Origin of the sequence: Rhodococcus ruber (assembly GCF_027270735.1) — a bacterium.
GTDB classification, from domain to species: domain Bacteria; phylum Actinomycetota; class Actinomycetes; order Mycobacteriales; family Mycobacteriaceae; genus Rhodococcoides; species Rhodococcoides rubrum_A.
Genome location: NZ_JAPWIJ010000006.1, coordinates 227,117 through 284,093, shown reverse-complemented (window position 1 = coordinate 284,093; position 56,977 = coordinate 227,117). Strand labels below are relative to the sequence as shown.

51 protein-coding genes, 1 tRNA gene, 1 other RNA gene and 1 pseudogene (2 of these 54 cut by a window edge) are annotated in these 56,977 nt (G+C 64.1%); 24 read left to right on the top strand and 30 right to left on the bottom strand.

Features of this window, described 5'->3' with window-relative positions:
- Together O4220_RS16175 and O4220_RS16170 are read right to left on the bottom strand one after the other, a co-directional pair.
- Positions 1-229: the beginning of a haloacid dehalogenase type II gene (locus O4220_RS16175; RefSeq protein ID WP_269605937.1), read on the bottom strand. 485 nt of this gene lie to the left of the window's left edge; only the first 229 of its 714 coding nucleotides appear in the window; the start codon lies at positions 227-229; its stop codon lies off the left edge, out of view.
- 182 nt (positions 230-411) lie between these two features.
- Complete coding sequence (locus tag O4220_RS16170) at positions 412-846, bottom strand: nuclear transport factor 2 family protein (protein ID WP_269605935.1); 435 nt, start codon at positions 844-846, stop codon at positions 412-414.
- A gap of 231 nt (positions 847-1,077) precedes the next feature.
- Here O4220_RS16170 and arr point away from each other — a divergent pair.
- The 3 genes and pseudogenes from arr to O4220_RS16155 all read left to right on the top strand — a co-directional run bounded on the left by arr (position 1,078) and on the right by O4220_RS16155 (position 3,102).
- Positions 1,078-1,537: pseudogene (gene arr / locus O4220_RS16165) on the top strand (NAD(+)--rifampin ADP-ribosyltransferase).
- Positions 1,538-1,584: 47 nt separating this feature from the next.
- Positions 1,585-2,451, top strand: coding sequence for an alpha/beta fold hydrolase (locus O4220_RS16160; RefSeq protein WP_269605933.1), 867 nt, complete (start codon positions 1,585-1,587; stop codon positions 2,449-2,451).
- A 33-nt stretch (positions 2,452-2,484) separates the two neighbouring features.
- Positions 2,485-3,102, top strand: a complete 618-nt coding sequence (locus O4220_RS16155; protein ID WP_269605931.1) for a dihydrofolate reductase family protein — start codon at positions 2,485-2,487, stop codon at positions 3,100-3,102.
- 164 nt (positions 3,103-3,266) lie between these two features.
- Here the strand turns inward: O4220_RS16155 and O4220_RS16150 are convergent, their stop codons facing one another.
- From O4220_RS16150 to O4220_RS16140, 3 genes are read right to left on the bottom strand one after another with little or no spacing between them, the layout of a single operon-like run.
- Positions 3,267-4,085: an SDR family oxidoreductase gene (locus O4220_RS16150; RefSeq protein WP_269605928.1), complete on the bottom strand. Its 819-nt coding sequence runs from the start codon at positions 4,083-4,085 to the stop codon at positions 3,267-3,269.
- Between the two features lie 59 nt (positions 4,086-4,144).
- Positions 4,145-5,002, bottom strand: a complete 858-nt coding sequence (locus tag O4220_RS16145; RefSeq protein WP_269605926.1) for an alpha/beta fold hydrolase — start codon at positions 5,000-5,002, stop codon at positions 4,145-4,147.
- Positions 4,999-6,018 (bottom strand): NADP-dependent oxidoreductase, encoded by a 1,020-nt coding sequence (locus tag O4220_RS16140; RefSeq protein WP_269605924.1) that lies wholly within the window; start codon positions 6,016-6,018, stop codon positions 4,999-5,001. Before O4220_RS16140 ends, O4220_RS16145 begins: the two co-directional genes overlap by 4 nt.
- Before the next feature lie 153 nt (positions 6,019-6,171).
- On the opposite strand from O4220_RS16140, the gene O4220_RS16135 reads away from it, so the two are divergent.
- On the top strand, positions 6,172-6,774 hold the full coding sequence (locus tag O4220_RS16135) for a TetR/AcrR family transcriptional regulator (RefSeq protein WP_269605922.1): 603 nt from the start codon (positions 6,172-6,174) through the stop codon (positions 6,772-6,774).
- Between the two features lie 111 nt (positions 6,775-6,885).
- Here the strand turns inward: O4220_RS16135 and O4220_RS16130 are convergent, their stop codons facing one another.
- Together O4220_RS16130 and O4220_RS16125 are read right to left on the bottom strand one after the other, a co-directional pair.
- Positions 6,886-7,608, bottom strand: coding sequence for a hypothetical protein (locus O4220_RS16130; protein ID WP_269605920.1), 723 nt, complete (start codon positions 7,606-7,608; stop codon positions 6,886-6,888).
- 67 nt (positions 7,609-7,675) lie between these two features.
- On the bottom strand, positions 7,676-8,359 hold the full coding sequence (locus O4220_RS16125) for a hypothetical protein (RefSeq protein WP_269605918.1): 684 nt from the start codon (positions 8,357-8,359) through the stop codon (positions 7,676-7,678).
- A gap of 233 nt (positions 8,360-8,592) precedes the next feature.
- Here O4220_RS16125 and O4220_RS16120 point away from each other — a divergent pair, with 233 nt between their 5' ends.
- On the top strand, positions 8,593-9,813 hold the full coding sequence (locus tag O4220_RS16120) for a diaminopimelate decarboxylase (protein WP_269605916.1): 1,221 nt from the start codon (positions 8,593-8,595) through the stop codon (positions 9,811-9,813).
- Here O4220_RS16120 and O4220_RS16115 read toward each other — a convergent pair.
- From O4220_RS16115 to O4220_RS16085, 7 genes are all read right to left on the bottom strand, one after another.
- Entirely contained in the window at positions 9,776-10,474 is a 699-nt protein-coding gene (locus O4220_RS16115) for a response regulator (protein ID WP_269605915.1), read from the bottom strand. The two genes, O4220_RS16120 and O4220_RS16115, sit on opposite strands and share 38 nt — an antisense overlap.
- Positions 10,467-13,013 carry a sensor histidine kinase gene (locus O4220_RS16110; protein ID WP_269605914.1) on the bottom strand — a complete coding sequence of 849 codons (2,547 nt, stop codon included), beginning with the start codon at positions 13,011-13,013 and terminating at the stop codon, positions 10,467-10,469. Before O4220_RS16110 ends, O4220_RS16115 begins: the two co-directional genes overlap by 8 nt.
- 32 nt (positions 13,014-13,045) lie before the next feature.
- Positions 13,046-13,684, bottom strand: a complete 639-nt coding sequence (locus tag O4220_RS16105; RefSeq protein ID WP_269605912.1) for a potassium-transporting ATPase subunit C — start codon at positions 13,682-13,684, stop codon at positions 13,046-13,048.
- Between the two features lies 1 nt (position 13,685).
- On the bottom strand, positions 13,686-15,794 hold the full coding sequence (gene kdpB / locus O4220_RS16100) for a potassium-transporting ATPase subunit KdpB (protein ID WP_269605910.1): 2,109 nt from the start codon (positions 15,792-15,794) through the stop codon (positions 13,686-13,688).
- A complete protein-coding gene (gene kdpA, locus O4220_RS16095) occupies positions 15,791-17,563 on the bottom strand; it encodes a potassium-transporting ATPase subunit KdpA (RefSeq protein WP_269605907.1) in 1,773 nt (590 codons plus the stop codon). The genes kdpB and kdpA overlap by 4 nt, the downstream gene beginning before the upstream one ends.
- Before the next feature lie 4 nt (positions 17,564-17,567).
- Positions 17,568-17,666: a K(+)-transporting ATPase subunit F gene (gene kdpF / locus O4220_RS16090; protein WP_080734555.1), complete on the bottom strand. Its 99-nt coding sequence runs from the start codon at positions 17,664-17,666 to the stop codon at positions 17,568-17,570.
- A gap of 281 nt (positions 17,667-17,947) precedes the next feature.
- Positions 17,948-18,856, bottom strand: coding sequence for a LysR family transcriptional regulator (locus O4220_RS16085; RefSeq protein WP_269605902.1), 909 nt, complete (start codon positions 18,854-18,856; stop codon positions 17,948-17,950).
- 138 nt (positions 18,857-18,994) lie between these two features.
- On the opposite strand from O4220_RS16085, the gene O4220_RS16080 reads away from it, so the two are divergent.
- Entirely contained in the window at positions 18,995-20,410 is a 1,416-nt protein-coding gene (locus tag O4220_RS16080; protein WP_032379963.1) for an MFS transporter, read from the top strand.
- Positions 20,407-21,153, top strand: coding sequence for a 3-hydroxybutyrate dehydrogenase (locus O4220_RS16075; RefSeq protein WP_269605899.1), 747 nt, complete (start codon positions 20,407-20,409; stop codon positions 21,151-21,153). The genes O4220_RS16080 and O4220_RS16075 overlap by 4 nt, the downstream gene beginning before the upstream one ends.
- A gap of 263 nt (positions 21,154-21,416) precedes the next feature.
- Here the strand turns inward: O4220_RS16075 and O4220_RS16070 are convergent.
- Positions 21,417-21,504 (bottom strand) — tRNA-Ser (locus O4220_RS16070).
- A gap of 95 nt (positions 21,505-21,599) precedes the next feature.
- On the opposite strand from O4220_RS16070, the gene ffs reads away from it, so the two are divergent.
- Together ffs and O4220_RS16060 are read left to right on the top strand one after the other, a co-directional pair.
- An RNA gene (gene ffs / locus O4220_RS16065) (signal recognition particle sRNA small type) lies at positions 21,600-21,694 on the top strand.
- A gap of 52 nt (positions 21,695-21,746) precedes the next feature.
- A complete protein-coding gene (locus tag O4220_RS16060; RefSeq protein WP_269605896.1) occupies positions 21,747-23,033 on the top strand; it encodes an aminotransferase class I/II-fold pyridoxal phosphate-dependent enzyme in 1,287 nt (428 codons plus the stop codon).
- Positions 23,034-23,086: 53 nt separating this feature from the next.
- On the opposite strand, the gene O4220_RS16055 is transcribed toward O4220_RS16060, so the two are convergent.
- Positions 23,087-24,604: a DHA2 family efflux MFS transporter permease subunit gene (locus O4220_RS16055; RefSeq protein ID WP_269605894.1), complete on the bottom strand. Its 1,518-nt coding sequence runs from the start codon at positions 24,602-24,604 to the stop codon at positions 23,087-23,089.
- A gap of 105 nt (positions 24,605-24,709) precedes the next feature.
- Between O4220_RS16055 and O4220_RS16050 the strand changes: the two genes are divergently transcribed.
- The gene (locus O4220_RS16050) at positions 24,710-25,381 is read left to right on the top strand and encodes a TetR/AcrR family transcriptional regulator (protein WP_269605892.1); all 672 of its coding nucleotides are present in this window, start codon (positions 24,710-24,712) and stop codon (positions 25,379-25,381) included.
- Between the two features lie 122 nt (positions 25,382-25,503).
- A complete protein-coding gene (locus tag O4220_RS16045) occupies positions 25,504-26,799 on the top strand; it encodes a lipase family protein (protein WP_269605890.1) in 1,296 nt (431 codons plus the stop codon).
- A gap of 25 nt (positions 26,800-26,824) precedes the next feature.
- Here O4220_RS16045 and O4220_RS16040 read toward each other — a convergent pair whose 3' ends face one another.
- On the bottom strand, positions 26,825-27,154 hold the full coding sequence (locus O4220_RS16040; RefSeq protein ID WP_269605888.1) for a YnfA family protein: 330 nt from the start codon (positions 27,152-27,154) through the stop codon (positions 26,825-26,827).
- A gap of 104 nt (positions 27,155-27,258) precedes the next feature.
- On the opposite strand from O4220_RS16040, the gene phoU reads away from it, so the two are divergent.
- From phoU to O4220_RS16005, 7 genes are all read left to right on the top strand, one after another.
- Positions 27,259-27,912 carry a phosphate signaling complex protein PhoU gene (phoU, locus tag O4220_RS16035; protein ID WP_269605886.1) on the top strand — a complete coding sequence of 218 codons (654 nt, stop codon included), beginning with the start codon at positions 27,259-27,261 and terminating at the stop codon, positions 27,910-27,912.
- 37 nt (positions 27,913-27,949) lie between these two features.
- Complete coding sequence (locus tag O4220_RS16030; RefSeq protein WP_052058346.1) at positions 27,950-28,753, top strand: transglutaminase-like domain-containing protein; 804 nt, start codon at positions 27,950-27,952, stop codon at positions 28,751-28,753.
- Between the two features lie 251 nt (positions 28,754-29,004).
- The gene (locus O4220_RS16025; RefSeq protein ID WP_269605880.1) at positions 29,005-31,728 is read left to right on the top strand and encodes a helix-turn-helix transcriptional regulator; all 2,724 of its coding nucleotides are present in this window, start codon (positions 29,005-29,007) and stop codon (positions 31,726-31,728) included.
- 39 nt (positions 31,729-31,767) lie between these two features.
- Positions 31,768-32,172: a DUF1761 domain-containing protein gene (locus tag O4220_RS16020; RefSeq protein WP_269605877.1), complete on the top strand. Its 405-nt coding sequence runs from the start codon at positions 31,768-31,770 to the stop codon at positions 32,170-32,172.
- A gap of 80 nt (positions 32,173-32,252) precedes the next feature.
- Positions 32,253-32,828, top strand: coding sequence for an HhH-GPD-type base excision DNA repair protein (locus O4220_RS16015; RefSeq protein ID WP_269605875.1), 576 nt, complete (start codon positions 32,253-32,255; stop codon positions 32,826-32,828).
- 52 nt (positions 32,829-32,880) lie between these two features.
- Positions 32,881-35,274 (top strand): helicase-associated domain-containing protein, encoded by a 2,394-nt coding sequence (locus O4220_RS16010; RefSeq protein WP_269605873.1) that lies wholly within the window; start codon positions 32,881-32,883, stop codon positions 35,272-35,274.
- 44 nt (positions 35,275-35,318) lie between these two features.
- Positions 35,319-37,724, top strand: a complete 2,406-nt coding sequence (locus tag O4220_RS16005) for a DNA polymerase III subunit gamma and tau (RefSeq protein ID WP_269605871.1) — start codon at positions 35,319-35,321, stop codon at positions 37,722-37,724.
- A gap of 12 nt (positions 37,725-37,736) precedes the next feature.
- Here O4220_RS16005 and O4220_RS16000 read toward each other — a convergent pair whose 3' ends face one another.
- Positions 37,737-37,973 carry a hypothetical protein gene (locus O4220_RS16000; protein ID WP_269605869.1) on the bottom strand — a complete coding sequence of 79 codons (237 nt, stop codon included), beginning with the start codon at positions 37,971-37,973 and terminating at the stop codon, positions 37,737-37,739.
- 234 nt (positions 37,974-38,207) lie between these two features.
- Between O4220_RS16000 and O4220_RS15995 the strand changes: the two genes are divergently transcribed.
- Both O4220_RS15995 and O4220_RS15990 read left to right on the top strand, forming a co-directional pair.
- Positions 38,208-39,419 (top strand): acetyl-CoA C-acetyltransferase, encoded by a 1,212-nt coding sequence (locus O4220_RS15995; protein ID WP_032379975.1) that lies wholly within the window; start codon positions 38,208-38,210, stop codon positions 39,417-39,419.
- Between the two features lie 9 nt (positions 39,420-39,428).
- Positions 39,429-41,564: a 3-hydroxyacyl-CoA dehydrogenase NAD-binding domain-containing protein gene (locus tag O4220_RS15990; RefSeq protein ID WP_269605867.1), complete on the top strand. Its 2,136-nt coding sequence runs from the start codon at positions 39,429-39,431 to the stop codon at positions 41,562-41,564.
- A gap of 58 nt (positions 41,565-41,622) precedes the next feature.
- Here O4220_RS15990 and O4220_RS15985 read toward each other — a convergent pair whose 3' ends face one another.
- From O4220_RS15985 to fadD5, 5 genes are all read right to left on the bottom strand, one after another.
- Entirely contained in the window at positions 41,623-42,279 is a 657-nt protein-coding gene (locus tag O4220_RS15985; RefSeq protein WP_269605865.1) for a GntR family transcriptional regulator, read from the bottom strand.
- A gap of 13 nt (positions 42,280-42,292) precedes the next feature.
- Positions 42,293-43,465, bottom strand: coding sequence for a cation:proton antiporter (locus O4220_RS15980; protein WP_269605863.1), 1,173 nt, complete (start codon positions 43,463-43,465; stop codon positions 42,293-42,295).
- Between the two features lie 19 nt (positions 43,466-43,484).
- On the bottom strand, positions 43,485-43,967 hold the full coding sequence (locus O4220_RS15975) for a cation:proton antiporter regulatory subunit (RefSeq protein ID WP_032379978.1): 483 nt from the start codon (positions 43,965-43,967) through the stop codon (positions 43,485-43,487).
- 47 nt (positions 43,968-44,014) lie between these two features.
- Positions 44,015-44,329: an integration host factor, actinobacterial type gene (gene mihF / locus O4220_RS15970; RefSeq protein WP_008712632.1), complete on the bottom strand. Its 315-nt coding sequence runs from the start codon at positions 44,327-44,329 to the stop codon at positions 44,015-44,017.
- 234 nt (positions 44,330-44,563) lie between these two features.
- Positions 44,564-46,138 carry a fatty-acid--CoA ligase FadD5 gene (fadD5, locus tag O4220_RS15965; RefSeq protein WP_269605860.1) on the bottom strand — a complete coding sequence of 525 codons (1,575 nt, stop codon included), beginning with the start codon at positions 46,136-46,138 and terminating at the stop codon, positions 44,564-44,566.
- A gap of 119 nt (positions 46,139-46,257) precedes the next feature.
- Here fadD5 and O4220_RS15960 point away from each other — a divergent pair, with 119 nt between their 5' ends.
- Positions 46,258-47,310, top strand: coding sequence for an alpha/beta hydrolase (locus O4220_RS15960; RefSeq protein WP_269605858.1), 1,053 nt, complete (start codon positions 46,258-46,260; stop codon positions 47,308-47,310).
- Positions 47,311-47,326: 16 nt separating this feature from the next.
- Here the strand turns inward: O4220_RS15960 and O4220_RS15955 are convergent, their stop codons facing one another.
- Together O4220_RS15955 and O4220_RS15950 are read right to left on the bottom strand one after the other, a co-directional pair.
- A complete protein-coding gene (locus O4220_RS15955) occupies positions 47,327-48,247 on the bottom strand; it encodes an oxygenase MpaB family protein (protein WP_420030407.1) in 921 nt (306 codons plus the stop codon).
- A complete protein-coding gene (locus O4220_RS15950; RefSeq protein ID WP_420030406.1) occupies positions 48,244-49,761 on the bottom strand; it encodes an aldehyde dehydrogenase family protein in 1,518 nt (505 codons plus the stop codon). The genes O4220_RS15955 and O4220_RS15950 overlap by 4 nt, the downstream gene beginning before the upstream one ends.
- Before the next feature lie 107 nt (positions 49,762-49,868).
- On the opposite strand from O4220_RS15950, the gene O4220_RS15945 reads away from it, so the two are divergent.
- Positions 49,869-50,525 (top strand): GntR family transcriptional regulator, encoded by a 657-nt coding sequence (locus tag O4220_RS15945; RefSeq protein ID WP_269605852.1) that lies wholly within the window; start codon positions 49,869-49,871, stop codon positions 50,523-50,525.
- Between the two features lie 25 nt (positions 50,526-50,550).
- On the opposite strand, the gene O4220_RS15940 is transcribed toward O4220_RS15945, so the two are convergent.
- From O4220_RS15940 to O4220_RS15930, 3 genes are read right to left on the bottom strand one after another with little or no spacing between them, the layout of a single operon-like run.
- Entirely contained in the window at positions 50,551-52,917 is a 2,367-nt protein-coding gene (locus O4220_RS15940) for an FdhF/YdeP family oxidoreductase (RefSeq protein WP_269605850.1), read from the bottom strand.
- Between the two features lie 48 nt (positions 52,918-52,965).
- Complete coding sequence (locus O4220_RS15935; protein ID WP_032379982.1) at positions 52,966-53,226, bottom strand: acyl-CoA-binding protein; 261 nt, start codon at positions 53,224-53,226, stop codon at positions 52,966-52,968.
- 26 nt (positions 53,227-53,252) lie between these two features.
- Positions 53,253-53,825 (bottom strand): TetR/AcrR family transcriptional regulator, encoded by a 573-nt coding sequence (locus tag O4220_RS15930; RefSeq protein ID WP_269605848.1) that lies wholly within the window; start codon positions 53,823-53,825, stop codon positions 53,253-53,255.
- A 23-nt stretch (positions 53,826-53,848) separates the two neighbouring features.
- Between O4220_RS15930 and O4220_RS15925 the strand changes: the two genes are divergently transcribed.
- Together O4220_RS15925 and O4220_RS15920 are read left to right on the top strand one after the other, a co-directional pair.
- Positions 53,849-54,781, top strand: a complete 933-nt coding sequence (locus tag O4220_RS15925) for an oxygenase MpaB family protein (RefSeq protein WP_269605846.1) — start codon at positions 53,849-53,851, stop codon at positions 54,779-54,781.
- A gap of 28 nt (positions 54,782-54,809) precedes the next feature.
- A complete protein-coding gene (locus O4220_RS15920; protein WP_269605843.1) occupies positions 54,810-55,592 on the top strand; it encodes an alpha/beta fold hydrolase in 783 nt (260 codons plus the stop codon).
- 52 nt (positions 55,593-55,644) lie between these two features.
- Here O4220_RS15920 and O4220_RS15915 read toward each other — a convergent pair whose 3' ends face one another.
- Positions 55,645-56,961 carry a class I SAM-dependent methyltransferase gene (locus O4220_RS15915; RefSeq protein ID WP_269605841.1) on the bottom strand — a complete coding sequence of 439 codons (1,317 nt, stop codon included), beginning with the start codon at positions 56,959-56,961 and terminating at the stop codon, positions 55,645-55,647.
- A protein-coding gene (locus tag O4220_RS15910; RefSeq protein ID WP_269605839.1) for an FAD-binding oxidoreductase crosses the window boundary here: on the bottom strand, positions 56,958-56,977 show its final stretch. The gene runs 1,426 nt beyond the window's last position; only the last 20 of its 1,446 coding nucleotides appear in the window; the start codon falls outside the window, past its right edge — the gene reads right to left on this strand; its stop codon occupies positions 56,958-56,960. The genes O4220_RS15915 and O4220_RS15910 overlap by 4 nt, the downstream gene beginning before the upstream one ends.

Below are 56,977 nucleotides of genomic sequence, written 5' to 3'. Positions count from 1 at the left end.
GCCCGGATGCGACGTCAGCGAAGGGCCGCGCCGCGCCGACCGCCGTGAGTGCGAAGCCGTCACGCAGAACACTCGCGAACCACAGTGACGCGAGTTCGTTGGGAGCTCCCACGTCGGTGAAGCGACGCGACAACGGAGACATGTCGGACAGCGTTTCGTTGACGTCGAAGACGATCACGCGTGGTCGACGCAGCGCAGGTGACTCGTTCGGGTTGTCGAGATCGTTCACGAACTGAGCTCCTTGTGGTGGTTCTCTTTCGTCGGGCAACGACGAGGCTCACCCGACCGTATCGACATTCTCTCTATCGCGAGTGGATCAGCAATTGCGCAGCCGCTGCCGTTGCCAGTGTCGGGTTCGTAGACCACCGGCCGCTGTAGCTGACGCCCGCTTCAGTTGGCTAGGCAGCGCCGTCAGGAGTTGGCAGGTGTGTCTTGACTGAACTCGTTCTGCCAACGGCCATCTCGTTGGAACCAGAGCGAACTGACGAACATCGCCTCGCCCACGCTGCGATGAGGTCGGAGGTAGTCAGCGCGATAGCAGAGCATCGCCGCATTTCCAGAAACTTCGATCAGTTTCGCTTCCGAGATCGAGTAAGACGCGATGCTGGGCCCGTCAGCTAGTTGGTTTGCGTGGTCTGCCCTATTGGCGAAACCGGTGGGGTACACCCCGACGAAGTCTGCAGACAGTAGTTCGAGATCGGCGTCTGCGTCGCCGTTGGCCAGCGCGTCCCAGACGCGCGACTCGAGATCGATGAAAAACTGGACTCCGAAATCGTGCATCGGGTCAGTATCGCAGCGTGCTCCGGCGGGTGTGGGCGGTCTTGATTTCCGAAGGATGTGGCTCATCCGTGGACGGCGATGACGCCACTGCTTCAGGATCTATCGACTCGTGCTGTTCGCGGCGGCCACATCCAGGTTCGAGTCGGGACTGTGAGCCCTCGCCCCGCAGAGCCGATTTCATAAACGAACTCGTCTGCGTTGCCTTCAGTGTATCGCCGGGGTAGGGGCTTGCGGCAAGACCCCGTCGGGCGTGCACAATCTTCCGGCTACCGACACGGAGGAGTTTCTATGGCAGACATGGCTGATACACCGGAGCGTTTTCGAGTGCACGAATCCGGTGCTTGCCAGGAGCGCAGCCTGCGGAGCGACCAGAGTTACTTTCATGGCACCAAGGCCGATCTCGAGGCCGGTGACTTTTTGGTCCCGGGCTATCGCTCGAACTACCGTCCCGAGCACATCTCGAACTACATCTACATGACCAAGGTGCTCGACGGTGCTGTGCTCGCGGCGGAGATGGCCGTCGGCGAGGGGAATCCGCGGGTCTACGTGGTGCAGCCGACCGGCGGTCGAGGACGACCCGAACGTGACGGACAAGAAGTTTCCCGGCAACCCGACGCACTCCTATCGCAGCGCAGAACCAGTGCGCGTAGTCGAGAAGACAACCGACTGGGTCGGACATTCGCCCGAATACCTGGAACGTTTCCGAGACGGTCTCGAGAAGTTGAGACAGACGGGCACTGCGGTTCTCTACGACTAGGCGGCGCCTCCCGGTGAGTTTCCGCTCGGACCGAGGTCCACACGAGCATGACGACACAGACAGTTTCCGTGCCCGGTGCAACCCTGACCTACGACGTGATCGGCGAGCTCGAGCCAGGGGTCACGCCCTTGCTGCTCATCGGCTCACCGATGGATGCGAGCGGGTTCGGCACGTTGGCATCGCACTTCCGCGACCGGGTGGTCGTCACGTACGACCCAAGAAATGTCGGACGTAGTCGACGAGACGACACGACCGCCGCGGTCACCTTCGGCGAACATGCCGACGACCTGCATGCAGTGCTCACCGCCGTCGGCCACGGGCCTGTCGATGTGTTCGCCTCGAGCGGGGGTGCGGTCAATGCGCTGGTGCTCGTCAGCAAGTACCCGTTCGATGTTCGGACGTTGGTTGCCCACGAACCACCCGCCGGAGGCACGCTTCCTGACCGGGAGAACATTGCGACAGTGTGCGCACACATGGTGGCCACGTACGACGCTCACGGCCGCGGCCCGGCAATGGCCGAATTCATGTCGCTGCTGATGCACGCAGGACCCATCGACGACGCGTTCTTCGCTCGCCCGGCACCGGACCCGGCGCAGTTCGGCCTCCCGACCGAGGACGACGGAACCCGAGACGACGCCCTGATGTCCAACATGCGCGGGGGCGGAGTGGACTTCGCACCGGGCGTCGACGCGTTGCGTGCTGCACCCACCACCGTGGTGATCGGCGTAGGGGAAGAATCCGGCGGTCCCGAGGACGGTCACATCGCGGCTCGCGCAGCGTATTCGACCGCATCGCTCCTCGGATCGGAGCCGATCGTCTTTCCCGGTGGCCACTCGGGCTTCCTCGGCGGCGAATTCGGTCAGACGGGAAAGCCGGCAGAATTTGCCGACACATTGCGGAAAGTATTGAGCTGAAATAGCTTTCGTTCTACAGAGTCAGGAGCAATCATGGGCCTCATCACGTTGGAACTGTTCGCCACCCTCGACCTCGTCGCACAATCACCCGGAAGCCCCGAAGAAGATCCCGAGAATTTCCCCTACGGTGGCTGGCAGGTTCCTCTGCTAGACCAGGTCTCCGGGGCGCAAGTTGTGGCCGCATACGAGGGCACGGATGCGCTCCTGCTCGGCCGGCGCACCTATGACATCTTCGCCGCGTACTGGCCGAACCAAACCGATTCGTTTGCAACGTTGTTCAACTCGATCCCGAAATACGTGGCCTCGCGCGGCACACCCGATCTGCCGTGGGACGGTTCGACCCAACTCGGACCCGACCTGGTCGCCGCCGTGCGTGAGATCCGAGAGAGACACGACCACATCAAGGTCGTCGGAAGTCTCGATCTGGTCCAGACTTTGTTGCGCGAGAAGCTCTTCGATCGACTCGACCTCTGGGTGCATCCCATCGTTCTCGGGGCGGGAAAGAGAGTGTTTGCCGACGGCACCGTGCCCAGCAACCTGACGCTGCTCGAGCCACCGGCCGTCGGCGGCAAAGGCACCGTATACCTGCGTTACGGCCTCGACGCCGGAACCCCGGAAGTCGGCAACATGGACGACGTGCGAGGCGGCTGATCCGGCCGACACATCACTTTTTCTGTCGTCGGCTCCGGTCGACGGTATACGCCGCTCCCAAGCGATCGGTTCTCACCCGACACGGCCGAGCGATGCTCGGTGGCTCGGTGACCACGGTCCACCCGAGGCTGTGCGCCATTGACCTGCTCGGTCCGTCGGATGTATCAGGAGCTCAGTGAGGCCAGCAGTCTGTCCTTCAGAGGGGTGGGAGTCACTGCGACTGCGAACTTCTGGATTCGGCTCACAGTGTCGAGAACGTATCGACGCTTGGGGCGTGAGGACGTGAGAGCATGATCGACGGCCTTGGTGACGCGCGCAGGGTCCGCGGCGAGTTTCTGGGTGCGTCCCAGCAACTTTCGACTACCGGCGAGATGATCGGCGTAGAGAAGTCGGTTCTCGTTACTCAAGTTTGCGACCATCGCATCATGGTCGTCGAGCATTTCGCCCCACATGTCGGTCCGAATGGGTCCGGGTTCGATGAGTGACACCGGAATCTTCCATGGGCGCAGCTCCATTCGAAGAGCGTCACCCAGTGCTTCGATGGCATATTTCGATGCGCAGTACGCGCCCGTACCGGGTGTGGTGATGAGTCCACTGAGCGAAGACATGAAAACGATTCGGCCCCGACCTGCACGGATCGCAGGCAGAACTGCCTGGGTGACGGCCACTTGTGAGATCACGTTGACGTCGAGTTGGCGCGACAGATCGTCGATGTGTAGTCCCTCCACGGGCCCGTTCACGATGATGCCGGCATTGTTGACCACACCATCCAATTTGTTCGGAAGGTGTTCGGACAAGGCCGAAATCGACTGTCTGTCGGTGACGTCCAGTGGAACACCGTGGACGTTTTGCATGGCGTCCAGCATTGCCAGGGCGGATTGAGAGCGGGCGGTTGCGTACACCGTCCACCCTGCGGTGCTCATGTGTTCGGTGATTGCGAGCCCGATTCCTCGGCCGGCTCCGGTGACCAGTAGAGATGGCATGGCAGTTTCTCCTCGATCGTGGGTCATTCCTCTTACGGCGGCAAGAAGGGCGAGAACGGTCAGCGGTTCAGGAATTCGACCGCACGGGGTGCGAACTGCTCGTGGAACTGGAAGACACCACCGTGACCCGAGTCGGGGTAGATGACCAGTTCGCTGCCGACGATGCGTCGGTGCATGTCTTCGGACAGGACGCTGGGCACCATACGGTCGTTGTCTCCGTTGGCAATCAACACTGGTTGGGTGATCTTGGAGAGATCGGATGGTGCCGACCGACCGTATTTCTTGATCGCGGACAGTTGCGTGCGAAACGCCGAAATGCTGACGTCCTTGTCGCGGTTGTGGGTGCGCTCTTTCAAGCGTTCGACGAAAGCCTTGCCCGCGCGTTTGCCGGTGGCGTTGCGGTTGAAGAAAAGAAATTCCTTAGGGTCCGAACGGTTCAGTGTTGCGCGCAAGATGTCCCAGTAGGTGACGCCGGCGACTTTGTCGATGTCCTGTCCGCCACGGGGTCCGGTTCCGGTGAGGACGAGTTTGCGGACGAGTTCGGGATGCTTGACGGTGAGATCCTGGGCGATCATCCCGCCGAGTGAGAAGGAGAAGATGTCGACGGTGTCGAAGCCGAGTGCGCGTATGAAGGTGTAGGCGTCGTCGGCGGCTTCCTCGACGGTGCTGGGGACCGTGCCGGAGGATGCACCGACGCCGGTGTTGTCGAAGGCGATGACATGTCGATTCTGAGCGATGGGATCGACGATGCGCGGATCCCAGTTGTCGAGGTTGGCGGCGAGATGGACGAAGAGCACGACGGGGATGCCGCCCTTCGGTCCGAGTTCTCGGTACGAGTAGGTGGTGCCACCGGCGGTGACCGATCGGACCGGTGCGTGCGCGTAGGACCTGATGATCGAGGTGTTGTCGTTGCTCATTGCTCGTTGGCTTTCTCGTTGTGGGGGAGGGTGACGACGGTTTTTCCGCGGATGCCGCCCAGGCCGAGTGACTGCAGGGCCTCCTGCGTCTCCTCGAAGGGGTAGGTGGCTCCGACGACGGGGCGGATGGTTCCGTCGTCGACCAGTGCCGCGATGCGGCGCAGTTGGTCACCATCGGAGTGCATGAACATGAACTCGTAGTTCACGCCCAGCTTTCGGGCCTGTCTGCGGATTTTTCGGCTCAGGGCTGCGATGGCAAGTCGCAGAACGGGATTGAGCCCTGCCTCACGTGCGAAGGTCGGGTCCGGAGGGCCGGTGATGCCGATGGCCGTGCCGCCGGGCTTCAGTATGCGGAGAGACTTCTCGAGATTTTCACCACCGAGGCTGTCGATGACGAGGTCGTATCCGGAGAGGAGGGTCTCGAAATCCTGTGTTCGGTAGTCGATCACGAGATCCGCACCGAGGTCGTGGAGGAAATCGGTATTCGAAGCGCTGGCGGTGGTGGCGACGGTCGCCCCCAGGTGTTTCGCCAGTTGGATCGCAATGGTGCCGACACCACCGGCACCTGCGTGGACGAGTACTTTGTGGCCGCTGCGCACGTTTCCCTTCTCGATGAGAGCCTGCCAGGCGGTGAGAGCAACGAGCGGGAGCGATCCGGCCTCGACCGTGGTCACCGTCGTAGGTCGGAGCGTCACGTCGGTCTCCGCTACCGCGACGCGTTCGGCGAGGGTTCCGACGTGGTCGGTGCCGACCCGAGAATAGATCTCGTCGCCCACGGCGACGCTGCGTACCTTCGCTCCGATCTCCAGGACGGTGCCGGCAACGTCGTACCCGAGCGTGCGGGGGAGTGTGTAGGGCAGGATTTGCTTGAACTCGCCCAGGCGGATCTTCTCGTCGAGCTGGTTGAGTCCGACGGCCTCGACACCGATGAGGACCTCGTGATCGCCGACGGTCGGCTCCGCGACGTCGCGGAGTTCGAGGGGTTGCTTGTACTTGGTGAGAACGAACGCTTTCATGATCGATTTCCTGTTCCGATCCGTCGTTCGCGCCGGTCACGAGTACGACTGAGTTGGAGAGTGTTGGCATGCTGTGTGCTTGAGTGAGTGCACAACAAGATTGACTATACTCATAACTGAGTGCAATCAGAAATATTCCTCGAAAGGTCGACGATGCCGAGTCCCCACCGCGAGCCTGTGAGCCGACGAGAGCGGAACAAGCAAGACAAGCTCGCCCGCATCACTGCCGCAGCTCGCGACCTCTTCCTCGAACGCGGGATCGACGACGTGACTACCCAGGAGATCGCCGAGAAGGCGGACATCGGAACCGGGACGTTGTTCTTGTACGCGAAGACGAAGGGCGAACTACTGCTGCTCGTCCAGAACTCGACCTACGGGGAGGCTCTCGCCAGGGGCCGAATCGATGCGGCGCGTGCGAAGGACACCCTCGGAGCCGTGATGGCCGTTGTGAGACCCGTCGTCGAGTGTAATCGGAAGCAGGTCGACAACGGGCGAACGTATTTGCGCGAGATCGTGTTCGGTGATCCGGAGGAGCCGCATCACGCTGTCGCTCTGGGGCTGATCGCGGAGACGGAGGGCGAGATAGCCTCGATCCTGACGCGAGACACCGCAGCCGAGCCGGAACGGGCGGCTCTGACAGCCCACGTCGTGTCCGCCATCATGTTCGTCGCCATGGCCGCGACGATCAACGTCGACAAGTCGGTCGAGGACGTGGTGGCCGAGATCGAGGCGCAGGTACGTGTACTTCTTCGATGATCCGCTCCCCGCCGGACGAGCTGCTACCTGGAGGCCTGTGGCGTAGCTTGCGTGCCGAGTCGGTTCGGCTGGGGTCGGTGTCATCGAGGGTCGACGGACCGCGCCGACACATCACTTCTTCTGTCGTCGGCTCCCGGCGTGCCAGTCCTGTTGCACGCCTACCTCGTCCTCCTGAACCCCCAGCGCCTTCAACTGAGGAAGCTCACGAAGGCTTCGCTTCATCTCGGCGAAGCCGGAGAATCGAGCGAGACCGATCACGTTGTCCCACAGCGCTACTGCTTCTTCATCGCTGGGGAGTCGGCTGATCACGGGGCCGAAGAAGGCGACGCCGTCCGGCGGCTCGAACGCGATGATGGGTGTGCCGACGTCCCTGCCGGTCAGCGCGAGAGCATGATCGGTTTCGGCCCGGATCTCGTCGTCCAGTGACGAATCGTCCAGCGCTGCCGTGTGATGGGTGGGCAAGCCGAGTTCTTCGAGGATCGGCCCGAGGAATGCTGCGGTGCCGCGATGGCCGTGGCTCGCAGCGTCGTCGGGCACTACTTCGGTGTCGAAGATGCGTGTTCCGAGGGCCTGATACAGCGGCCCGACAGCGTCCGACCCATGCTCACGACGAACAGAGGCAGCAGCCCGCAACAGTCGTAGGCCCGCCGTGTGGCCGGCCTCGTACTCCGGTGGAAAGTGCGCGTCGTAGTCGATGTGCGAATTGAGCAGGCGCAGCGAGATGAACCGCCAGTCGACGGTGTACTCGCGCTGGGCTTGGACCTTGCGGACCCACTTGCTGGTCATCCAGGCGAACGGGCACACCGGATCGAAGTAGAAATCGATATCGGCCATCGAGTGGACGCTCCTTCTCGGGACGGAAGTTCTGTCCACTCGACGGTATACGCCACCTCCCGGAGCGTCAGCGGGCCGCCGCCTGCGCCGGTATCACCGAGACGGAAGGCCGTGGCAGATTCCATCGGGTGCACCCCTCATCCAGTGCAGCGTCCACAGAGCGCACGACGGACGTCAGGTACGGGGCGGAACAGGTCATCCACTCCTCGGTCGATCCGCCGCTCAGAATGATGCGGTGCACCGGCGACCCGCACGTCGTGGACTCGGATGCTCGGCGCAGCAGTCTTTCGGCCGCCGAGGCCCACTCGTCCGCGTCGCCGGAGTTGCTGACGTCGCTGTGGAGGCCGACCACCTCCACTCGGTGACCGCAGAGTGCTGCCGGCGCATCGCTGTCGAGGTAGACATATTTCGTTCGTTGCGCGCACTCTGTCACTCGAGCGATCTGCGGCTCCGTACCGACGACGAAACGGAACACCCCGCGGTGCACGGCACTGCGGATACCGTCGGTGCCGGCTCCGCATCGAAACACGATTTGGTTCGGTCGAATCCCGCTGAGCTGCACACGATCGAGCTCGTCGTCATCGTGCGCGAGGACGGTGATACCGGAGTTCCGTACCCAGGTGGCGAGAGCTCGGTCGCCGAGCTCGGACGCGCGGATACCGAAACCGACCCCTGGAATGACCCGACGCATGAGGTGGATCGAATTGTGCAGTTGTGTCGAGTGATCGGGCGCTTCGAGCGAAAGTGGCATGCACTCAGATATACGCCCGCGCGAACCGCTCGGGCGGTTCGTTGACGGAGTTTTGATGCGACCTACCGAGATTCTTACGGGGTGCAGATGGTCGAGGCGCATCTGTTACCGCGGTGTCAAGGTCGTCGTCCGCAGCGTCAATTTCCCGTCATGGCAGGGTAATTCGCCTCCAATCGGGACGATGATCGACTGAGGGCGGCACTCGGCCCAGTATCGACGAGGAGATGTGTTCGATGACTCTGTTGGATTATCTGCCGTCGCTCAGAGGTGCACTGTCGCCGCGGTTGGATCATGCCGTGTGGCCGAGTACGACGCACTATCGACACGGTCGAGTGACGGTGGCAGGAATGTTCCTCGACGACATCGCCGATCGCTTCTCGACGCCGGTGTGCGTGATCGACGAAACCAGCCTGCGCGGTAGGTGCAATCGCATCGCGCTCGGGTCGTTCACAGCCGAAATGCTCTACCAGCCAGGCAGTGTGCTGGCCCCGATTGTCGCGCGCTGGATAGGGGAGCAGCACTTGACGCTGGTCGTCGACTCGATGGCAGCGTTGTCGTCCGCCCGGCAGCTCGGTGTCGATCCCTCCCACATCGTCGGCCGAGCGCAGAGCGCGCAGGCTGCAGATCACTTTCTGTCACTTCCGGTGGGTGAGCGAGTGGGCCGAATCGTCGTCGCCGCAGGTCTTCACCGGATTTCGGATGCGGACCGTACCGTGGCCCTCGCACAGTCGACTCTGGTCAGCACCGATGGCAATCGTGAATATGCAGAGAATGTCATCGCTCAGGTTGTCGAGTGTCCTGCAATGGTATTCGACGGTGTCGAATGCAGCGCGTCCACTCTCGACGGGGTGTTCGCACGGATCGTCGAGTCGCTCGGGGTGATGGCTCAGGCCTACCGAGATCACGGTGTGCTCGGTAATCGACTGCATCTACGGATCGATTCTCCGACGGGACTCGATACTGCGCTTCTGTCGGACGTCGTCGAAGACGCCATCGACGAAGGCTGTATCCGGCATCGCTTTCCGCGTCCGCAGCTCGCCGTCGATACCGGGGAGTCGATCACCGACGCGTCCATGGTGACGGTGTGCCGCGTCCGGTCGATCGACCGGACGGATTCTCAACGAGCCGTCGTGGTGGTGGACGGTGGAACCGGTTGCGCCCCGGCTGCTCCGGCCGCGGCGGTCATCGCCAACCGCCACAGCCAGGGCGTCGAAGAAGTGTTCGTACTCGCCGACGGCAGTGATCCTCTGCGCCGGTGCGTCATCGACTCGACAGTGTCGCTCCCGGCGGATGTTCGGGTCGGTGACGTCCTCGCGATCGCCGACGGTCCCGGAGACTGCCCGAGTGTTCTGACACTGTCCGACGGACAAGCCCACCATCTGGATCTGCTCCCCGAGATGCCTGCTCCGGTCCGGTTCAATCCACGAGTCGGTACCCCATTCCTGTCTCGGTGATGAGATGCCGAGGCTTGCCCGGGTCGACTTCGAGCTTGCGTCGAAGTTGAGACATGTAGATACGCAGATAGTTCGAGCCGTGATCGTGCCCGGGACCCCACACAGTTCTGAGTAGTTCTTTCTGCCCCACCAGCTTGCCTGCATTGCGGGCCAGCATCTCGAGGACTCCCCATTCGGTGCGCGTGAGATGCACGATCTCGCCGTCCCTGGTCACCCTCTTGGAGGCCAGATCGACGGTGAAAGACGAGGTGGTCACGAGCGGGTCCGTAGGGGACGTCCTGATGGCTCGTCTGCGGACGGCTACGCGTAGTCGGGCCAGGAATTCGTCCATCCCGAACGGTTTGGTGATGTAGTCGTCGGCACCGGCGTCGAGGGCTTCGATCTTGTCGCCGCTGTCGGTGCGCGCGGACAGCACGATCACCGGAATCTCGCTCCATCCTCGCAGGCCGGCGAGCACGTCCAGGCCGCCGATATCGGGCAGTCCGAGGTCGAGGATGACAACATCGGGGTGCTCGGACGCAATGGCGCGTAGCGCGCCGGTCCCGGTGGCCGCGGTGACGACGTTGTACCCGCGGGCGGTGAGGTTGATGCGCAGTGCGCGCACGATCTGCGGTTCGTCGTCGACAACCAGAACCTTGATCGCGGAACGGGATTCACCCATGGGTCTGCTCGGAGAAGTCGCCTCTGGCAGTCGATTCCGCTCGGGCCAATTCGACGGTCATGGTCACACCGCCACCGGCAGTGTCGGACACCGTCACCGAGCCTCCCATGGCTTCGACGAACCCACGCACAACGGAGAGTCCGAGCCCGACGCCCGTGGTGTTGTCGCGGTCACCCGATCGTTGGAAGGACTCGAACACAGCCTCTTCGCTTCCGGGAGCGATCCCAGGGCCGCTGTCGGCAACGGTGATCACCGCTCGGTCGCCGATGTAGGCGGCCCCGACCCGTACCGGCGATCCGGGTGCGTGTCGCAGCGCATTGTCGATCAGATTTGCCAGCACGCGCTCGAGCAGACCCGCGTCGGCGGAGACAGCGACGTCGTCCACATCGACGATGACGAGTTCGCGACCCGTGTGTGTTCCGACGAGCGCTGCGTCCACAGCGTCTTCGACGTACACGATGGACCGGCTCGGCTGGATGACCCCCGCGGCCAATCGCGACGAATCGAGCAGGTTGCCCACCAGACCCGTCAGCTGGTCGGTCGATTCCTCGATGGTCGCCAACAGCTCTGCGGTGTCCTCGGCAGAGAATTCGACATCGGTCGCACGCAGACTCGACGCCGCAGCCTTGACCGCGGCAAGCGGCGTTCGTAAGTCGTGGCTGACCGCAGACAGCAGCGCGCGCCGGAGACGGTCGACTTCCTTCAGTCCTGCTGCGGCGCTGGCCTCCTGGGCAAGTTCGGTCTGCCTGATCAAGCCAATGGCCTGGTTGGCCACGGCGCTGAGCACGCGTCGATCGTGCGCACCGGTCTTGGTACCGGACAGGAGCAGCGTGAAGGAACCGTCGGGGGTGTCGATCGCGGTGTCGGCGTCATCGGGCACGGCCGGCGGAGAATCACCGACAGATTCGACGATGACACCAGCACCTCTGATGATCGAGACCGCGCGTTGGGAGTACGTCTCGCGGACTCGTTCCAACAGCGTTCGAATGTCGCCGCCGCGCAACACCGTTCCGGCGAACAGGGTCAGGAGCTCGGCTTCCTGAGATGCTCGCCGAGCTTCGCGGGTGCGTCGGGCGGCCGCGTCGACGAGAAATGCCACTGCCACTGCCATGATGAGCAGCACCACGGTGGTGACGAAGTTGTCGGGTTCGGCGATGGTGAAGCTGTACCGCGGGTCGGCGAAGAAGTAGTTGAGCAACAATCCTGCGATCAAGGCCGACAGTGCCGCGGGCGCAACGCCACCCAAGAGTGCAACGGCCAGCACGACCATGAAGAACAGGGCGCTCTCGCCGCCGAGATCGAGATAAGGATCCACCAGCAGCATCGCCAGGGCCGAGACAACGGGTACGACCACGGCGGCAACCCAGGACAGAATCCGTCGGTGCTTCGGGTTGGGCGGAATCAGCCGTCCGAGCCGAAAACCTCGACTGATCTGGTTGTGGGTGACCATGTGCACGTCGATCTTGCCCGAGTTCTGAATGACCGCAGCGCCGATGCCCTCGTCCAGTATTCGGGCCCAGCGAGACCGCCGCGAGGTTCCGATGACGAGCTGGGTTGCGTTGGCCCCTCGTGCGAAGTCGAGCAGCGTGGTCGGCACATCGTCACCGACGACACTGTGCATGCTTGCGCCGAGACTCGCTGCGAGTACGCGGACCTTCCCCATCTGCGGTGCCGAGACGCCGGTGAGGCCGTCACCGCGGATCACGTGCAGCACCATCAGTTCCGCGCTGGACCGCGAGGCGATTCGGCTTGCGCGGCGCAGCAGGGTCTCGGACTCCGGTCCACCGGTCACCGAGACGACAACACGCTCACGTGCTTCCCACGTGTCGGTGATGTCGTGTGTACTGCGGTATTTCGCCAATGCAGCGTCGACCTGATCGGCGATCCACAACAACGACAGTTCGCGCAGAGCTGTCAGATTTCCTTGACGGAAATAGTTGCTCAGCGCTGCGTCGACCTTCTCGGCTGCGTAGATATTTCCGTGGGAGAGTCTGCGGCGCAGAGCTTCTGGAGCCACATCGACCAATTCGATCTGTTCCGCTGCGCGCACCACCGAATCCGGCACGGTTTCTCTTTGCGGCACACCGGTGATCTGCTCGACGACATCGTTGAGGCTCTCCAGATGCTGCACATTCAGGGTCGAGACCACATCGATTCCCGCTGCCAGCAATTCCTCGACGTCCTGCCAGCGCTTCTCGTGGGCGCTACCCGGGGTGTTGGTGTGGGCGAGCTCGTCCACGAGCACCAGGGAGGGCTCACGCTCGATGATCGCTGCGACATCGAGTTCCTGAGCGATCGATCCGCGGTAGTGGACTATCCGCGGAGGAACCAGTTCGATGCCGTCCAGTAAGGCGGCGGTGCGGGCGCGGCCGTGGGTTTCCACCACGCCCGCGACCACATCGCATCCACGTTCTTGCCTGCGGTGCGCTTCACCGAGCATCGCGAAGGTCTTACCGACCCCCGGCGCGGCCCCGAGATAGATGCGCAGTTCACCGCGATCGAGTCCGCCGGACCCCCGCTTGCCGGTCTTTTTTCCCATGTCGTCTACCTGCTGCCCTTGACCGTCGAGGTTCAGCTCGTACCGCACCCCGGTGCCGTCAGTCCCAGAGCGACATTGAGTTCCGGCACGTTCACTGTCTCGTTGCCGAGGAAACCGAGCTGCCTTCCGTCGGTGTGTTCGGCCACCAGAGCCGTCACCGCGTCGACGCTCATGTCGTTGACCTGCGCGACGCGTTGGATCTGAATCGCCGCGTAGGCGGGGCTGATATCGGGATCGATACCCGAACCGGATCCGGTGACCGCGTCCACCGGCACGGCGGCCGGGTCGACGCCTTCACGCTCGGCGATGACGGCTCGACGTTCCTCGATGAATGCCGCCAGCGCGTCGCTACTGGGGCCCTGGTTGGTGGGCAATGACGCAGCCGGGTCGCTCGCGGCAAAGGCATCCTCGTCGGAGATGGATCCGGTAACTCGGTTGTGGAAGAACGGATCCGGCGCTCCCTCTTCGACTTGCGGGTCGACCCCGATCAGACTGCTACCGACGACGCACCCGTTCGCGTCACGCAGCGGCGACCCCTCGGCAGAGCTGGATCCGATGCGGCTCACTGCCCACACTGCCGCTGGGTACCCGATACCGACGATGACCGTCAGCGCCAGCAGCACCGACAGTCCTGCCACGATCTGACCGAGAAATCTCTGTACGAAACGCATGTCAGCCTATCCCTGGGATGAAACGAACGACGAGGTCGATGAGCCAGATCCCGATGAACGGGGTGATGACGCCGCCCACTCCGTAGAGCAGCAGATTGCGGCGCAGCAGTGTCGATGCGCTCGACGGGACGTAACGAACACCCTTGAGCGCCAGCGGAATCAGCCCGATGATCACAAGAGCGTTGAAGATGACCGCGGACAGGATCGCCGATTCGGGAGTGGCGAGCCGCATGATATTGAGGCCATCGAGTTGTGGGTAGACGACGCTGAACATCGCCGGCAGAATCGCGAAGTACTTTGCGAGGTCGTTGGCGAGGGAGAACGTCGTCAACGCACCGCGGGTGATCAACAACTGCTTACCGATCTCGACGACCTCGATCAACTTGGTCGGATCGGAATCGAGATCGACCATGTTGCCGGCCTCTTTCGCTGCCGACGTGCCGGTGTTCATCGCGACACCGACATCGGCCTGCGCCAGAGCGGGGGCGTCGTTGGTTCCGTCGCCCGTCATCGCGACCAGTCGGCCGCCTTCCTGCTCTTTGCGGATCAACGCAAGCTTGTCCTCGGGTGTGGCCTCGGCGAGGAAGTCGTCGACACCTGCTTCGGCTGCAATGGCTTTCGCGGTCCGCGGATTGTCGCCGGTGACCATGACGGTCCTGATGCCCATGGCCCGCAACTGTGCGAATCGTTCTGCGATGTGGGGTTTGACGACATCGGAGAGTTCGATGACACCCAGTGCGCGCGCGGGACCGCCCTGGGGTGCAGTAGCGACCACCAATGGTGTGCCGCCCATTTCGGCGATGCTGTTCGAGATGTCGTCGATCTCCAGGGCGATCGAGGGACCGCCGTTGCTGCGGACCCACGCCAGCACCGAATCGGAGGCACCCTTACGAACCTGGGTGCCGTCGAGATCGATTCCGCTCATGCGGGTTTGGGCGGTGAAGGCGACGAATTCGCCGGTCTTCTCGGTGTCCGTGGCGTGCAGGGGCAACGAGTATTCGACTCCGCACAGATCGACGATGCTGCGGCCTTCGGGTGTGCCGTCGGCGAGGGAGGACAACCGTGCTGCTGCGGCGAGTTCGCCTGCCGTCGTGCCGGGTGCGGGATGAAGCCCGGTGGCACGGCGGTTGCCGAAGGTGATCGTGCCGGTCTTGTCCATCAGGAGCGTGTCGATATCGCCCGCCGCCTCGACGGCGCGGCCCGACATCGCAAGGACGTTGCGCTGAACCAGTCGGTCCATGCCGGCAATTCCGATGGCGGACAACAGTGCTCCGATGGTCGTCGGAATCAGGCACACCAGCAGCGCGATCAGCTTGATCGGGTCTTGTTCCTCGCCGCCGTACGCGCCCATCGGTCCGATCGCGACGACGGCCAGCATGAAGATGATCGTCAGCGAAGCCAACAGGATGTTCAGCGCGATCTCGTTCGGGGTCTTCTGTCGCGATGCACCCTCGACGAGGGCAATCATGCGGTCGACGAAAGTCTCGCCCTGAGCCGCGGTGATCCGGACGACGATCTCGTCGGAGAGCACCCCGGTGCCGCCGGTCACCGCGGAACGGTCACCGCCCGATTCGCGGACGACCGGCGCAGATTCGCCGGTGATGGCCGATTCATCCACGCTCGCAATGCCTTCGATGACATCGCCGTCTCCCGGAATGATTTCGCCGGCGGAGACGACGACCTCGTCACCGACCTTCAATTCGGTGCCGGGAACCTCTTCGATGGTCCCGTTCGATGTCCGACGGCGCGCGACCGTGTCTCGCTTGACCGCACGCAGGCTCGCGGCCTGGGCCTTACCTCGACCCTCGGCCACGGACTCGGCAAGGTTGGCGAACAACAACGTGAACCAGAGCCACGCCGCTACGAGCCAGGAGAAGACAGACGGGTCGAGGATTGCGAGCACGGTGGTGACGACGGAGCCGATGAGCACGACGAACATGACCGGGTTGCGGGCAAGATGCCGTGGGTCGAGTTTGGCGAACGCGGACGGCAGTGACGTCCACATCTGCCGGGGGCTGAAGTACCCGGATCGGACCGGGGTAGGGGAGTTGTCGACGTCGGATTCGTCGCGGGGTTCGTCATCGACGAGGCGGGATGAGGTGACGGTCATTGCAGTGCCTCTGCGATCGGGCCCAAAGCCAGGGCCGGGAAGAATGTCAGTGCCGCAACGAGAACGGAGGTCCCGAGTACCAGTCCGGTGAACAACGGTCCGGTCGTGGGAAGAGTGCCCGGATTCGGAGCGGTGCGTTTGGATGTGGCGAGCGAACCGGCCAGTGCCAGTACGAAGATGATCGGAAGGAAGCGTCCGAGCAGCATCGCAATACCCAGTGAGGTCTGGAACCAGTCGCTGGTGACGGTCAACCCGCCGAACGCGCTGCCGTTGTTGTTCGAGGCGGAGGCGTAGGCGTAGAGGACCTCGGTGAATCCGTGTATCGATCCTGGCGTTCCCGGGTCACCCGAATTGCCCTGGAAGCCGGTGGTGGAGGACAGAATCACGGTGATCGAGGTGCCGATCAGAACCAATGCTGGCATCACCAGTACCGACAGTGCGGCGAGGGTGATCTGGCGCTGCCCGATCTTCTTGCCGAGGTACTCGGGCGTACGGCCGACGAGGAGTCCACCCACGAACACCGCGATGATCGCGAGTACGAGCAGTCCGTACAGACCGGTTCCGACACCGCCAGGAGCGATTTCGCCGAAGAGCATGTTGAGCAGGACGGCTCCGCCGCCGAGTGGGGACATGCTGTCGTGCGCGGAATTGACTGCGCCGGTGGAAGTTCCCGTAGTCGCGACGGCGAAGAGAGTGGATCCGGGAATGCCGAATCGAACTTCCTTGCCCTCCATCATCGAACCTGCTGCCTGCGCGGCGACGCCGCGCGCACCGGATTCTGCAACGGCAGTGACCGTGAGGAGCGCTGCGAACAGGGCCGCCATGACCGCGAGCAGGGTCAGGCCCTGACGACGGTCGCCGACCATGGTGCCGAACGTGCGGGTCAGCGCTACCGGGATGAGCAGGATCGAGATGATCTGCACGACGTTCGTCAAGGGGGTCGGGTTCTCGAACGGGTGCGCGGAGTTCGCGCCGAGGATTCCGCCACCGTTGGTGCCCAGTTCCTTGATCGCTTCCTGCGAGGCGACAGGAGCCAAAGCGTTCGAGACCGACGACCCGTCGAGTCCCGTCGAGGCGAACCCTGTGCTGAAGGACTGAATTACGCCCTGCGTCAGCAGAATCAGTGCGATGACGAAGGACAGAGGTAGCAGGATCCGGAGGATTCCGCGGACCAGGTCGACCCAGAAGTTGCCGATCTCACCGCCGGTCCGCACGCGCACGAAACCTCGCACGACGGCGATGGCGACAGCGAGTCCGACTGCGGCAGAAACGAAGTTCTGCACCGCCAAGCCCAAGGGCTGCGTCAGGTTCGACATCGTCGTCTCGGGTGTGTACGACTGCCAGTTGGTGTTCGAGACGAAGGAGATCGCGGTGTTGAACGCGACCGACGGGCTCACTCCCGACAGTCCTCCGTTCAGCGGGAGAACACCCTGAACTCGTTGCAGCACATAGAGAAAGAGGACGCTCGCAGCGGAGAAGCCGAGTAGCGAGAGCGCGTACCCGACCCAGGTCTGCTGGGAGCGCGGGTCTATTCGGCAGAGGCGGTAGATCAGCCTTTCGATACGAAGATCTGCCCACACGGTTGTGCCGCCGCGGGTGCGCTGCAGGGTGGCTGTACTCCCTGCGGCACCGAGGCTCTCTGCTGTTGTATCGACATCATGTTCGGTGGCAAAGACTTTCGCCATGTAGTCACCGAGAGGTACGTACGCGATCGCCAGAACGACGACGACCACGAGGATCTGGAGCGATGCTGCCAGAGCTGCAGTCATGTTCTCAGAACCTCTCCGGGTCGAGCAGTGCCACGAACAGATAGATGACCACCGCGGCGGCGATCACCACGAGTACGACGTTGATGGTTCCGTCGAGCGTCATTTCGCCTTCGCCTTCGTAGTGGCAGTGGTCGCCAACGCCCGCAGGATCAGTGCACATACACCGAACCCCGCGGCCGTGACGAGGAGATAACCCAAATCAGCCATGAACGTCCGAGCCTCTTCGACATAGTGCGGTCCAACGCATCATCAGCGCTGGTCGGAGGGTCTATGACTCTCCGGTCATCGATATGTTTACGCCGTCAAAATTGGCCCGAAGACGATCCTTACGGATCCTTTACGCCTGGGAATTCAGTCATGACGCAAATATGACGCGGCCGTCTGTCAGCTCTCGCCCAGCAGAGCCGAGCGCTGCTCGGTGACGACCGCGCGGATCGCGTCGACCACTGCTGAGACCTCCGGCCGTCGCAGGGTTTCGGTGCGGGTGACGAGCCAGTAGGTCAGTTTCACGGCGATGGCGTCGGGCAGGATTCTTTGTAGGTCGGGGTGACGGTCTGCCATGAAGCATGGCAGCAGTCCGATTCCCGCTGATGCTCTGGTGGCTTCGACGTGAACGAACACGTTGGTGGAGGTGACCGATTCGCGCATCGTCGGGGTGAAGTTGGGGGCCAGATCGAGATCGTCGACGTGCAGCATCGAGTCGATGAAGTAGATGAACGGGTGAGCAGAGAGATCGGCCGGCACCCGTGGTGTTCCGTGTTCGTTCAGATACGTGTCGGAGGCGTACAGACCGAGTAGATAGTCCCCGAGCCGGATGGCCTCCGCGCGATGCACCTGCGGTTGCCCGACGACGATTTCGATGTCCAAGCCCGATCGTTGCTGCGACGCGCGTCTGGTGACCGCGACAATCTCCACGGACACTCGCGGATGAGCGCGCTGCACCCGCGCCGCGGCCGGGGCTGCGATGTAGGCGCTGAATCCGTCGGTCGCTGAAATACGCACGACGCCTTCCAGCGCGCCTGCGTCGGTGGAGACGAGGGTGCGCAGCGCGTCCTCGACGGCCTCGGCTGCGGCCAGCGCCCCGTGGCCCAGTTGCGTCAGCTCCCAGCCGCCGGCACCACGGGTGAGGACCCGGCCGCCGAGCGTGTCTTCGAGTGCGGCGATGCGTCGGGAAATGGTCGTGTGGTTGATACCCAGGTCGTCGGCTGCGGAGCTGTAACGACCGGTTCGACTGACGGCGAGCAGCACCAGCAGGTCGTCTGCACTGGGGATCTTCGCGCCGCCGCGTGTCATGTGTGCAGTTTTGCAGATCCCACCTGCGTTCATGGCTCTTGCGCCCAGAAACATCTGCACCAATACTCAGAGCAACCCGCGACATGTGTGGTCTGTCACAAATATGAGCATGCAGTGCCGAGCAACACAGGAGAAGACATGAGCGTCGATCAGCCGCTGACCGAACGACCCGAACCGGATCCCGATGCCACTCCCGCAGGCCTGAAGAAGGTCGTCGGAGCGTCGATGGCAGGCACCATCGTCGAGTGGTACGAGTTCTTCCTCTACGGCACCGCCGCAACGCTGGTGTTCAGCAAGATTTTCTTCGCTGCCGGAACAAGCGAGCTCGACGCGATCCTCGCGGCTTTCGTCACCTACGCCGTCGGCTTCGTCGCCCGGCCGTTGGGCGGCATCGTCTTCGGCCACTACGGAGACAAGTACGGCCGAAAGAAGTTGCTGCAGTTCAGCCTCGTCCTCGTCGGCGGAGCCACGTTCCTCATGGGCTGCCTACCGACATTCGAGGCGATCGGCTACTGGGCACCGGCATTGCTGGTGACGCTGCGCTTCATTCAGGGCTTCGCCGTCGGCGGCGAATGGGGAGGCGCGGTTCTCCTTGTGGCAGAACACAGCCCGAACAAGTCTCGCGGATTCTGGGCCAGCTGGCCCCAGGCCGGTGTGCCCGCAGGTAACCTGCTCGCCACCGTCGCGCTGCTGGTCCTGACGACCACACTGTCCGATGAAGCCTTCCTCAGCTGGGGCTGGCGCGTCGCGTTCTGGCTCTCCGCCGTCATCGTTTTCGTCGGCTACTACATCCGCACCAAGGTCTCGGACGCCCCGATCTTCCTCGAGGCACACAAGCAGGCCGAGGTCATCAAGGCCGCGTCGTACGGCGTCTTCGAGGTCGTGAAGCGTTACCCGCGTGGCGTGTTCACCGCAATGGGCCTGCGCTTCGGTGAAAACGTCATGTACTACCTCGTCGTCACCTTCTCCATCACGTACCTCAAGGTCGAGGTGGGCACGGACACCAGCACGATCCTGTGGTGGATGCTCATCGCCCACGCGATCCACTTCTGCACAATTCCGTTGGTGGGCAGGCTCGCCGACCGCATCGGTCGTCGTCCGGTGTACTTCGCCGGTGCGCTCACCGCGGCCACGTGGGGCTTCTTCGCGTTCCCCATGATGAACAGCGGACACAACGTCGTCATCCTGCTGGCCATCATCATCGGCCTGATGTTCCACGCCTTCATGTACGCCACGCAGCCCGCCATCATGGCCGAGATGTTCCCGACGCGGATGCGGTACTCCGGAGTGTCGCTCGGCTACCAGGTCACCTCGATCGTCGCCGGCTCGCTGGCTCCGATCATCGCGGTCAAGCTGCTCGACATCTACGGTTCGTCCGTGCCGATCGCGGTGTACCTGGCCGTGGCTTGCGCCATCACCGTGGTTGCCGTCGTCGTCGCTCGGGAGACCAAGGGGTTGGCGCTCGAAAGCATCGACATCGCCGACGCCAAGAACCTGGCCACCGAGGCGGAGCTGGCGAAGGCCGGTCTGCTCGATCAGAATGCACAGCGGTGACAGACCTGACCGGACGCTCCGCCCTCGTCACCGGGGGAGCGTCCGGGATCGGGGCCGCGTGTGCACGCGAGCTCGCCGGTCGCGGTGCACGCGTCACCCTCGCCGATGTGAACGACGTTGCGGCAAAGGAATTGGCGTCGGAGATCGGCGGTGAGGTGTGGTCGGTGGATCTGCTCGACACCACCGCGCTGGACGATCTTCGCTTGGACGTCGACATCCTCGTCAACAATGCGGGTATCCAAACAGTTGCACCGATCGTCGACTTCGACCCGGGTGCGTTCCGCAGAATTCAGACGCTGATGGTGGAGGCACCGTTTCTGTTGATTCGTGCGGCACTGCCCGGGATGTATGCCCGCCGGTTCGGCCGGGTCATCAACCTGTCGTCGGTGCACGGACTGCGGGCGTCGGAATTCAAGGTCGCCTACGTCACCGCCAAACACGCACTCGAAGGACTGTCGAAGGTGACGGCCCTCGAAGGCGCAGCCCACGGTGTGACGAGCAACTGCGTCAACCCGGGATACGTACGAACGCCGTTGGTGGAAAAACAGATCGCCGACCAAGCCATCGCACACGGCATCCCCGAAGGCGAAGTACTCGAAAAGGTGCTGCTGACCGAGGCTGCCATCAAGCGACTCGTCGAACCAGCCGAAGTCGCCTCACTGGTGGGGTGGTTGAGCTCCGAACATGCGGGCATGGTGACCGGAGCGTCGTACACCATGGACGGTGGTTGGTCGGCTCGTTAGGTTCGGTGCCGCCCGCTCCGCTGCACCCCCACTTTGGGATCAATGTGGGTCTCAGTCGCTCAGATTGCAACAAAGTCGCATTCATTCGGATCGGGTCGCCGCCCGCGACCGGATGAATGCGGCTTTGTTGCACTCAGACTGACTCGAACGCCCATTGATCCGGAGACGGGTGGGCGCGAACGGGGTGGGCGCGAACCAGGGCGGGCGGATGGCAACACCAATGAACAGCAAGAAGCCCCCGTGACGTGTCACGGGGGCTTCTCTGGCGGAGGATAGGGGATTTGAACCCCTGAGGGCGTTAACCCAACCCGCGTTCCAGGCGAGCGCCATAGGCCACTAGGCGAATCCTCCGTGGGGGAGCTTACCCGGTTACCCCCACCATCTCCCAAATCGGGAGGCGCGAAGGGTGGTGATGCGTTCTTATCCCGGGGACGGCTACACTTCCTAACGGATCCCGCGCGGCGCGCATCCTGTGAACTCCCCCAGGGCCGGAAGGCAGCAAGGGTCAATGGGCTCTGCCGGGTGCGCGGGGTCCCCTTTATTCAGTGACATCGACACTGTCCGGGGAACCCGTCACCGAGAGGCCGCTCCACATGCCAGCGCAAACCCAGTTGGGTCTGATGAACCATGAGGAGCTCGCCTCCGAGCACGAGCGGCAGAGCGCGAAGTACACGCAGCTCAAGGCCGAGAATCTGAAGCTCGATCTCACACGTGGCAAGCCGTCACCCGAGCAGCTCGATCTCGCTGCCGATCTGCTGACGCTTCCCGGCGCGGATTTCAGGGACGGCAACGGCACCGATTGCCGCAATTACGGCGGCCTCGCGGGTCTGCCGGAACTGCGTGCCATCTTCGGGGAACTGCTCGGCATCCCGGTGAAGAACTTGCTCGCCGGCAACAACGCCAGCCTCGAGATCATGCAGGATCTGGTGGTCTGGGCACTGCTGCACGGGCTGCCCGACTCCCCTCGGACGTGGTCGGCCGAGCCGAACGTTCGCTTCCTGTGCCCGGCTCCCGGGTACGACCGGCACTTTGCGATCACCGAGAGCTTCGGCATCGAGATGATCCCGGTTCCGATGGGGCCCGCCGGACCGGACGTGCACGAGATCGCCAACCTGGTGGCGTCGGATCCGCAGATCAAGGGCATGTGGGTGGTGCCGAACTACTCGAATCCCACCGGGGCCGTCTTTTCGGAGGAAGTCGTTCGCGCGCTCGCCACCATGCCCACTGCAGCACCCGACTTCCGTCTGTTCTGGGACAACGCCTACGCGGTGCACCCACTGACCGAGGAGTTCGCGCCGTCCTACGACGTCATCGGCATGTCGGCCGAGGCAGGTTTCCCCAATCGTGCGTTCGTGTTCGCCTCGACGTCGAAGGTCACGTTCGCCGGTGCGGGCGTCAGCTTCTTCGGTAGCTCCGAGGAGAACCTCGCCTGGTACCAAAAGCACCTCGGCAAGAAGAGCATCGGCCCCGACAAGCTGAACCAGCTGCGGCATCTGCGTTTCTTCGGCGACGCCGAGGGGGTGCGGGCCCACATGGCCAAGCATCGTGAGATCCTGAAGCCCAAGTTCGCTCTGGTGCAGCAGATCCTCGAGGATCGGCTCGGTGCCTCGAAGATCGCCTCCTGGACCGAACCCAAGGGGGGCTACTTCATCAGCCTCGACGTGCTCGAGGGCACGGCCGCCCGGTCGATCGCGCTGGCCAAGGACGCCGGAATTGCTCTGACGGCCGCCGGCTCGGCCTTCCCGTACGGAAAAGATCCGGAAGACAAGAACATTCGCCTCGCCCCGAGCTTCCCGTCGCTCGGTGAGCTGGAGAAGTCGATGGACGGCGTCGCGACCTGCGTGTTGCTGGCCGCGACGGAGAAACTGCTCGAAGGCTAGTGGTGTGGTTATGTGCCTCAGGGGGCGCATAACCACACCACTGCCGCAGGCACTCAGTGCCCGACGACAACCGCACCTTCGGGAGCCGAGGGCAACGGTCCCTTCTTCAGGAGCGTGGCCGACAGCATTGCGCCGAGCAGGAAGATTCCCGACGCCCACCAGAACGTGGTGGTGTAGCTGGCGATCTCGGCATTGGCCTGCAGTAGAGCCGCATCGGTTGCCGTTGCAATGTTGGAACTGACGTAGCTGGTGGCTGCGTTGGCTGCCACTGTGCTCAGCAGCGCCGTGCCGATCGAGCCGCCCACCTGCTGCATCGTGTTCACCGTGGCCGACGCGACGCCGGAGTCGTCCGCGTCGACGCCCGAGATTGCACCCTGCATGGCCGGTGCCATGGTGGCTCCGAGTCCGAGGCCCATGATGACCAGGCCGGGCAGGATGTGCGTGACGTAGCTGCTGTCGATGTCGATCTGCGTCAGCAGTCCCATTCCGACGGAGGCCACGACCAGGCCGGTCGTCATCAGGATGCGGGGTCCGAAGCGGGGGAGGATCAGCGCCGTCGACAGTGTCGCGGTGAGAATCAGCGACGCGATCATCGGCATGAACGCGAACCCGGTGGTGATGGGTGTGTACTTCAGCGTGTTCTGCAGGTAGTACGTCAGGAACAGGAACACCGCGAACATGCCTGCGCCGGTGACGAATACCGCAAGGAACGATCCCGCACGAGTGCGGTTCAGCACGATCCGCAACGGCAGCAACGGGTGCTCGACGCGCATCTGGATGGTTACGAACACCGCGAGCAGTACGACACCGGCGGCGAGGAATCCGAGGGTGACGGGATTGCTCCAGCCGTCGGACTCGGCGTGGGCGAAGCCGTAGACGATCGAGAACAACGCGGCCGAGACAGCGATCGTGCCGGGGATGTCGAGCTTGGGTCGGACGTCGACCTTGTGCTTGGCCAGGAACATGAAGCCGCCGACGAACGCGAGTGCGGCGAAGATCAGGTTGACGTACAGGCTCCAGCGCCAGTTGGCCCATTCGGTGAGCATGCCGCCGAGCAGCAGGCCGAGTGCGCCGCCGCCGCCTGCGATGGCTCCGAAGATGCCGAATGCCTTGGCGCGTTCCTTGGTATCGGTGAAGGTGGTGGCCAGCAGCGATAGAGCCGCGGGGGCCAGTAGTGCACCGAAGAGACCTTGGCCTGCGCGGGCTGCAACGAGCATGCCGAAGTTGACGGCCGCGCCGCCCACTGCCGACATCAGCGCGAAGCCGACGAGTCCGATGAGGAAGGTGTTACGTCGACCGAAGAGGTCGCTGAGCCGGCCGCCGAGCAGCAACAGGCTGCCGAACGCGAGTGCATATGCGGTGACGACCCAGGAGCGGTCGGCGTTGTCGAAGCCCAGGTCGAGCTGGGCGGCGGGGAGTGCGATGTTCACGATGGTCGCGTCGAGCACGACCATGAGCTGAGCCAGTCCGAGCGTCGCGAGAATCAGCCAACGATTCCGATGCGCGCGTTCGTCGACCGGCGTAGTGGTCGACGTGGCGTCGCCCACGTTCTCCGATGAAAGGGTGGTCATAGTGTCCTCGGTTCGACTATGCGGAGGTGTACCCTCCGGTTGTAGAGCAAAGGTAGCAGCTAAGTGGAGGAATGTCCTCCGCTTATCGGGTGAAACGGACATCGAATGAGTGTGAGAGCGGACACAGCGGCATCGAAGCCCCTACGGGCAGATGCCGAACGCAATCGACGTCGCATCGTGGATGCGGCCCGTGAGCTGTTCGCCTCACATGGCATCGACATCACCCTCGACGACGTCGCGGCGCACGCCAAGGTGGGCGTCGGCACCGTCTATCGACGTTTCTCGTGCAAGGAAGAATTGATCGACGGCGTATTCGAGCAGCGGCTCGAGGACATGCTCGCGACCGCCAAGCGGGCGTTGGACGCCCAGGATCCATGGGAGGGCCTGGTGCAGTTCCTGGCCGAGGTGTGCGAGGGGATGTCCGCCGATCGCGGTCTGGGCGACGTCGTGCTGGGCTCGGACGAGGGGTGCCGCGGGATTGCTCAGGTTCGCTCGCGCATCGACCCGTTCTTCGAGAAAATCGTCGATCGGGCATCGGCGTCCGGGCAGCTACGTCCCGACATCGCGGTCAGTGATTTCTATCCGGTCCTCGGGATGATCGGCGCGAGCGTCGAATTCTCCAGTGCCGTCGACGCATCCAACTGGCGTCGCTATTTCACCGTGTTGCTCGACGGGCTTCGCGGTGACGGCGTCCCTCGATCGGCACTTCCGGGTCGCCCGTTCACCAGCGACGAAGTCGACATTGCCAAAGCCGCGATGCATCGGCGACGACGCTGACCGGGAGGAATCCAAACTGGCCCTATGCGTTGTGTGACGCATCACGTAAGGTGCGTCACGTTAAGTGCTACACGGGGTAGCGCTCACTTGAAGACAAGTGATCGACGTTGGGGGTTTCCAGGGTGCGGTATAAGCGCGTGTTCGGTTCGGCCGTCGCAGTAGCGGCAGTATTCATCGGGGTGACGGCACCGACTGTGTCGGCGGCTCCGTCCACGGGTTCCACGGTCGAATCCGTTTTCTACCTACCGCCGAGTCCGCTGCCCGCAGGGTCGCCGGGTGACGTGATCCGTTCGGAGCCTTCGCATCTCGCTCTGTCGGTCCCTGGAATTGGCGGCCCGCTGCCCGGTGCCGCAACTCGAATCATGTACCGCAGCACCGACTCGAACGACGCTCCCAATGCGGTGACCGGTACCTACATCGATCCTGCCGCGGAGTGGACCGGCCCGGGTCCGCGTCCGCTGGTGGTACTCGCGCCGGGCACTCAGGGCCAGGGCGATCAGTGCGCGCCGTCGAAAATGCTCAACAACGTCATCACCTACACCCCGCCGCTGGGCTTCATGGTCGAGTACGAGGTGCTCGCGGCGTATTCACTGCTGTCCCAGGGCTACGGCGTCGTCATCACCGACTACGAGGGTCTCGGTACGCCTGGTGCCCACACCTACGTCAACCGAGCATCGGAAGCGCACGCTGTACTCGACGCGGCCCGGGCGGCCCAGAAACTGCAGGGCACCAAGATTTCCGGTGACGGTCCGGTAGCCGCCTACGGCTACTCGCAGGGTGGTGGCGCGGCCGCTGCCGCAGCGGAACTCGCGGATGACTACGCACCCGAGATGAACCTCGTCGGCACGTACGCAGGCGCACCTCCGGCAGATCTGAAGGCAACCCTCGAGCAGGTGGACGGCACCATCCTCACCGGCGTCATCGGCTACACCCTCAACGGTCTGCTCAATTCCGACCCCGGTCTGCGGCCGATCGTCGACGAGAACATCAACGACGCAGGCAAGGCCATGCTGAATTTGGTCGCGAATCAATGTGTCGGAGAGACGATTCTGAACGTCGGGTTGCACCGCACCAACGAGTACACCAAGACCGGCGAGCCGCTGTCGGTAGTGCTGGACAGGTTGCCTGTCGCGCAGGAGATCCTGGCCAAGAACAAGATCGGTGAGCGGACGCCGAACGCTCCGGTGCTGATCCAGTCCGGTACGTCCGACGACATCGTTCCCCACGGACAGGCCGTCGGTCTGGCCGGTGACTGGTGCGGCAAGGGTGCCACCGTGCAGCTGAGCTCCGCGCAGGTTCCGGCAATTGTGCCGGGTTCCGGTGCAGGACATTTGATTCCAGACCTCTTGGGCCTCGGCGAGGCGCAGAATTGGATCAAGGATCGGTTCTACGGAGTGCCTGCACCGTCGAACTGCTGATCTGCTGACGTACGGCCCGCGCGAATCAGCGCGGGCCGTACATGATCACCGCCACGCCGATCAATGCGATCGACGCGCCGGTGATGTCCCAGCGATCGGGCCGAAAGCCGTCGACCACCATGGCCCAGAGCAGCGATCCCGCCACGAACACCCCGCCGTACGCGGCGAGAATGCGGCCGAAGTTGGCGTCGGGTTGCAGGGTTGCGACAAATCCGTAGGCACCGAGAGCGATCACCCCGGCTCCGGCCCACAGCCATCCCCGATGCTCGCGAATTCCCTGCCAGACCAGCCATGCACCACCGATCTCGAACAGTGCAGCCACCGCGAACAGCATGACCGACTTCACAGTGTTCATGTCACGAAGGCTGCCACACGGCGTCACGAGTGTAGAAGGATGCGCTTGGGGGTAGTTCCTACGGGCCCCGCGTCGAGGGCAACAGCGGTAGGGGTGAGTAGTACGTGAGGGACAGTTACACGGAGGCGCTCGACACGTTGGCGTCGAACCTGTCCGACATGTCGAGGATTGCCGAGAAGGCAATGGTCGACGCCACCAAAGCGCTGCTGACCGCCGACATCGTCCTCGCCGAACGGACCATCGAATACCGCGAAGAGATCGACACCCTCGCGGTCGAATGGGAGCACGGAGCATTCGGCTTTCTGGCCCTGCAGGCACCCGTTGCTCACGATCTACGTCGCGTCGTCTCCGGAATCAACATCGTCGCCGATCTGCAGCGAATGGGCGGCCTTGCCGTGCATATCGCCGAACTGGCTCGTCGTCGCCATCCCGCGCACGTACTGCCGCCCGAGGTCGAGGGCGTGTTCGAGCAGATGGGTCGAGTTGCCGTCGCGCAGGCCGAGGCGACGCAGCGCGTGCTCGAAACCAGAGACGCCGAACTCGCGGCAAGTCTGCGCGTCCAGGATGAGGAAATGGACACTCTGCACCGCAGCCTGTTCATGCTGACCTCCGCACCCGACTGGCCGCACGGCGTGCCTGCCGCAGTGGACATCACCCTGCTCGGCCGGTTCTACGAGCGCTACTCCGATCACACGGTGGAGGTCGCCAAGAGGGTCATATTCCTGGTGACGGGCGAACGTCTCACCGACGAGTCATGATCTGCGCGAACGGCTCGGAGATGGCAGGATCGGCACGATGAAACGTGATGTCTCCGCGTACCTCGATGTCGACGTGACCGAGGCCAGCACCCTCGAGTTCCAGATCGCGATCGCACCGCATCCAGGAACCGAAGTGTGGGAAGCGCTCTCGTTCACACTCGACGGGCAACCGGTCGAAGCGCAGGAGATCAGCGGCGCGCACGGCACCCGGATTCACAAGCTGTATGCCGGAGTCGGCAAGCTCGAGGCGTCGTATTCGGCAACCATCTACGGCAACACCGAGCCGGCCCCGGTCTCCGATTACGATCTCTCGCTGTACCTGCGGCCCAGCCGCTACTCCGAAGCAGACAAGTTCTTCGGCTTCGCAGCAACCGAATTCGGTTCCTACCCGCCATCGGAGAAGTTGCTGGCAGAGGTCTCGTCCTGGGTCGGGGCGCGGCTGAGCTACGTCCCGGGCAGCAGCGACCCCATCGACGGCGCGGTGGACACACTCCTCGCCGGTGCCGGAGTGTGCCGCGATTACACCCACCTCGTGGTGGCCCTGCTTCGCGCGGTCAATGTCCCTGCTCGCCTGGTAGCGGTATATGCGCCTGGCTGCGATCCGATGGACTTCCATGCGGTCGCCGAAGCATTCGTCGAAGGCCAATGGCGAGTGGTGGACGCGACCTGCCTCGCGCCGCGATCGACTCTGGTCCGCATCGCCACCGGACGGGACGCCGCCGATACCGCATTCCTGGACAACCACGGCGGATCGATCATCCTCAACAGCGCCGTCGTCGGAGCCGTCGTCGACGGACCGTTGCCCTTCGACGACATCACTCAACTGGTGTCAATCACCTGACATGTCCCTTGTGAGGTAATCGCGTCGGCTGTTCCCTAGGGCTTTCTCGCACGTCGGTTCGACCGAAGATAGGGAACTCGTCCGATGTGCGGACGGTGCGGCGGAGCCAGAGTGGGTTTCATGCACCCCACCTATGATGTTCTGGCCGATCATGAACGCCGTGTTGCCGATTCGCTGCGAGCGTACGACCGCCGGGTGCGCAGCCGCGCACAGAACGACCATCGACCACGAGTGCGGCGTAGTTTGTTGGCGTGGCTCGCACTCTGATCGGACGGGACGCCGAACTCGCGGCGCTCGAACAGGTCGTCGCCGATGCTGGCCGAGGCGTACCTGCCGCGGTCGTCCTGTCCGGTGACGCCGGTGTCGGCAAAACGCGGCTGCTGGCAGAACTGCGGCGCAATGTGGAAGCACGCGGATCTCGGGTACTGGTCGGGCGGTGCTTGGACCTCGGTGAGGTCGGAATTCCGTACCTCGCGTTCACCGAATTGTTCGGTCCACTCCCGCACACCACACGGACCGAACTGTTCGATGCTGCGCTCGTCGCCCTGACTGCAGCTGGGGCCGACCGCCCGGCGCTCGTCATCGTCGAGGATGCGCACTGGGCGGACACCTCCACCCGTGAGCTCATGACATTTCTGCTGTCGAGACTCGCGAAAACGCACGTGTCCTTGGTGATCTCGTATCGTAGCGACGATCTGCATCGCAAACACCCACTCCGGCAGTCGCTCTCCGAGTGGACGCGTCTGAGCTACGTCCGTCGAGTCGACGTGACGCCTCTCGACGTCGAATCGTCGTATCGCCTCCTCGATTCGCTTCCTGCAGCGACGGATGTGGCATCCCGGGACGTCATCGTGGAGCGATCGGGCGGCAATCCATTTTTCATCGAAGAACTCGTATCTGCCGGCCAGCGTCCCGGATCGTCGATTCCGCCGGGCCTTGCCGAGCTACTGCTGGTCCGGCTCGACGCCTTGTCGCCCGAGGCGAAGTCGGTAGCCGAAACCATGGCGGTGGGTGGCCCCCGCGTCGCGCACGAGGTCCTGGCAGAGGTGACCGGTCTGGACGAGGACCGGCTCGAAGACGTGATCCGCGAGATCGTCGACGCCCGGCTCGTGGAGACCACCGACTTCTACTACGTCTTTCGGCACGCGCTCCTGGCCGATGCCATCTACGACGACGTCCTGCCCGGCCGTCGTGCGAGGTTGCACGCGTCTTTCGTCGACACGCTCACCGAACACCGACATCGTGGCGCTGCCGCGGACCTGGCTCGACACGCAGGATCGGCCCACGATCTGCCGAAGGCGTTCGGAGCCCACGTCGATGCGGGCCGCGAGGCGATGACGCTGGCTGCTCCTGCTGAGGCCATGGCTCACCTCGCCGCCGCACTGGAACTGCGACAGCCGCAATGGGAGCCGACGGAAACGGCACTGGTGTTGGAATACGCGTCGGCGTCGACGGCAGCAGGGCAAGACCTGCGGGCGCTCTCCGTCGTCCGTGCCGAACTGGAACGGGGTGGGGATGCGCTGACGATCCCCGAGCGACTCGACTTGTTGCATGCCGAGGCGACATCGGCTCTGGCGATCGAACGAGAAGATTCGGCCCTGGCGGCCGTCGAGCGCGCTTTGATCATCGCGGCCGCGGAGGAATTCGCCTTCTGGAGAGTGCAATTGACCGGTCTCGGTGCTCGGATAACCGAGGCGTTGGGCCGGGAGGATCAGTCGCTCGCCTGGGCCGAGGAGTCTGTACGTATCGCAGAATCCCTCGGTGACCCGGGGCTGTCGGCAGATGCACGAATCACGCTGGCACGCTTACATAGACGCCACAATGACCCCGCGGCGTCGCGCACGCTCCTCATTCGTACCGCCGCACTCGCGCGAGGATGCGGTGACATCGGGAATCTGTTGCGCAGCAAGTTCAATCTCGGAATGGTCGAATTCGACGACGGAAATTTCGTATCCGCCCAGGAGTCGTTCGAGGAGGCAGTCGAGATCGCCCGATCCGCCGGTCGCCAATGGACGCCCTACGGCGTCGGGGCGCGTGTCCAGTTGGCGAACGTGCGGTACTACTCGGGTGACTGGACACTCGCCCTTGCCGACTTGGCTCGGATCGAATCGGACGCACCACCTTTGGGTTCGGCCGAGCAGCTGTGTGCAGGGTTTCAGATTCGTGCCGCAATCGGGGACGAGGAACTCGCGGCCGACATCGAACGCGTTCGGCCCTTCGAGTCTCAGGATGGCTTGATCACGATTCTGACGAGCGCAGCTGTTGCCTATAGAGCGTTGTGCAACGGGCGGTTCGGCGACGTGATCGCCGGTCTCGAAGCCGCTGTCGCGACCGTGGGTGCGCAATGGCACAACCCATGGTTCGGGGGACGCATCAGATTGTCGGTACTGGCGATGGAAGCGGCGCGCCGCGGGTCGACGGACATCGGTGCGCAGGCCGCACTGGACATCGGGTCACGCCTGCACTCCGAGATCGAGCGCACAGCGAGTTCCAGCCCGTCCTACGGTTGGGAGTCGACCGCGTGGCTGCGGCGAGGCGAGGCCGAGTTGGGCCACCTGCGTCTCAACTGCGGATACGGGGATGCTGTCTCTGTGGTGGCGGCATGGCGTGTGGCCGTCGACGCCTTCGCAATTCAGCCGTTCGAGCGTGCCCGTGCACTGCAGTCGCTCGCCGAAGCCCTCGAGGCGGCGGGGGAGCGGTCGGCAGCCGCACACACGGCCGATGAGGCCATCGCGATCTACGACCGACTCGGGGTCACCGTGAGACTCGGTGATGCGCGTCGACCCGCGGGCGCGGACCTGTTGACTCGTCGCGAGTGGGACGTTCTGGAACTCCTGGGCGAGGGATGCACCAACAAGCAGATCGCCGAGCGACTCGTGATCAGCGTCAAGACCGTCAGCGTGCACGTGTCGAATGTGTTGACCAAACTCGGTGCCCAGAACCGCACGGAAGCAGCGCGCTTCGCGAAAGGATGAACGAGACATTCTGGAGCTTGTTCGGACAAGGGGGAGCATATGGAACTGGATTGGCTCGGGGTAGTGCTGGCAATCGTGGCCGGCATGGGAGTCGCCGGCATCTGGTACGGCAAGGTCTTCGTTGCCCCATGGTGGCAACTGACCGGCATCACCCCGCAACAGTCCAAAAATGCCGGCACAAGAAACATGATGCAGCTTCTTGTCGCCAACAGCATCACTGCCGTGGGTCTGGCCACCGCCATCAGCGTTGCATTCACGGCTTTCGGGAATGAATCGGTGTGGGTCGCACTGCTTGTCGGCCTGGTCGCGTGGATGGCGTTCTCGGCAACTACGTTGCTTCAACACAATGCCTTCGAGCTGAAACCTCCCAAGCTGACGCTCATCAACTGCAGTTACCAGCTGGTGTTGTTTCTCGCCATGTCGCTGGTGATCTGGCTGGTGTGAAACAGGTCGTCTCGCACAGTGCCTACGGTTCTGTTGCGCCCCGGACACAGATCGACAGCCACCGTGGCAGGATCGAGGCCATGTCTCGCACTCTGCACCTCGTCGGCGATCCTGAGGCCGATGCACTGCTCGCCGAGGATCCGTTCGCGCTGCTGATCGGCATGTTGCTCGATCAGCAGGTACCGATGGAATCGGCGTTCGCAGGCCCGAAGAAGCTCGTCGACCGTCTCGGTGATCTGAAAGTCGACACCGTCGCCGACGCCGATCCGGACGAATTCGCCGCATTGTGCGCGCAGACCCCGGCCGTGCATCGGTTCCCCGGCTCGATGGCCAAGCGCATCCAGGGGCTGGCTGTGTTTCTGGTCGAGAACTACGACGGCAAGCCGCAGGAGATCTGGACCCGCGAGAACCCCGACGGTGCCGAGGTGCTGAAGCGTCTCAAAGCGCTCCCCGGATACGGCGATCAGAAGGCACGCATCTTCCTCGCGCTGCTCGGCAAGCAGATGGGCGTCACGCCCGACGGGTGGCGAAAGGCCGCCGGATCCTACGGCGACGAGGGTGCGCGTCGATCCATCGCCGATGTCGTCGATGAGAAATCACTGCTCGAGGTACGCGAATTCAAGAAGGCAGCGAAAGCGGCAGCCAAGAACAAATAAATCTGTCGGTGCCCGGCGGTACCTTCGGCAGAACTTTCACCGGGGGGAAGAAATGACCGAGAGTATCGGGACGTACGAGGGGTGGCTGGCCTCGCTCGACGAGGACGAGCTGACCGGTCTGCTGCGCCGACGACCGGATGTGGCCACCGACCCGCCGCCGCGCTCGTTCGGACTGCTCGCACAGTTGCTCGGCTCACCGTGGCGGGTGGCGGCCCTGCCCAGAAAGCTCGACCGCGGCGCGCTGGATCTGCTCGAATTGTTCGCCCTCACGGGCGATCTCAGCCGAGCCGAGGTGGGTCACTGGACCTGCGAGGGGACGGCGAACCACACGCCGGACATCGAGGCCGCGCTGGCCGAGCTGATGTCCTACGGTCTGATCCGGCCGCACACATCAGAAGGCTCGGACACGGCCGAATTCTGTCCCGTCGATCTGTCCGGGGTGTTCTCGCATCCGTTCGGACTGGCTCTGCGGCAGCGAAAGTTGTTCATGCGCTGCGCCGTCGAACAGGATCGGTTGGCCGTGCTGACCCGTCTGGGTATCGACCTTTCGCTCGACCGGGCTGCACGCGCGGACGCCGTCGCCGCCGCAATGACTCCCGAACGAATCCGCGCCCTGTACGACGACGGCCCGGTCGAGATGCGAGAGATGTTGTCTCGCTTTGCCGATGGCAATCCGGTGTCGCTGATCTTCGATGTGCCGCCGACCGCGGGTGCCGCCGCTTTCGAGCGAGGGCTGCTGTATCGATTGGACGGACATCGCGTCGAGATGCCGCTGGAGGTGAGCATCGCGCTGCGAGGGCAAGAGTGGCGCTTGCCCATCGAACTCGCTTCGCCGAGCTTTGCCGCGAGTGAGCTCTCGCAGGACGACGTACGGCGCACGCGTTCCATTGCGCTGCTGCAGTTCTGCGAGCACACGCAGGCGCTGCTGACGGCCGTCGACACCGATGGCCTGACGACGATGAAGACCGGTGGTGTCAGCGCGAAAGAGCTTCGTTCGCTGACGACGCGCCTGGGATTTGCCGACGAGCACGACACCGCGCTGATGCTGATGTTGGCGCGCGAGGCCGGATTGATCGCCGAGCGTGGGAAGACCGGCGTCGCATTGACCTCGGCGTACGAAACGTGGTCGACGAGCGCGCGAGCCGAGCAGGCGGCTGTGTTGCTGGCCGCCTGGTGGTGTTCGCCGTTCACGCCGACGCATCGGGTGCCGCGAGCCTCGCAGAAGACCGTGCCGGTGCTCAAGAAGATGCTCGACGATCCTGCGGCGGCAGACCTGCGCGCGACGGCCCTGACGGCTCTTGCGCGACACGATGGTCCCGACGCTCGGACGACCGTGCTGCCCGGTCCGGACGAATTCGCCTGCTACCTCGACTGGAATATCCCTGTCGTCTCGACCAGTGCAGGGGCAGGTCATGTGCGCGCGCTCTGGACCGAGGCCACTCGACTCGGGGTGCTGGCCGGCGGCGCACCGACCGATCTGTGCAGCATCCTCACGGAGTTTCCCGCCGGCCGGGACGGCGATCGCCGTCAGATCGCCTCGGCTCTGACCGAGCAGCTGCAGGACATGGCCCACCGGGTGCCGTTCTCGGTGCGGTTGCTGCCCGATTCGACGGCCGTGGTCACCGGACCACCGAGCACCGAGGTGGCGTCGATACTCGGCGCGGCCGCGCAGCCGGAATCGAGGGAAGTGGCGTCGGTCTGGCGGTTCACTCCGGCGACCATCCGCAGCTTCTTCGACACCGGCGGCACAGGTGACGAGCTGATCGAGGCCTTGACCGGGATGGCCGAGGGCGACGTCCCCCAAGCGCTGGCGTACACGATCAAGGATTGTTGGCGCACCTACGGCGCGCTCGCCGTGCGCAGGATTCCCTGCGCCATCGTCTCCGAGGACGTCGTACTGCTCACCACCATCGAGGAAGACGAGGCGCTGGCGGTGCTCGAGTTCCATCGGCTCGCGCCCACGGTCCTGGTCAGTTCGGCAACACCGATCGACACGATCGCCGTGCTTCGCAGGCACGGATACTCCCCGGTGCGGCACTCGGATACCGGGCAGCTCGAACTCGACAGCGCACCTCGGGTGCGCGCGGCGACCCACCGGACGACACAGCCGGCCGTCCGCTCGGCACCGAATCGACACGATCCACGTGAGCTCGCACGGCTGTTGCGCACCGGCGACTCCGGCAGCGTCGACCAGGTCCGAGTGCGAGCGTCCCTGCAACACCACAGCCGATTGCTGCCGAAGGAGCTGGACGTGTTGACCGACGCCGCAGCTCGTGGCACGCGCGTCTGCATCGACTACCAGAACTCCAAAGGTGCCATCGTGCGGCACGCGATCTCGGACGCCCTGCAAGACGGCAACTGGCTCTTCGCGCTCTCGGATTCCACCGGTACCAGGGAGAGCTTCGCAATCATGAACATCAGAGCGGTCTCCACCGGCCCACGGTGACGCGCGATGCAACTGTGTCCGTGGTCGCCGGTACCCTTTCGGGCGTGGCCCTCTACCGGAAGTACCGTCCCGCGACGTTCGCCGAAGTCGTCGGCCAGGAGCACGTCACCGAGCCGATCAGCGTGGCGCTGGACAGCAACAGAATCAACCACGCCTACCTCTTCTCCGGCCCGCGTGGCTGCGGAAAGACCTCCTCGGCGCGCATCCTCGCCCGATCGCTGAACTGCGCGGAAGGGCCGACGTCGACGCCGTGCGGAGTGTGCAACTCCTGCGTTGCACTCGCACCCGGTGGCCCCGGCAACTTCGACGTCGTCGAGATGGACGCGGCCAGCCACGGTGGCGTCGACGATGCCCGAGATCTGCGCGACAAAGCCGTGTACGCCCCGGCCGAATCGCGCTACGTCATCTTCATCATCGACGAGGCTCACATGGTGACCCCGGCGGGCTTCAACGCGCTGCTCAAGGTCGTCGAGGAACCGCCGGAGCATCTGGTCTTCATCTTCGCGACCACCGAGCCCGAGAAGGTGCTCCCCACCATCCGCTCGCGTACCCACCATTACCCCTTCCGGCTGCTCGCGCCGTCGACGATGCGCGTTCTGCTGGAGAAGATCTGCGGCCAGGAACAGGTCCCGGTCGAGGATGCGGTCTATCCGTTGGTCATCCGCGCAGGCGGCGGATCGCCCCGTGACTCGCTCAGCGTCATGGATCAGCTGCTGGCCGGAGCCGGGCCCGAGGGCGTCACCTACCCACGGGCACTGTCGCTGCTCGGCGTCACCGACGTCGCACTCATCGACGAGGCCGTCGACGCACTGGCTGCGGGCGACGGCGGCGCACTGTTCGGCACCGTCGACAAGGTGATGGACGCGGGCCACGACCCGCGCCGCTTCGCCGTCGATCTGCTCGATCGGCTACGAGATCTGATCCTGATGAAGGCAGTGCCCGACGCCGGTGAGCGGGGGCTGGTCGACGTGCCGGGCGACGTTCTCGAACGGCTCCGTGACGAGGCTGATCTGCTCGGTTCTGCGACGCTGACCCGCTATGCCGAAATCGTGCACTCGGGCCTCGGAGAGATGCGCGGTGCCACCGCCCCGCGTCTGCTCCTCGAAGTGATGTGCGCCCGGATGCTGCTGCCGTCGGCCTCCGATGCGGAATCGGCTGTGCTGCAACGACTCGAGCGTGTGGAACGTCGACTCGATGTCACCCTCCCGGCAGGGGAGCAGGCAGCTGTAGCGCAAGCAGCGGCGGATCCGACGCGACCGCAGGTGCACGCCGCCGAGGAGCCGTCCGCGTTCGATTCGGCGCAGTCGAACTCGGCACCGTCGAGTGTCACCCCGCCCAGTTCAGCCCCGCCGAGCAAGTTCCAGCGACCGTCGCAACGGCCCCCGGCTGCCGATGCGACACCCGCGCCGGCACCGACACCACCAGCGACACCAGTGCCGGCCGCTCCCGCCCCAGTCGTGGCACCCGAGCCCGTTGTAGCACCCGAGCATGTCGTGGCACCCAAGCCCGTTGTGGAACCGGTGCCCGCCGCTCCGACTCCGGAACCTGTCGCGACGCCCGAGCCGGCTTCGACCCCGGAACCTGTCGCGACGCTCAAGCCGGTCGCGGAACCAGAGCCTGCACCAGCACCCGAACCCGATTCGACGCCGAATTCTGCGGCGGAACCGGAGCCGGTGCCCACGGCGACGCCGTCGGATTCCGTTGCAGCGCAGCAAACCGACAGCCCAGCTGCCTCCGTGTCGCACGAGGACTTTCCCCCCGAACCGGAAGACGACTACGGCCCCGAGCCGGAACCCGTATTCGAACCGGAACCTGCGGCGGCTCCTGCTTCTGCATCGAACGAGCCCGACGCGGCTGCGGTGCGTGCGGTGTGGTCCGAGGTGCGCACCAAGGTGCGAGATCGGAGCAGAACCGTCGAGGTCATGCTCTCCGGCGCTTCGGTGCGCACTGTCGAGAACGGCACCATCACGCTCGGCCACGATTCGGCACCGCTGGCAAAGCGACTGGAGGAGCCGCGCAACGCCGACGTCATTCGCGACGCCCTGCGTGATGTGTTCGGTGTCGAGTGGTCGGTGGTGTGTCTGGTCGGGGCCGCGGCCCCACCGGAACAGTCATCAGCAAAAAAAGATGAACCGGCAGCGAAACCCGCGTCGCTGCCGAAGTTCTCGAGGCCGAGCCAGGCAGGGGCTTCCCGTCCCACGTCGGACGGCTTCGGATCAGCGGGCGATGGATCGACCGGCGACGCCGACATACCGATGCCGGAGGCACCGGATTATCCCGACGAGCCGGAGCCGGTAGGCCCACCGCCACCGGAGACGCCGGAGGACGAGGAAGAGCTGCTCAAGGCTGCGGCCGAGCCCGCGGATCCGACGGTTCGCCGCGACCCGGAAACAGTGGCGATGGAGCTGTTGGTCAGTGAATTGGGAGCGGTACCGCTCAAAGAGACCTGACAGACGGGTGATTCAGCCGACGGTGAGATCCTCGTTGTCGGCGAACACGAGTCGCCCACTGTCCAGTGCGACGGCCCAGCGCCTGGCCACTGCCCACTCTCGCGATGTGGTGTCGGCTGCCTGAACGCCGAAATCCTCGACGATGGCACCCGTTTCGTAGGCGTCCTGCTCGGCGTTCTCGTCGGTGCCGGGGGTGCGAATGTGTACCTTGACGCGCGAACCCACGGTCAATTCGTTGTCGGTTTCCATGGTCGGTCTTCTTCCACGCTAGGTAAATCTGATCTTTCGGAGTGTCCCACGCACGGGTCGTTCAAACCTGAACCGGATCGTCGGGTCATGCACAACGCTCGTTTCGGTCCTTACGCCGGATCTTCTCGCGGCCCTACTGTGGCATGAGCTGGGGTCTGCCATGGCCTCGCACCGATGCGGTCGGCCGCGACGGCGACCGCGAGAAGATCGAGTATCTGGAAGGAACTGCGCGCTGTGACTACAGAGGCATTCATTTACGAGGCCATCAGGACTCCCCGAGGCAAGGGAAAGAACGGCTCCCTGCATTCGGTGAAGCCGATTTCCCTGGTGACCGGCCTGATCGACGAGCTTCGTCGACGTTTCCCGGACATGGACGAGAACCGGATCTCCGATCTCATTCTCGGAGTGGTCTCACCCGTCGGAGATCAGGGTGCCGACATCGCTCGTACGGCTGTGCTCGCTGCGAAGATGCCCGACACCGTCGGCGGCTTTCAGCTCAACCGCTTCTGCGCATCCGGCCTCGAAGCGGTCAACCTGGCCGCACAGAAGGTGCGTTCGGGCTGGGACGAACTGGTCATCGCAGGCGGCGTCGAGTCGATGTCGCGCGTGCCGATGGGCAGTGACGGCGGCGCGTGGGCCATGGACCCCGTCACCAACTACGACACCTACTTCGCCCCGCAGGGCATCGGTGCCGATCTCATCGCCACCATCGAGGGCTTCACCCGCGAGGACGTCGACGCGTACGCCGTCCAGTCCCAGGAACGTGCCGCTGCAGCATGGTCGGGCGGTTACTTCGCCAAGTCCGTCGTTCCGGTCACCGACCAGAACGGCCTGCTGATCCTCGATCAGGACGAGCACATGCGCCCGGGCAGCACCGTCGAATCGCTCGGCAAGCTGAACCCAGCCTTCACCGGTATCGCGGCCATGGGCGGGTTCGACGACGTCGCGCTGCAGAAGTACCACTGGATCGAGAAGATCGAGCACGTCCACACCGGCGGCAACAGCTCCGGCATCGTCGACGGCGCGGCTCTGGTCCTGGTCGGCAGCGAGCAGGCCGGCAAAGACCTGAATCTGGTTCCGCGGGCCCGCATCGTTGCCACCGCTACCAGTGGTGCGGATACGACCATCATGCTGACCGGGCCCACCCCGGCGTCGAAGAAGGTTCTCGCGACCGCAGGCCTGACCGTCGACGACATCGATCTGTTCGAGCTCAACGAGGCGTTCGCCTCCGTGGTGCTGCGTTTCCAGAAGGATCTGAAGATCCCGAACGAGAAGCTGAACGTCAACGGCGGTGCCATCGCCATGGGCCACCCGCTCGGTGCAACCGGAGCCATGATCACCGGCACCGTGCTCGACGAGCTCGAGCGCCGCGGCGGCCGATACGCGTTGATCACCCTGTGCATCGGCGGCGGCATGGGCGTCGCCACCATCATCGAGCGAGTCTGAGGTATTACAATGTCTGACAACATGATTCAGTGGGACCAGGACGCCGACGGCATTGTCGTCCTGACGATGGACGACCCCAACCAGGGCGCCAACACGATGAACCAGCTGTACAAGGACTCGATGGGTGCCACCGTCGATCGCCTCGAGGCCGAGGTCGACTCCATCACCGGCGTCGTGATCACCTCCGCCAAGAAGACGTTCTTCGCCGGTGGCGACCTGCACACCCTCATCTCCGCTCAGCCCGAGGACGCCCAGCGGGTGTTCGACGAGGTGCAGGAAGTCAAGGCTCAGCTGCGTCGTATCGAGAAGCTCGGTAAGCCGGTCGTGTCCGCCATCAACGGTGCGGCTCTCGGTGGCGGACTCGAAATCGCACTGGCGACGCATCACCGCATCGCGGCCAACGTCTCCGGTGTGCAGATCGGTCTGCCCGAGGTGTCGCTCGGACTGCTCCCCGGCGGCGGCGGTGTCACTCGTGTGACGCGACTGCTCGGCATCCAGACCGCCTTCATGTCCGTCCTCGCACAGGGCACCCGGTTCCGTCCGGAGAAGGCACTCGAGATCGGCTTGATTCACGAATTGGTAAGCAGCATCGAGGAATTGGTGCCTACCGCAAAGGCATGGATCAAGGCCAACCCCGAGGGCGGCGTCGCACCGTGGGATGTCAAGGGCTACAAGATTCCCGGCGGCACGCCCTCGAATCCGAAGCTCGCTCAGATCCTGCCTGCCTTCCCGTCCAACCTGCGCAAGCAGATCAAGGGCGCCCCGATGCCGGCTCCGCGCGCAATTCTCGCCGCCGCCGTCGAAGGTGCGCAGGTCGATTTCGACAATGCCTCCACCATCGAGTCGCGGTACTTCACCGAGCTGGTCACCGGCCTGGTGTCCAAGAACATGATTCAGGCGTTCTTCTTCGACTTGCAGGCGATCAACGCCGGCAAGTCTCGCCCCGACGGCATCGAGAAGACCACCTTCACCAAGGTCGCGGTTCTCGGCGCGGGCATGATGGGCGCGGGTATCGCCTACGTGTGCGCCAAGGCCGGAATCGACGTGGTGCTCAAGGACGTTGCCCTCGAGTCGGCGCAGAAGGGCAAGGCGTACTCCGAGGCCATCGAGGCCAAGGCACTCTCGCGTGGCAAGACCACCCAGGAGAAGTCCGACGCTCTGCTCGCGCGTATCCACCCGACGGCCGACGCCAAGGACGTCGAAGGCGCTGACCTCGTCATCGAGGCCGTCTTCGAGTCGGAAGAGTTGAAGCAGAAGGTGTTCCAGGAGATCGAGGACCTCGTCGATCCGACGGCGTTGCTCGGTTCCAACACCTCGACGCTGCCCATCACGAGCTTGGCTCAGGGCATCAAGCGTCAGGAAGACTTCATCGGAATCCACTTCTTCTCACCCGTGGACAAGATGCCGCTGGTGGAGATCATCCGCGGCGAGAAGACGTCGGATGCGGCCTTGGCCAAGGCATTCGACCTGGTGCAGATCATCAAGAAGACCCCGATCGTCGTCAACGACAGTCGCGGCTTCTTCACCTCTCGCGTGATCGGCACGTTCATCAACGAGGCCATCGCGATGTTGGGCGAGGGCGTCGAGCCGTCGACCATCGAGCAGGCCGGTCTGCAGGCCGGCTACCCGGCTGCGCCGCTGCAGCTTTCGGACGAGCTCACCCTCAACCTGATGCAGAAGATCCGCAAGGAAACCTACGACGCCATCAAGGCTGCCGGTGGAACTCCGCCCGAGGACCCGGCCGGCGAGGTCATCGACAAGATGGTCGACGAGTTCGAGCGTCCGTCGAAGGCCAAGGGTGCGGGCTTCTACGAGTACGAGGACGGCAAGCGCGCCGGCCTGTGGCCCGGACTGCGTGATGCGTTCAAGTCGGGTTCGGCGGACATTCCGTTCGAGGACCTCAAGGAGCGCATGCTGTTCATCGAGGCCATCGAGACGCAGAAGTGCTTCGACGAGGGTGTCCTGAACACCACCGCCGACGCCAACATCGGCTCGATCTTCGGCATCGGCTTCCCTGCCTGGACGGGTGGCGTACATCAGTACGTCGTCGGCTACCCGGGTGGTCAGGCCGGATTCGTCACTCGTGCAGACGAATTGGCCAAGAAGTACGGCGATCGCTTCCAGGTTCCCGCGTCGCTTCGCTGACCCATGTGAGCGGAAACTCGTAGCCCACTACGAGGTTCCGCGCAGCTGCGCGTAGCGCTCACCCGCGATGCGCGATCAACCTCTCGGCGCCGTCTGTGAATTGTTGCTTCATCAATTCGCAGGCGGCGTCGATGTCGTTTCGAACCAGAGCCTCGATGAGCTCCTCGTGGTTGCGCACTGCTGCTCGTCCCCACTCGCGGTCGGTCGCATACAGGCGGGTGGGGGTGTAGCGGGTGGCGTTGTTGAGAAACCACGCCAGCTTGGACGACTCGGCCAGACGGTTCAGCACACGATGGAACTCGAATTCGATGTTCTCGACTTCCTCGGCCCGGCCGTTCTCGACGGCGGTGGACAGTACCTCGGTGAGTTCGGCGAGCTGGTCGAGTTCGGTCTCGGTGATCTTCGGTGCCGCGCGGCGCACCAGTTCGACGGCGATTCGGCCCTGCAGCCAGAAGATGTCGACGATGTCGTTCGGCGTCAGCGGCGACACCTTGTACCCACGGTGTGGCACGAGTTCGACGATGCCCTCACCTCGCAAGGTCAGCAGAGCCTCACGTACCGGGGTGACGCTCACCCCGAGTTCGGCGGCGGTCTCGTCCAGCCGGATGAAGTCACCCGGGCTCACTTCGCCGGACATCACTCGGTGCCGGACGTGGCTTGCCACCTCCTCGGACAACTGCGGCCGTCGCCTCAGAACCGTCCGCTTCTCTGCCATGTCGAAAAGCCAATCACACCGCGGGCTTGGTGCGGAGCACTACCCGCGCGACCGGTTCGACGACGCGAGCGGCGATCGGCCCCAGGATGGCCATCAGCAGCACGTACGCCGTCGCCAGAGCCGCCAGTTCGCCCTCCACCGCGCCTGCGGCCACGGCGAGCCCGGCGATGACGATGGAGAATTCTCCGCGTGCCACCAGCGCCGCACCCGCGCGTAGTCGGCCCGGTCTCCCGATTCCCTGACGCCCCGCCGCCCACCAGCCGGTGGCGACCTTCGTGGCTGTCGTCGTGACCGCGAGCACAACCGCCCAGCCCAGTACCGGTGGGATGGTTGCGGGGTCGGTGCCCAGGCCGAACACCACGAAGAACATCGCCGCGAACAGGTCGCGGAGTGGTTCGAGGATGCGGGTGGCGTTGTCGGCCGTCGACCCGGAGATCGCGATGCCGAGCAGGAACGCACCGACAGCCGCGGAGACCTGCAGTTCCGACGCGATGCCTGCTACCAGCAGAGCCGATCCGAGGACCTTGAGCAGGACGACCTCACGGTCGGGACTGTCGACGATGGCGGAGACGAATCTGCCGTAGCGCAGCGCGACCACGAGCACGAAGGTGATGACCAACAGTGAGATTCCGAGTGCTTCCAGGCCGCCGAGGAAGCTCACTCCGCTCAGTACTGCGGTGAGGATCGGCAGGTAGATGGCCATCGCCAGGTCCTCGAACACCAGGATGGACAGCACGACGGGCGTTTCGCGGTTACCGAGTCGGCCCAGATCGGTGAGCACTTTGGCGATGATGCCCGACGACGAGATGTAGGTGACGCCGCCCATCACGAGTGCTCCGACTCCGCCCCAGCCGAGCAGCAACGCGACCACTGCACCCGGCGCGAAGTTCAGTGCGATGTCCAGCAGCCCGGCCATCCAGGATCGGCGGAGCCCGGTCACGAGTTCGGCGGCGGTGTACTCGAGTCCGAGCAGAAGCAGCAACAGGATGACGCCGATTTCGCTGGCGATCTCACTGAACTCGTCGATACCGCCGAGGTTGACGATGCCGCCGTTGCCGAATGCGAGACCGCCGAGCAGATAGAACGGGATGGGGGAGACACCGATTCGCCCCGCGAGTCGAGCGAGAAGTCCGAGAACGAAGAACACTGCGCCCAGCTCGGTGAGGGCAAGTGCGCTCTCGGCCATTGCTCAGCCCCGACTGATCTCAGGCATTGCCGAGTAACTTGGCTGCTGCGTCCAGTCCGTCCGCGGTACCGACGGCGACCAGCAGGTCACCTGCGGCCAGCGTGAAGTCGGGGGTGGGGGACGGTTGTACTTGACCGGCGCGCATGACAGCGACGACGGATACCCCGGTTTTGGTGCGCATGGTGGTGTCGCCGAGTGTGCGGCTGACGAACCGTGAATTCGCGCGAATGGGAAGTTGGCGAGTGTTGATTCCGGGGAGGTCGCGATGCTCTTCCCCGAGCTGAGCGATGAGTTGCGGCGACCCGAGCAGATTGCCCAGGGCCGCCGCTTCCTCATTGCTCAGCGTGATCGATGCCTGCGTCGCATCGGGGTCGTCCTTGCGCGAGACGATCAACTCGTTCGCGCCGTCCTTGCGGGTGATGACGCCTATGCGGCGCCCGGAAGCGAGGGCGAAATCTTTCCGCACCCCGATTCCCGGCAGCAGGGTCACTTCGACGTTCATGGTCGAAATGCTAGCCCTGCAGGTAACGCGTTATCGCAAGTTGTGAATCAGGATGCGACGGCAGCCAGCAGTGCTTCGCGCTGGTTGGCACCGAGGCCACCGATACGGCGGGTATCGGCGATGGACAGCTGCTCGAGCAGCTGTGCGGCGCGCACGGATCCAACACCCGGCAGGGCCTTGATCAGGGCGGACACCTTGGTCTTCTTGACGATCTCGTCGTTCTCCGCCTTGGCGAGAACGTCAGCGACGCTGAGTTCGCCGGACTTGACGGATGCGAGCAGCTTCGACCGCGCAGTGCGTGCCTCGGCCGCCTTGGCCAGCGCCGCGGTGCGCTGTTCCGGTGTCAATACTGGTAAAGCCATGGCCTGTTCTCCTCGATTGTGGTGACCCGTCGCTCGTTGACAGGTCTCGACCCTCTTGCATCGTGCCTGGTGGCTCTTCCAATCTAACCGAACAACACGGATGTCATTCACGGTCGAGCCACCGAACCTTCCCAGCCAGGCTACGTCCTATCCGATTCGCGGTGTGCCCCGACCAGCACTTCGGCCCATTCGGGCCCGGCAACAGCGGGTGTTCGACGCCTCGTATCGGGGTCGTCAGACTGTTGCCGGAGCGTAAGACTTCCGGAGGGCGACCTTGAGAACCTTGCCGCTCGCGTTGCGCGGGAGCGCGTCGACGACGACCAATTCCTTGGGGTGTTTGAAGCGCGCCAGATGGTCTCCGAGCCAGACCGTCAATTCGTCGAGCGTGAGATCGGGTGCGTCCTCGGAATCGTGCAGCGCGACCACCGCAACGGGTACCTCGCCCCATCGCTCGTCGGGCCGGCCGATCACTGCGGCTTCGCGGATCCTGGGGTGAGCGAACAGGATGTTCTCGACCTCGGCGCAGTAGATGTTCTCGCCGCCGGAGATGATCATGTCTTTCTTGCGGTCGACGACGAAGACGAAGCCCTCCTCGTCCTGACGCACGAGGTCGCCGGAATGAAACCATCCGCCGTGAAAAGCGTCGGCCGTCGCGTCCGGGTTCTCCCAGTACTCACGCATCGTTGTCGGTCCCCGATAGACGATTTCGCCGATCTCGCCTGGGGCCACATCGTTCATCTCGTCGTCGACGATGCGCGCCGACACGGTCGGGATCACGTGTCCGACCGAGCCGATCTTGCGCAGGGCATCGACTCCGTCGAGCACGCAGGTGATGGGCGACATCTCGGTCTGTCCGAACACCGCAACGTTCAGCGCATCGGGGAAGGTCTCCGACATCGCTCGCAGAACTGTGTCGGACGCCGGTGCGGCACCCCAGGAAACAACCCGCAGCGCAAGTGTTCTGGGACTCCGCGCCTGCTCGGCGCACATCGCCTGCCATTGCACCGGGACGAGGAACAGGTTGGTGACTCCCTCGGCAGCAAGGACGTCGAGCAGCGTCCCCGCATCGAAAGCGCCGACCGGATGGACGACGGTCGGGATGCCGAGCAGCAGACTGGGCGCCAGGCTGCCCAGTGCAGCGATATGGAACATCGGCGACGCGCAGAAGCCGACCTCGTCGGTGGCGTTCATCTGCAGTGCCCGAATGCAGGTGAGGCCCTGCGCCTGCATGTTTGCGTGGGTCAATACCGCGCCCTTCGGCCTGCCGGTGGTACCCGAGGTGTACATGATCAGTGCCGGAGCGTCGTCCGGGACGTCGACGATGTCCGCAGGCTCGCTGCCCGAGAGCAGAGTCTCGTACGACTCCCCGACGGTGATGGCACCGCCCAGCGAATCACTCTGTGCGACCACTGATTCGGCCAGTGGTGCGAGGGTCTCGTCGGTGATCACCTCGGTGGCCCCGCTGTTCTGTGCGAGGAACGCCACCTCCGGTGCAGTCATGCGGAAATTCACCGGCACGGCCAGCGCGCCGAGTGCGTTGATCGCCAGTACTGCCTCGAGATACTCCGGTCGGTTGAGCATGAGAATCAGCACGCGGTCACCGAATCCGATGCCCCGACCGGCGAGTGCGCCGGCGAACCGCGACACTCTGTCGTCGAGTTCGCGCCATGTGATCGAACGCCCCTGAAACCGAAGGGCCACGGCCACAGGCTGCATCAGGGCGTGCCGTCGAACCTGATTGTTCCAGTTGTTCCGGCGCGCGAGATGGGGTTGCTCGATGCTCTCGTCGACGCCGGGCTGTTCGCTCATGGACTGCTCCTCTGTGCTGTCGACCACGGTGAAATGTGATGCAGCTTACAGTGATTGTCGGTCGCGCATCGGTACTCGCGCAGTGCCGGAACGGGCGGTCGGATTGTTACCCTGGCTGCATGCTGCGCACAGGAAGACTGCTGGCCGTACTGGCCGCGTCGATGCTCCTTCTCGTCGGCGCGGGTACCGCGTCCGCTGCCCCGATCAACGTTCCGTGGTCGCCGGACGACGCGCTCGACTCCGAAGTGAGCTTCGAGTCCGGTGGCATCACTTTCTACGGGAGCCTTCGCGTCCCCGTCGGCGAAACCCGCGGTGTCGCTTTGGTGCTGCCGGGCAGTGGGCCGACCGATCGCAACGGAAACTCGGGTGATCTGCAGCTGAATACCACCGCATACGTTGCCGACGAGCTGTCCAGACGCGGCATTGCGAGCCTGCGATTCGACAAGCTCGGTAGCGGACGTACCGGACTCGCCGGTGTGGATCCGAACAACCCTCCCGGCTTCGATGCGCAGGTCGACAATGCTGCGGACGCACTGGCATTCCTGCAACAGCGGACCGGTGTCGGGGCGGATCGCACGACGGTGATCGGGCACAGCGAGGGCGCGCTGACGGCACTGCGCTTGGCCGATGCCGACAGTGCGGCGTTCACCCATGTCGGCCTGCTCGAGCCGTTGTCGATCCGCTACCTCGACCTGCTGACCGCGCAGGTCGATCGCAATATCGGCGAAGCCGTGGCAACGGGCCAGTTCACCGAGGAGCAGGCCACCGCGTCCCGGGATCGCTTTGCCCAGGCCGTCGCCGATATCCGCGCGGGACGGGCGTTGTCCGCCGAGCCCGACCCGATCGTCGACGGTCTGGGACTGCGGCAGAGCGCCGGCTTCCTGCGTGAAGCCGATGCAACGGACCCAGCGAATCTGGCTGCCGCACTCCCGGACTCGTACTCCTCGTTCCTGACCTGCTCGGACAAGGACCTCAACGTCTCTTGCGGCCAGGTCGAGAACGTGCGAGTGGCCCTGGGACACACAGACCTCGCCTTCGCGAACTTCGCCAACAGCTCGCACATGTTGGGCGAGCTCGGCCCGCTACCCGCGGATCCGAACACCGCTCTCGCACCGCTGCCGCTCTCGTCGGAGTTTCGCGATGCGTTCGGCAGGTGGGTGGACGGACTCTGACTCGTCGAGTTCGCAGTTACGCCGAGATTTCCGGCGTTTTTGCTCCACAACCGCGAACTCGCGGTGAGGTCGGGGTGCCCAGATCGCTCGGCTGATAGCCGACGGGGTATCCGGGATAGGTCTTGTTGGTCGCATCGGCAGTGGCCCGCGACCGAGTCCGCTTGGGGAAGAACCGCTCTACCCGGGCCCTGGCACGCAGGGCTCGCACGGCGACTCGTTCGACGGTCGTCGAACCCGCCGGGAATCCGAAAGCATGGGCCATCCGGTCGTCCAGCAGCGCGAACACTCCCTGCTTCACCGCGGGCGTGAGCGCAGCGGGGAACCAGGAACAGTAGAGATCGAGGGTGTATGTGCCGATGCGTTTGTTGTCCTCGCTGAACCGGAACGTGCGTTCCTCGTAGTCGAGCTTGAACTGGGCAAGCTCGGTGTACGACCGAGGAATGTGCTTGATGCCCATTCGTTTTCCCACTTCGCAGTAGAAGTGGAACGTGGCGAGTCGCTCCTTGGGGTGCAGGCGACGCCACCCGTAGGTGTCGATCCACTCGATGGGCTCGTAGATGAACGTCGTGAGTACGTAGAGCATGTCGTCGTTCGAGATGTCGTACTGCGCGTGCATCCGATTGACCATCCGAAGCGATTCGCGGCCCCGCTCGGAGTCGTACCCGTGCTCGAGCATCTCGGCCATCAGCAATGCGGTGTCGTCGTAGCGCTTCTGTGGGCGCTTCTCGAACTCACCGGTCTCGGCGAGCAACGCGGAGATCGTCGGAACGCAATACGTGCGGAACAACGCGAATTCGAGAGCGCGCTGATAGTCCCACGGGAACTCGTACCCGGCGGTGATGCGGTGAATTGTGTGGCAATCCCTCACCGGGTCGAGTTCCTCGATGCGCGCGAGCCAGCCGAATCGCCCCTTCTTCGGCGTGACGTCCACGGTCAGCCCCGTCCGTGCCGCAGCTTCAGTGCCAGAACCGAGAGCTTCATGTTTCGTGCCTTGCGCTTCATGGTCAACAGGTTCACCGGAGCGGCAAAGCTCTGCACCGTCATCGACTTGACGGTGCTGAACTCACGAAGGCCGTCGGCCCCATGGATCCGGCCGAACCCCGAATCGCCGGTGCCGCCGAACGGCAGCGCCGGAACGCCCGCGAAGCCGAGCACCGAATTGACCGTCACCACACCGCAATCGAGCTTCTCCGCGGCACGTCTGCCCACTGCGTCGTCCTGGGTGAACACCGACGCACCGAGTCCGTACTTGGAGGCATTGGCCCGCTCGATCGCCTCGTCCAGATCTCGCACCTTGTTGACCACGACTGTCGGGCCGAATGTCTCTTCGGTGATCGCAGTGGAATCCTCGGGCACGTCGGTGAGGACAACCGGGTCGACGTACGGCCCGTGCAGCGAATCGAGTCCGCCGACAACAGCTTTGCCGCCCTTGGCCAAGGCGTCCTCGATCTGGCCGCGCACGATCTCGCTCTGCTTGCCCAGCGTCATCGGGCCGTAGGACGAGGTCTTCGTTCCGCCGGGCTTCAGTGCCCGTACGGCGGCGGTGAATTCGCCGACGAACCGGTCGTACACCGGAGCGGCGACGTAGATACGTTCGACGCCCGCGCAGGTCTGGCCTGCATTACCCATCGCGCCGAACGTGGCGAACTCCACTGCGGCAGCGATGTTCGCGTCGGAGTCGACGAGCATCGCGTCCTTGCCGCCGCATTCGGCGACCAGTGGGGTCAACGACTTCGCGCACGTGGCCATCACCTTTTTGGCCGTGGCGGTGGAGCCGGTGAAGGCGATCTTGTCGACGCCGGATTCGACCAAGGCCGTGCCGGTGGAACCGTCGCCGGTGACGGTCTGGAAGACGGGATGCGGAACGGCGAGCGACGCCCACTTCTCGGCCAGCCACACTCCGACGCCCGGGGTGAGTTCGCTGGGCTTGAAGACAACGGTGTTGCCTGCGGCGAGTGCATAGGCGATCGAACCCATCGGGGTGTACAGCGGGTAGTTCCACGGTCCGATGACCCCGACGACGCCGAACGGACGGTATCCCACATAGGCCTTCTGATTGACGGCCAGCAGACCTGATCCGACCTTGCGCTGCCGGAGAGTCTTCTCGGCATTGCGCGCGGCCCAGTCGAGATGTTCGACGCCCAACATGACCTCGAGCAGCGAGTCCTCGTCGGGTTTACCTGTTTCGGCGGCGATGACCGTGGCCAGACTCGCGGCGTCGCGGGCGATGGCGGATTTGAATTCCAGCAGCCACCGCTTGCGTCCGGCGAAACCCTGGGCGTCCCACCACCGCGCGGCCGATCGGGCGCGTGCGACGGCTACGGCCACGTCGGCGGAGTCCGCTACCGGATAGGTGGAGAGGGTGGTTCCCGTTCTGGGGTCGAGGCTGTCGAAGGTGGCGTCGTTGGTTCGTTCGATCTGGTCCGTCACGGGTTCAATCCTCCAGCAGATCGCATCACATATATTTGATGTGATTCAATGTTGTCCAGGCCACACTATGCGTCACTTTCGGTTGCTACAACCCCGCTGCCCGGCCGTGCAAGAGCAGGAGCAGATTCATGAGTCTCGATCTCACCCGAACTGCGTCGTCGAAGCGTCCGATTCCCCGCCGCCCCCAGTTGTCCGAGGACGTTGCCGGGCGGATTCGCCAACAGATCGTCACAGGAGTACTGCAACCCGGCTCGTTCGTGCGGATCGAGGAAGCGGCAGTCGAGCTCGGTGTCAGTGCCACTCCGGTGCGAGAGGCACTCGTCGCTTTGCGCGGTGAGGGACTGGTGGAACAGGTGCCGCACCGCGGCTACCGCGTGAACGAATTGTCGGCGCAGGACGTCGACGACATCTTCTGGCTGCAGGGCACCATCGCGGGCACACTCGCCGGCCGTGCGGCGGGCGTCATCACCGACGAGCACGTGGCACAGTTGACCGCGCTCAACGACGGTCTACGCGACGCCGTTGCCCGCGCGGATGCCGAATCGGTCGAGTACTACGAGTTCGAGTTCCACAAGTGCGTCAACAAGGTTGCCGGCGGAATGAAACTGGCGTGGTTCCTTCTCGGTGCGGTCAGGTACACGCCGCGGTTGTACGCGACCGATGCTCGGTGGGGCGAGGACGCAGTGCGCAGCCACGAACAGCTGATCGACGCCTTCGAGCGGCGTGACATCGAGGCCGCCGCCGACGTGATGCGCCGCCAGTTCCGGAAGTGGGACATTCGCTAGAACGACCCACTTCCTTCGAAACCGGTCAGCTCAAGTGGTGCGGCTGCGGGTGCGACTTGTGACCCTCGTCCGATCCCTCGTTGTCCTGGTGGCCGCTCGCAGTTCCCTGCACACCCGTCCCGGCCGGCACCATCGAAATGATCACCGATTTGGAGGTGGGGCAGTTGCTCTGCAGCGCAGTCGAATCCAGCGGGATCAACGGATTGGTCTCGGGGTAGTACGCAGCAGCCGATCCGCGCGGGGTGTCGTATTCGACGATGCGGAACGACGGCGCGCATCGTTCCACGTCGTCGTCGTCCCACTTGGTGACGAGATCGACCATGTCGCCGTCGCGAAAACCGAGCGTGGAGATGTCTTCTCGGTGCACGAAGATGACGCGTCGGCCGTTCTCGATGCCGCGGTACCGATCGCTGAGGCCGTAGATCGTGGTGTTGAACTGATCGTGGCTGCGCAGCGTCTGCAGAATCAGATGGCCCGGCGGAACCTGCAGCACGTCGATCGGTGACACTGCGAATTCACCTCGGCCACTCTTGGTCTCGAATGTCCGACTGTCGCGGGGTGGGTGTGGCAGGACGAAGCCGCCGGGGCGTCGAACATTGACCTCGTAGCCCTCGCAGCCGGCGACGACACGCGAGATGTGCTTGCGAATGTTGCGGTAGTCGTCGCGGAAACCCTTCCAGTCGAGGCCGTATCGGTCACCGAGGGTGGCCTCGGCGATGCCGCTGACGATCGCGACCTCCGAGCGCAGGTAGGGGCTGGCCGGCTTCAGTGGGCCACGGGACGAGTGCACCGAGCAGGTGGAATCCTCGACCGAAATCCACTGCTCACCACTGGCTTGCACGTCCTTCTCGGTGCGCCCCAAGGTGGGCAGAATCAAGGCGGTCTCACCGCAGACGAGGTGGGATCGGTTGATCTTGGTGGAGATCTGCACCGTCATCCGCATCTTGCGCAGCGCCTGGAACGTCACGTCACTGTCCGGCGTGGCCTGGACGAAGTTGCCGCCGAGTCCGAGGAAGAAATGTGCCTTGCCGTCGCGCATGGCACGGATGGAATCGACGGTGTCCAAGCCGTTCTCACGCGGTGGCTCGAAGTCGAACTCCGCGGCCATCGCGTCGAGGAAGGCCACCGGCGGGCGCTCCCAGATACCCATAGTCCGGTCGCCCTGGACGTTCGAGTGGCCACGAACCGGCAGCAGACCTGCGCCTGCCTTACCGATGTTGCCTTGCGCGAACGCGAGATTGGTGACTTCCTTGATGGTGGCGACGGCGTTGCGGTGCTGCGTCAGGCCCATGGCCCAGCAGAAGACGGTGGCTTTGGAGTCGCGCAGCATCTCGGCAGCCTCGGTGATCTGCGCTACCGACAATCCGGTGACCTCGGTGACGAGATCCCAGTCGACCTCGGCAACGTGCGCTTTCCACGCGTCGAAGCCGACGGTGTAGTTGTCGAGGAACTCGTGATCGAGTGCGTCCCACTGCACCAGCAGTGAGCCGATGGCTTGGAACAGAGCGAGATCGCCGTTGAGCTTGATCGGCAGGTGCAGATCCGACAGGTCCGTTCCCGGTCCCACCATGCCGCGCGGGGTCTGCGGATTCTTGAAGTTCAGCAGACCCGCTTCGCGAAGGGGGTTGATGGACAGAATCTTTGCGCCGTTCTGCTTCGCCATCTCGAGGGCCGAGAGCATACGGGGGTGATTGGTGCCGGGATTCTGGCCGGCCAGAATGATCAGTTCGGCAGTGTGAACGTCGTCGAGAGTGACGCTGGCCTTGCCGATGCCGATGGATTCCTGCAGAGCGATGGACGTCGACTCGTGACACATGTTGGAGCAGTCGGGCATGTTGTTGGTGCCGAACGATCGAGCGAACAACTGGTACGTGAACGCGGACTCGTTGGAGGCGCGGCCCGAGGTGTAGAAGATTGCCTCGTCCGGACTTGCCAGGCTCATCAACTCATCACCGATCAAACGGAACGCGTCGTCCCATTCGATGGGCTCGTAATGGCTGCCGCCGGGCAGCTTGATCATCGGGTGCGTGATCCGGCCCTGCTGGCCGAGCCAGTGCTCGGTGTGGGCGTCCAGCTCGGCAATGCTGTGCTGCGCGAAGAACTCCGGGGTCGCCCGCGTTGTCGTCGCTTCCTCCGCAACAGCCTTCGCGCCGTTCTCGCAGAATTCGGCCGCGTGCCGGTGGCCCGGATCGGGATCGGGCCACGCGCAGCTCATGCAGTCGAAACCCTCGGCCTGGTTGAGCTTGAGCAGCGTCTGCGCGGTGCGCTTCGGGCCCATGTGCCCGAGTGCCCGCTTCATCGACACTGCGACGGCGACGGGGCCTGCCGCGTGGGTCTTCGGCTTCTCGATGTCGAGCTCGGCCTCGTCGACGTCGCTGTCGGTGCGTCTCATGCGGGTCCCTTCGTTGCGTTACCCCCGCACTCGACCATAGCCGTAGGCTCAGCCGGCGAGGAGCTTGGTCACCAGATCCACGTACTGCTGCTTCGCCGAATCCTGGCTCGTACCTTCGAGCTTCGCCCAGGCATCGAACTTCGCGCGGTTCACCATGTCCAGTCGCCCGGGCCGTTTACCCGAGGCATCACCGATCGAACCCTGCTTGTAGAGCGAGTACAGGCTCAGCAGATCGTCGTTGCTCGGCTTGGACGTGAGCTTCTTGACGTCTACCTGCGCATCGGCGAACGACTGATCGAGATCGGACATGAAAACTCCTTCGGTTAGAGGTGGTGTCATCCTCGCACGGAGGCATCGGAAATCAGCCGGATGCAGTGCGCCACGAGGGCTTCGCGCGTGACGGTGACGGTGCCGTCGAGGTAGCCGATGAACAGGGCGGTCAGTGCCCCGACGGTTCCGACGGCGATCAGCTGTCGGTCTTCGGTGTCGGGAAGTTGTGACTGCACCAACTCGACGAAACCGGGCAGCAGATCCAGACCGCGTCGGCTCAGCGCCGGTTCCGCCAACGGCGCGATGAGCAGCACTCGTCCGGTTCGCGGTTCGTCGATGATGAGTTCGACGAATGCTCGGACCGGCGCGGCGATGGTGTTCTCGGGGGTGTCCGCGGCCGTGACGGCGTCGAGCAACGCGGTCTGCGCTCTCGATCCCACCCACGCGTACACCGCCCGGACGAAGGTGTCCCGGTCGGTGAAGCTCTCGTAGAAGTATCGCTCGGTCAGCCCAGCGGTTCGGCAGACGGCGCGCACGTTGACCGCCGGACCGTCCGGAGAGCCGAGAAGCTCGACCCCCGCGGCCAGCAGAGCGTCGTACCGCTTGGATCTACGCTCCTCCAACTGTTGACTACGCATGTTGTCAACCCTAGTCTGACAACATGCGTAGTCAGAGTGATCGTCCGGTCCCGCTCGGTCCCGATTCGCTCACCTGGAAGTACTTCGGAGACTGGCGGGGGATGCTGCAGGGCGTCTGGGCCGGGTCGATGCAGAACATGCACCCCGGCCTCGGCGCCGGCGTGGAGCAGCATTCGACGTTCTTCGACGAGCGCTGGCAGCGTCTGTACCGGTCCCTGTATCCCATCGGCGGGGTGGTGTTCGACGGCGATCGCGCCGAGCAGACCGCGCTCGAAGTGCGCGGCTACCACACGAACATCAAGGGAATCGACGCCAAGGGACGCAAGTACCACGCACTCGATCCCGACACGTTCTACTGGGCGCACGCCACCTTCTTCATGGGCACGGTGCTCACCGCCGACAACTTCATGGGCGGGCTGAGCGAGGAACAGAAGGCGCAACTGTTCGACGAGCACGTGCAGTGGTATCGCCTCTACGGCATGAGCATGCGTCCGGTGCCCGCGACCTGGCCCGAGTTTCAGCAGTACTGGAAGAACATGTGCACACACGTGTTGGAGGACAACATGGCTGCGCGCGGGGTACTGGACCTGTCGAAGCTGGGACCACCGCCGTACGCGGCCTGGCTGCCGGATCGAATCTGGGCGGTGCTGCGGCGTCCGGTGTCTGCGTTGTTCGTGTGGATCACCGTGGGGCTCTACGACGAGCCGGTGCGCGAACTCCTCGGCTACCGCTGGTCCGCCCGAGACGAGCAGCGGTTCGCGTTGTTCGGCAGGGCGGTGAACCTGGCGTTCGGGCTGGTGCCGCCGCGTCGGCGACTGCATCCGCGTGGCCGGGCCGGGTGGGATCGCGCTCTCGGCCGAACTCCGGCGACATCACCGCTGGTGCACACCCCGGCTCGCAATCTGCCACCTCTCACGCGGCGCTCCAACCCGTCGCACTACAGCCCGAAGGTGTAGATCGACGGGCCCGGGGTACATGCCGGGTATGTACAACGTCAGAACCGGACGCGGTAAGCCGCTTGTTCTCGTCCACGGCCTCGGCTCCTCGCACCGCAACTGGGACCCGATCGTTCCCGCACTCGCTGCGCACCGAGAGGTCATCGCCCTGGATCTGCCGGGGTTCGGACAGACCCCGCCGCTGCCCGAGGTCTCGATCGCGAGCCTCACCGATGCGTTGCGCACCTACCTCGACGACGAGGGCTTGTCCGATGCCGATCTCGTCGGCAGTTCGATGGGCGCACGCATGGTCGTCGAGCTCGGCCGCCGTGGTCACCGAGGCTCGATGGTGGCGCTCGATCCCGGCGGGTTCTGGAACGACCGTCAGGTGAAGATCTTCGGAGCCACGATCACCGCGTCACTGGCACTGATGAAGAACGTTCAACCGCTGGTGCCGTTCCTGGCCGGGAATCCAGTGACGAGAACGGCTGCGCTGGCGCAGTTCTCGGCTGCGCCGTGGAAATTGCCGAGTGGATTGGTGGAGCGGGAGCTGAAGGGCTTCTCGGCCAAGACTTCACCGTCACTGGACGCCGCCCGCAAGGCTCTGATCCACGGGCCGAAGCAGCTCGGTGCACCGAAAGGGTCGTTGCAGGGATCACTGCTCATCGGCTGGGGTCGTCAGGACAAGGTGACGACTCCCAGCCAGGCAGAGGTGGCGTTGGAGCGATTCCCCGACGCCACCCTGCATTGGTTCGACAAGTGCGGACACTTCCCACACTGGGATCAGCCCGTCGAGGCCGCTCGCGTGATCCTGCGCGGAACAGGTCGCTGACTCCCATGTGCACGGAACTTCGTAGTGGGCTACGAAGTTCCGTGCACATGCGTCAGCCGTTCCACCAAGGTCGAAGTGGCACGTTCGCCTGTCCCTTCGGTCCGAGCTTGACGGCCAGAACCTGGTGCAGCTGAACCACATTGCGCTCGAAGCCCAGACGGGAACCGGCCATGTACAGACCCCAGACGCGGGCTGTTCCCTCGCCGGCTTCGGCGACGCATGCGTCCCAGTTGTCGACGAGGTTCCGGCACCATCCGGCGAGGGTCAGCGCATAGTGCTCGCGGAGGTTCTCCTCGTGACGGACCTCGAGGCCGACGTCCTGGATTTCGGTGATGATGCGTCCGGAGCCGGTGAGCTCCCCGTCGGGGAAGACGTACCGGTCGATGAAGCTACCCGCCTTGGCATGCGCGCGATTGTCCGGACGGGTGATCGAGTGGTTGAGCAGTCGTCCGCCGTCCCGCAGCTTGGACTGGATGAACGTGAAGTACGACGGGTAGTTGTGCACGCCGATGTGCTCGGTCAGTCCGATCGACGAGATGGCGTCGAAGTTGGTCTCGGCCACATCGCGGTAATCGGAGAAGCGCACCTCGGCGAGCTCGGACAGGCCCTCCTCGGCAATGGCCTTCTGCGCCCACGACGCCTGCTCCTGCGAAAGCGTCACGCCGATCACCTGGACGCCGCGGCGGGCCGCGTAGCGCACCATCGAACCCCAGCCACAACCGATGTCGAGCAGACGATCGCCCGGCTTCAGGCCGAGCTTGTCGAACACCAGACGGTACTTGTTCTCCTGCGCACCTTCCAGAGTCTGATCGCTTTCCTCGAACGCGGCGCACGTGTACGTCATCGACGGGCCGAGCACCATCTCGTAGAACGCGTTGGACACGTCGTAGTGGTGATGGATCGCTTCCGCATCGCGGGTCTTGGAGTGGCGCAAGCCTTCGGCGATACGACGCCACCGCGGAATGGCCTCCTGGGGTGGGGGAGCGATGGGCCGCAACACATCCCAGCCGAGCGAACGGGCGATCGAGGTCAGTGTCATGGCCGAGGGGCGACGAAAGTGGAGCTCGTCGCCCATCAGTGCGAGCAACTCGTAGGGGTCGCCCGGATGGACGCCCGTTGCTTCCAGATCGCCCGAGACGTACGCCCGCGCCATGCCCAGATCGCCGGGAGCGGTTGCAAGATAGGTGGTTCCGCGCGGACTCTTGAGATTGAGGCCGATCTTCGCGTCCTCGGGTCCGGCGGTACTGCCGTCGTATGCGGTGAAACGCAGTGGGATGTTGCCGTCGGAGATCAGTTCCAGGATCTCCGAGATCTTGAGCTTCTGGCTGCTGTTCGCCGTTCGATTATCTGAGTCCTTGAACGTCGTCATTTGCGTTGCACCGCCT

What these genes read in the sequence shown, in the direction of transcription:
- O4220_RS16055 (WP_269605894.1), bottom strand. Translation starts at nt 24,604, where the DNA reads ATGACCACCCTTTCATCGGAGAACGTGGGCGACGCCACGTCGACCACT.
- kdpA (WP_269605907.1), bottom strand. Translation starts at nt 17,563, where the DNA reads ATGACTGCAGCTCTGGCAGCATCGCTCCAGATCCTCGTGGTCGTCGTC.
- O4220_RS15935 (WP_032379982.1), bottom strand. Translation starts at nt 53,226, where the DNA reads ATGTCCGATCTCGATCAGTCGTTCGCCGATGCGCAGGTAGACGTCAAG.
- O4220_RS16145 (WP_269605926.1), bottom strand. Translation starts at nt 5,002, where the DNA reads ATGAGCAACGACAACACCTCGATCATCAGGTCCTACGCGCACGCACCG.
- O4220_RS15980 (WP_269605863.1), bottom strand. Translation starts at nt 43,465, where the DNA reads ATGGCCGAGAGCGCACTTGCCCTCACCGAGCTGGGCGCAGTGTTCTTC.
- O4220_RS16135 (WP_269605922.1), top strand. Translation starts at nt 6,172, where the DNA reads ATGCCGAGTCCCCACCGCGAGCCTGTGAGCCGACGAGAGCGGAACAAG.
- O4220_RS15915 (WP_269605841.1), bottom strand. Translation starts at nt 56,961, where the DNA reads ATGACGACGTTCAAGGACTCAGATAATCGAACGGCGAACAGCAGCCAG.
- O4220_RS16015 (WP_269605875.1), top strand. Translation starts at nt 32,253, where the DNA reads ATGTCTCGCACTCTGCACCTCGTCGGCGATCCTGAGGCCGATGCACTG.
- O4220_RS16130 (WP_269605920.1), bottom strand. Translation starts at nt 7,608, where the DNA reads ATGGCCGATATCGATTTCTACTTCGATCCGGTGTGCCCGTTCGCCTGG.
- mihF (WP_008712632.1), bottom strand. Translation starts at nt 44,329, where the DNA reads ATGGCTTTACCAGTATTGACACCGGAACAGCGCACCGCGGCGCTGGCC.
- O4220_RS16010 (WP_269605873.1), top strand. Translation starts at nt 32,881, where the DNA reads ATGACCGAGAGTATCGGGACGTACGAGGGGTGGCTGGCCTCGCTCGAC.
- O4220_RS16060 (WP_269605896.1), top strand. Translation starts at nt 21,747, where the DNA reads ATGCCAGCGCAAACCCAGTTGGGTCTGATGAACCATGAGGAGCTCGCC.
- O4220_RS16170 (WP_269605935.1), bottom strand. Translation starts at nt 846, where the DNA reads ATGAGCCACATCCTTCGGAAATCAAGACCGCCCACACCCGCCGGAGCA.
- O4220_RS16160 (WP_269605933.1), top strand. Translation starts at nt 1,585, where the DNA reads ATGACGACACAGACAGTTTCCGTGCCCGGTGCAACCCTGACCTACGAC.
- O4220_RS16080 (WP_032379963.1), top strand. Translation starts at nt 18,995, where the DNA reads ATGAGCGTCGATCAGCCGCTGACCGAACGACCCGAACCGGATCCCGAT.
- O4220_RS16105 (WP_269605912.1), bottom strand. Translation starts at nt 13,684, where the DNA reads ATGCGTTTCGTACAGAGATTTCTCGGTCAGATCGTGGCAGGACTGTCG.
- O4220_RS15985 (WP_269605865.1), bottom strand. Translation starts at nt 42,279, where the DNA reads ATGGCAGAGAAGCGGACGGTTCTGAGGCGACGGCCGCAGTTGTCCGAG.
- O4220_RS16125 (WP_269605918.1), bottom strand. Translation starts at nt 8,359, where the DNA reads ATGCCACTTTCGCTCGAAGCGCCCGATCACTCGACACAACTGCACAAT.
- O4220_RS15940 (WP_269605850.1), bottom strand. Translation starts at nt 52,917, where the DNA reads ATGAGACGCACCGACAGCGACGTCGACGAGGCCGAGCTCGACATCGAG.
- O4220_RS16155 (WP_269605931.1), top strand. Translation starts at nt 2,485, where the DNA reads ATGGGCCTCATCACGTTGGAACTGTTCGCCACCCTCGACCTCGTCGCA.
- O4220_RS15975 (WP_032379978.1), bottom strand. Translation starts at nt 43,967, where the DNA reads ATGAACGTCGAAGTGACCCTGCTGCCGGGAATCGGGGTGCGGAAAGAT.
- O4220_RS16030 (WP_052058346.1), top strand. Translation starts at nt 27,950, where the DNA reads ATGAAACGTGATGTCTCCGCGTACCTCGATGTCGACGTGACCGAGGCC.
- kdpF (WP_080734555.1), bottom strand. Translation starts at nt 17,666, where the DNA reads ATGACGCTCGACGGAACCATCAACGTCGTACTCGTGGTGATCGCCGCC.
- O4220_RS16115 (WP_269605915.1), bottom strand. Translation starts at nt 10,474, where the DNA reads ATGGGTGAATCCCGTTCCGCGATCAAGGTTCTGGTTGTCGACGACGAA.
- O4220_RS16110 (WP_269605914.1), bottom strand. Translation starts at nt 13,013, where the DNA reads ATGGGAAAAAAGACCGGCAAGCGGGGGTCCGGCGGACTCGATCGCGGT.
- O4220_RS16150 (WP_269605928.1), bottom strand. Translation starts at nt 4,085, where the DNA reads ATGCCATCTCTACTGGTCACCGGAGCCGGCCGAGGAATCGGGCTCGCA.
- O4220_RS16120 (WP_269605916.1), top strand. Translation starts at nt 8,593, where the DNA reads ATGACTCTGTTGGATTATCTGCCGTCGCTCAGAGGTGCACTGTCGCCG.
- kdpB (WP_269605910.1), bottom strand. Translation starts at nt 15,794, where the DNA reads ATGACCGTCACCTCATCCCGCCTCGTCGATGACGAACCCCGCGACGAA.
- O4220_RS16085 (WP_269605902.1), bottom strand. Translation starts at nt 18,856, where the DNA reads ATGACACGCGGCGGCGCGAAGATCCCCAGTGCAGACGACCTGCTGGTG.
- O4220_RS16020 (WP_269605877.1), top strand. Translation starts at nt 31,768, where the DNA reads ATGGAACTGGATTGGCTCGGGGTAGTGCTGGCAATCGTGGCCGGCATG.
- fadD5 (WP_269605860.1), bottom strand. Translation starts at nt 46,138, where the DNA reads ATGAGCGAACAGCCCGGCGTCGACGAGAGCATCGAGCAACCCCATCTC.
- O4220_RS15990 (WP_269605867.1), top strand. Translation starts at nt 39,429, where the DNA reads ATGTCTGACAACATGATTCAGTGGGACCAGGACGCCGACGGCATTGTC.
- O4220_RS15920 (WP_269605843.1), top strand. Translation starts at nt 54,810, where the DNA reads ATGTACAACGTCAGAACCGGACGCGGTAAGCCGCTTGTTCTCGTCCAC.
- O4220_RS16050 (WP_269605892.1), top strand. Translation starts at nt 24,710, where the DNA reads ATGAGTGTGAGAGCGGACACAGCGGCATCGAAGCCCCTACGGGCAGAT.
- O4220_RS15925 (WP_269605846.1), top strand. Translation starts at nt 53,849, where the DNA reads ATGCGTAGTCAGAGTGATCGTCCGGTCCCGCTCGGTCCCGATTCGCTC.
- O4220_RS15945 (WP_269605852.1), top strand. Translation starts at nt 49,869, where the DNA reads ATGAGTCTCGATCTCACCCGAACTGCGTCGTCGAAGCGTCCGATTCCC.
- O4220_RS16140 (WP_269605924.1), bottom strand. Translation starts at nt 6,018, where the DNA reads ATGAAAGCGTTCGTTCTCACCAAGTACAAGCAACCCCTCGAACTCCGC.
- O4220_RS15960 (WP_269605858.1), top strand. Translation starts at nt 46,258, where the DNA reads ATGCTGCGCACAGGAAGACTGCTGGCCGTACTGGCCGCGTCGATGCTC.
- O4220_RS16000 (WP_269605869.1), bottom strand. Translation starts at nt 37,973, where the DNA reads ATGGAAACCGACAACGAATTGACCGTGGGTTCGCGCGTCAAGGTACAC.
- O4220_RS16040 (WP_269605888.1), bottom strand. Translation starts at nt 27,154, where the DNA reads ATGAACACTGTGAAGTCGGTCATGCTGTTCGCGGTGGCTGCACTGTTC.
- O4220_RS15930 (WP_269605848.1), bottom strand. Translation starts at nt 53,825, where the DNA reads ATGCGTAGTCAACAGTTGGAGGAGCGTAGATCCAAGCGGTACGACGCT.